Here is a 57,671-nt window from a genome sequence, read left to right as displayed (position 1 = left end):
CCCCCACCCCTGATTGAACAGAAAATCGCAGTATAATGACATCTACAGCAGCTAGGTCTAGAGTGCAGTCAAGGGACGTAGTACCCAGACTTCTCAAACTGCCTTTCGGTACCCAGCGTTCTTTGCGGGTATAGTTTAGTGGTAAAACGAAAGCTTCCCAAGCTTTAGTTGCGGGTTCGATTCCCGCTACCCGCTTAAAGTAATAATGATTGGACTGGAAAGTTTTGGACTCTTTGCAGCTGAACGTTTTATCGCAGGCGATCCAAAACCTTTTAAACCGCATACGGGCGTGGTTAGCTCCTCGCGCTGGTAGTGGCCTAGCTGAACTTTGAATCAATGGCGAATTTAGATGCCTGGTTTGAGGTGAATCAATAAGGGCGATGCGCACTGTAGATAATCATAACGAGTGCGCATCATGGGGGTGATCCACGGTTGTACATGGGTTTTGAGAAAGACTGCCTCAATCGCATCAGCAAGAGCAATCAGTCCATCGCAGCGAGCAATGAAAAGCCCTTCACTTCCATACAGGTCTTGCAATTGAGCTTGAATGTCCCGCGTATTTATCCTGCGCATACAGAAATAAAATTTTGTCATCAAAACCGTCAAATCGAGTCTGTCATTTCCTGGCGATGACTGGTTCAAATTCATTACTCGTTCTGGGCAACTTCCTCTCTCTCTTGATACTCAATCCTTAAAAAGGAATTTTCAGTTTGAACATCGTTACAGGAGGCGCGCCCCGAAATGATCAATCTAGTCAACCTAATTTTGAGCATTCGTCTTCGCCCAGCTCAATATCCCTCTGCTGCGACTTGAAAATTGGTCAATATCGACCCAGCCCAATCGTTACTGGAGTACGTTTGGAGGTGGTGTTTTTCATGCTCCTGTCGCCGCTCAAACCATCACAAAAATGCCACTTATTTTCCAATGAGAATGATATGCGGCTTGAAGTAGGACTCCAATTGATTGGTTTTTTAGCGCTATCAACGCATATACGCATATATATAAGTTGCCCGTTGAACTGATTAGGCGTAGTGGAGTGTAGGGTAAAATTTCTTCCAACACCCTACTTCCTAATACTTGATTCTCGTCTCTAACAACTACAGGAAGTGCGGCTTGCATTTTTAGCAATCACCAATATAGCTCCGCTGTCATTGCTCAACCAGGGGAATTACAGAGACCCGATCAAGATTCAGTGATATTCTTTTAGTTAGAGGATGTCGATGGAATTTTATGCTGATCCCTAACCCAACCCTTGACCTCATGGTCATTTGTAGCAAACTACACATTTCTTTTCATCGGGTTAGGATGATTATGCGTCAAACCTTCAAGTAATTGGGCACGATAGAAGAAGATAACCCAATCGCTTCTGCCACAAAATATCACAGTTCTTTTTTCTACTGAAAACTGCGATCGCGGCAGGCTATCAGTCCTCAGCGGCCAGCTCTACGGTTAGTGAGGTTTCCGGTGTTAGGAGTCATCGAAGCTCAGAGCTATCAACCCCAAGTGGCTAACCACTAACAACCAACCATTCATTGCCAGTGACTGAATCTGCTACGGCTGCAAGCTTTGTCTTGGCACCAGCGATTCACTGAGAGGTATGTAGTATGGCAGGTTCGTTATTATCTGATGCGGGGCTAAGGCTGAAGCAGGCGTTGAAATACACCTCCATTTCAGAAGATGCGATCGAATCTCTGAAATTTCCCCAAACCAGCCTCACGGTTTCCATTCCCGTTCGTATGGATGACGGTTCCCTCAAAGTTTTTCAGGGCTACCGGGTACGTTATGACGACACCAGAGGTCCCGGTAAAGGTGGAGTTCGCTACCATCCAAGTGTAACGCTGGATGAGGTGCAATCTCTGGCATTCTGGATGACCTTTAAATGCGCCGCATTGAGCTTGCCCTTTGGTGGAGCAAAAGGCGGCATTACAGTCAACCCGAAAGAGCTTTCTCGGATGGAACTGGAGCGGTTAAGCCGGGGCTATATTGATGCGATCGCCGATTTCATCGGACCAGACGTAGACATTCTTGCCCCTGACGTTTATACCAATGCCATGGTCATGGGCTGGATGATGGATCAGTACAGCATCATCAAACGTCAAATCAGCCCGGCAGTCGTAACTGGCAAACCCATCAGCATGGGTGGTAGCCTGGGGCGAGAATCGGCCACTGCCATGGGGGCTTTCTTCGTCATTCAGACCATGATGCCCAAATTTGATCAGCCACCCGAAGCGACTACAGTTGCCATTCAAGGCTTTGGCAATGCGGGAGCCATCCTGGCAGAACTGCTGTTTAAGGCAGGTTATAAGGTCGTGGCAGTGAGTGACTCCCAAGGGGGTATCTATTCAAGAGGGGGGCTGGATATTCCCAATATTCGCCGCTTCAAGGAATCTAGTCGCCGCATCCAGGCCATGTACTGCGACGACACGGTCTGCCACACCACGGCTGAAGAGGTGATTACCAACGAAGACCTGCTGACATTAGATGTAGATGTACTGGTGCCTGCTGCCTTAGAACACCAAATTACAGAAGCCAATGCCGCGAATATTCGAGCCAGAATGATCTTTGAAGTGGCAAACGGCCCTACCACTTCGGCGGCTGACAAAATTTTGGAAGACAAAGGAATTTATGTTTTTCCTGATATTCTGGTCAATGCTGGAGGTGTTACAGTCAGCTACTTTGAGTGGGTGCAAAACCGTAGTGGTTTATACTGGAGTCTGGAGGAAATAAATCAACGGTTGAAACAACGGATGGTGCAGGAGGCAGAACATATCTGGGCGATCGCTCGCGATCTCTCAATTCCAATTCGCACAGCCGCTTACGTACATGCCATTAGCCGCCTGGGGGAGGCGATTAGCGCCAAGGGAACCAGGGACTACTACATCAACGGACGGTAGTCGAACTGACCGATGCTCAAACAAGGATTGCTAAAGTATGATAAAATACTTAAGTTTTGTAACTGAAATGAAAGAGCATAGCTACCATTAAAAGGCTTTGCGGCGCATTTTTTCTTTGCGCCTATCTATAGTCAAAACTCTTGACCATGCCTGCTAATGCCTCTGCCTAGCAGGTTTTTTATGTGCCCTGGTTCCGAAATCTGAACTACTGAGGAAATACACTATTCATGACCGTATCAACCGTAGTGCCCGACAACGTGCCATCCACACTGTTGCCCCCCGAAGTACAACTGAAAGATATTCTTAAGACCCTGCCCAAAGAATGCTTTCAGAAAGATTTGCGCAAAGCGTGGACGGCAGCTTTTGTGAACATATTGATGGTTGGTCTGGGGTACTTGAGTCTGGCGATCGCGCCCTGGTTTTTGTTGCCTGTTACCTGGATTTTTACTGGAACCGCGCTGACCGGTTTTTTTGTCATAGGGCATGATTGTGGACATCGCTCATTTGCCAAACGGCGATGGGTAAACGATCTGGTAGGGCACCTCTTCATGGCACCTCTGATCTATCCCTTTCACAGTTGGCGCATCCTGCATAACCATCACCACAACCATACGAACAAGATGGATGTAGATAATGCCTGGCAACCCCTTAGACCAGAGCTATACGCCGGGTTAGGCTGGTTAGGGCAATGGGGTTATCAGGCATTACGCGGTCGGTTCTGGTGGTTGGCATCTATTGCCCATTGGGGAGCGCTGCATCTTAACCCAGAAAATTTTGAAGGGAAGGATCGACAGAAAGTAAAGTTGTCGGTTCTGGTCGTTCTTGGATTCGGGGCGATCGCTTTCCCACTGTTGCTTGCAACCACTGGCATTTGGGGCTTTGTTAAATTCTGGCTGCTGCCCTGGTTAGTCTTCCACTTTTGGATGAGTACCTTTACGCTGGTGCATCACACCGCCCCTGACATTGATTTTCAAGAACCTGGCCAGTGGAATGCCGCCAGAGCACAACTTTCAGGTACGGTCCATTGTGAATATCCCCTCTGGGTAGAATTTCTTTGTCATCACATCAATGTCCATGTCCCCCATCACATTTCTACAGCCATTCCTTCCTACAATCTGCGCATAGCACACCGTAGTTTGAAAGAGAACTGGGATCACTACCTGTACGAGTGCCACTTCTCCTGGTCCTTAATGCAGCAAATTACGGATCAGTGCCACCTATATCACCCTGAACAGTGTTATCAATCCTTTAAGGAGTTTCATGGGGAAGAATGAATAAGTAGCTAGGCGCAATTAAATTCAGGATAATTTTGGGGGCGGAGGGGGTTTCACCCCCTGACTGGGGGCGCAGCCCCCACTTCCTTCCTTACAAATTAATTATGACTACCTAACATTTAATTGTTGTTAATTGTTAGTCAAGTGAGGGGGGCGTTGCCGAAAAGCAGATGAATCGGAACGAAGTTTCAAGCATACAGTATCCATTTCATACCCAGATTCAGCAATACCTGAGGGGAGTTATAAGTTTGAGGTCAAAGCGAAGGGAGGAGAGAGTAGGAGAGTGATGGAGTGGGGAAGGGGGAGCTCTAATACAGTGGGGTGCAGAACACCCTCACTGTACCTCACACCCTTGAAAAGGGCTATACTCATGAGGGCGATTGCAGAAAACTGCTCACATCGGGACCGGCAGGAATAATTCCGCCTGGATTGAGGGGAAACAGATTACCGTAATAGTCCTGTTTGACGGCTTCTAAATTGCAAGTTGCTGCTACCCCTGGAAGCTGGTATAGATGACGCAGGTAGGCTCCCAAATATTTGTAGTCCTGAATGCGGCGACGATTACACTTAAACAAACCGTAATACACTGCATCAAAGCGAAACAGGGTTGGAAACAGGCGCACATCGGCCAGGGTGAGGCGATCGCCACACAGATAACGGTTGGTTTCCAGGGTCCGTTCAATTTCATCCAGAATCATGAATAGTTCTGCACAGGCTTTGTCATACGCTTCCTGGCTCTGAGCAAAGCCACAGCGATAAACACCATTGTTGACCGAGGGATAAATCTTTTCATTCCAGCTATCAATTCCTGGTCGCAGTTCTTCCGGGTAGAGATCGAGGGTAGGGTTTTTAGCAAATTCATTGAACTCAGAGTTCAGCATGACGATAATTTCTGAACTCTCATTGTTAACAATCTTCTTTGTTTCCATGTCCCACAGCACGGGAACCGTACAGCGTCCGGTATATCCCGGTTGAGCCAGCGCGTAAAGCTCTGCCAGAGTGCGACAGCCTTCTTCTGGTTGGTCAAAGACCCAGCCGCCCTCAATGGGTGAGGGCGATACGATTGTGATTGGAATAGCGTCTTCCAAACCCTTGAGTGCCCGCGTTACCAGTGTGCGGTGTGCCCAGGGGCAGCCCCAACCGACGTAGAGCTTGTAGCGCCCTGCGGTGGGTGGGTGGGCTTCAGTTCCCACGAAATTGCGAAACTGACTGCTGGGACGGATGTATTCGCCCGAAGGATTGCGAGGAGCAAGCTTTGACATCATCACGTGCCAGAGTGTTGTCCATACAAACTTGCCTGACTGGATGATGAGTTTAGGAGGCAAGGCTTTTTTCATCCGTAGATTCCTGCTGACTTCCGTAATACACTGAATTGTAATAAGCCTTATAACCCGAAAAAAGGTTATCCAAACCGCGAACCAGAACGTAAACTGCGGCTATCATTAAAAGCCACTGGCTGGAATCCACAATCCCTAAACCAACCGCATGCCATATTGACACGACTGCAAAACAAACCTCGATTAATCCATATAGTAAACGGCGCTCTTGACGGAGCCAGTAGAAACCAACTCCAAGGACTACAAAAAAACAGCCAACCAGAAGTAGCTGGGCGGCTGGTAGATGGGATAACAGCCTCCAAGAAGCCAAGACAATGGCTGGACCAAACTGGTACAGAAAATAGAACAAAACACACAGAATTACCGCAGTCAGCACAAATAGGCCTAAAAATATCAGCCCAATTTGCTGTGAAAACTGGGAAGACTCTTCATCATCTTCGGAACCTAAAAAGTTAGGAAAGCTCCAATCATCGGAAAAACCAAACGGTTCGTCATCCTGGTTGCTAAAATTCATTCTTTAAATCCCTATTTAATAAAAAAGCAGTCTATAGCGTTCACAAATAGTTTGTGAACAAGGAGGGGTTGAACCCCTGTACCCCGTTCCAATTTCAAGAAGGAGCGCTATGTATAGCAGTCTTGAATCAGTCTTGAGATTGAGAGGCTTTGTGAGAAAGGACTCCTGCGGAATCCTTTCTCATAATCCAAATAGAATCGCTATATTTATAGCTGTCGCCAGGTAGCTTAGGACATTGGTTTTAAGGGAGTGTGGGGGTTTCGCCCCCAGCCAGGGGTTCCCCCCCTTGCACCCCGTCCTAAGCCTGGTAGCTATAGCTATACCAATCTTCAGGTTGGAATCACAAAAACTGGTGATGACATTTAGTTTAACAATCAGGTTTTGGGCTGAGCCGCCTTTATCTATTTCGAAAATATTTCTTTTTTATCTTGCTGAACAGATTTTTGATAGTTAACGTTGTGACACGAAGCCTGGTTAAACCCGGAATGTTAGCTGGATAGCTTTTTTGATGATCGAAAAACTCGTTAATTTCATTCAAAATGATGTTTAAACGTTGCGTAATGTTTTCAGCCCGGTATTCTGCCAGAACTGATTCGGAGAGAGTGCGTGGAGTGGGGGATGCGATCGCCCTCAAAATCCGCTGCACATCATACTCTTTTGAATAACCGGCAATTTTATAACAGTTGAATCCGGGATCTAAATAGTCCGATAGGCCGCCGTTGATGCTGGAAAAGACCTGGCAGCCGCAGGCAAGTGCTTCCATCGGTTGCAACCCAAAACCCTCGCTCACTCCTTGTTGCGCCCAGTATTCTGCGGAATCGTAGAGATAAACCTTGGCTCGATTAAACAATTTAGTTAAATCATCAACATAAGAATCAATCACCACAACATGACATTGTTTCTTCAATGCCAGAATCAGTTCCTGCATTAAATACTCTGATGACTTTCGAGCCTGGACTAATACATCAATGTCACGCTCAAGATTAAGATTTTGAAACTCATTTGAAATCTCATTGGGTAGATAATAAATTAATGAATTGGGAGATTGTTGTCCCCAATATCCCATCGTATTCCGACTCACAGCGATAACTGGGATTGTAGAAGGAAGCCGAAATCTATATCCTGCACTGTGAGCATGATAAATCACATGGCAATGCTTCAGTTTACGCACCAGTTTAGCAACATCAAACCCCCAGCTAACGACAAAGATAACGTCATCCAGATTCCTTGCCTTTAATACATCCTCCAGGTACAGCGTATCTTTTTCTCGCTGGCGGTAGGTGACAATGGTTGCATTACAAACTTGCTGCGCCAGCTTGAGTGTTTTGAGCTCAGCCCACAGTCCACCACAGGCAAATTTCTCCCCCGTTCCCGGCACCAGGAAATACAGTGTTCTCATGAAATCGGCCTCTCCAGCACAATTGCTCCGTCCATTAGCCTACCCGATTTGGGCTCATTTACAGGAAATAATATAGACAAGGGTTTTAGACAAGGGTTTGGTGAGTGCAGGATGAACCATGATTTACTGGCTTTTTTCGCAGGAATAGGACTACTGATCCTCTACCTTATCTTTTCAGCCAAAACTGAGATGGGTACTCGATTGCCATGGAAGAAAGAAGGAAACAAAGGAAAAGAAAATTAAGCTTTACAGAACTTTGAGCCGAGTTAATACCAATGTTTTATGAAACTGTACATTATCAACCCCCGGCTGTCGCCGTCCCCCTTACCAATACAGAGAGTTCTGATTCTACGCATCCTCATATTGAATTGGTACAAGGCATCTTATTTAACTGAATCAGTTATGGCGTTCACAAATAGTTTGTGAACGCTATAGGAATTTGGTTAAAGCAGTAAGTAGGTAGTCATCATTAATTGGTAAAGGGAATTGGTAAAGGGGAGAATGGGGGCTACGCTCCAGGCAGGGGGTGAAACCCCCACTTCCCCCAAAATTATCCTGAATTTAATTGCGCCTGGCTACTTGGTTACCCGACGAACACTGATACCATTAGTTTTTGGCTAACCCTAACTATAACAATGCGGCTGCTCGTTCTGCCAGGCTGGAGCGCTCACCCTTTAACAACGTGACGTGACCCGCCAGAGGTTCTCCCTTGAACTTTTCCACGATGTAAGTGAGGCCATTACTGGCCGCATCCACATAGGGGTTATCAATTTGATCGGGGTCGCCTGTGAGGATCACCTTAGTGCCTTCTCCCGCACGGGTGAGAATGGTTTTAACTTCGTGGGGAGTTAAATTTTGGGCCTCATCCACTACAAAAAACTGCTTGGGAATAGTTCGTCCACGAATGTAAGTCAGAGCCTCGATCTGCAATAGGCCCTGCTCAATCAATTCTTCATGCCCCCGCCGCCAGTGAGCTGGTTTACCCGCCGATTCTTGGGTGCCAAAGATGAGGTCGAAGTTATCATAGAGGGGTTGCATCCAGGGAGTCAGCTTTTCACTGATATCTCCCGGTAGGTAGCCAATGTCTCGCCCCATTGGTACTACAGGGCGGGAAATCAGGAGGCGGCTATAGACGTTTTCATCGGCCACTTTCTGGAGTCCGGCAGCGATCGCCAGCAATGTTTTCCCAGTTCCTGCCGTGCCTACCAGTGTCACCAGTTGAATCGAATCTCGCAGCAATAAATCCAGCGCAAATTTTTGTTCCCGATTACGGGGGTAAATCCGAGAAACCCCATGATGGGGAATTTTTACCAATGGAATAATCTTGCCACTTTCACCCTCCACAATAGCAAGCGCCGTATGGGAGGGATTGGCCTCATTGATCAGTGTTAATGCCTGGTTCGGGAAAAATGGCTGATCGAGAGAGGTTCCCCCCTGCTTGAAAAGTTGATCAATTTGCTCAGCAGTAACAACCACCTCTGCCATACCCGTATAAAGACCTTCAACATCCACCTTATCGGTTTCATAGTCTTCCGCATGCAGTCCCAGGGCATCTGCTTTGATCCGCAGGTTAGTATCTTTGCTGACCAGCACCACCGGGTAAGGGCTCTGGCGCTTCAATTCCAGAGCCACCGCCAGAATCATGTTGTCACCGTTGCCATGTTCCAGTTCAGTCGGCAGTTCTTTCAACGTTTCCCGGTGGCAGAGGGCAACCCGCAGACAGCCCGCGCTGTTGATGCGCACACCTTCGGTTAGCCGCCCCTGTGTGCGAAGTTCATCTAACTTGCGAGAAGCCTGGCGGGCATTGCGTCCCGTCATTTCGGGCTGTTTCTTAAAGCGATCCAGTTCCTCGATGATAGTGATGGGTAGAATCACATCGTTGTCCTTAAAGCGCAGCATGGCCGATGGGTCATGGAGCAGGACATTGGTATCGAGGATGAACGCTTTTTTCATGTAGGAGGAGAGGGGTGAGGAACAGTTGTGAGTGGGGTGAGGAGGGTAATGAGTGGATGGGTAGATGGGTAGATGAGTTTTGAGTTCAAGGTGAAAGGGAGAAACCAGGAGCCAGAAGCCAGGAGCCAGAGGATGGGGATGGGGGTTAAAGTCCAGATTCAGCGATGTTTTCAGCGTAGGTTGCGACAAAAGAGAGGGGATAGGGTCCAAAGTCCATAGTCTAAATCTAATTGGGAGCGATCTGGATGATTTTTAGATTAAGGGTTGAAGGGATTTGGGGGCGATCGCTTTGCTCTAAACAAAATAACCGTCTACACATCACTCCCTTTTCATCTTTCGGGACGCTACAAGGAGTATGGACAAATTGGCGTTAGCCGGGTTTAGTCGTACCGGGATAAGGACAGGTTCCCAACATAGAAAATTTTTGATAAAAGCTTTACATGCAAGCCGTTTCAGCGGATTCAGGCAACCCTGAGGAACTCTTTTAGAGAGAGAACATCGATATCACTAACAACCGTTGTGTAGTGAGCAAACGATGATGTCTAAAGCAATGAATCAGAAATCCACAACTGCTTTACTGGTTGCCCTGGGAATGGCGACCAGTTCTCTGGCACCGCTGGCAGTGCCGTCCGCTGCAATGGCACAGGGTATGTTTTCCGATGTTCAGGGTAGCTGGGCCCAATCCTGTATTAGTGAATTAACTCAGCGAGGAATTATCAGCGGCTATCCCGATGGGTCGTTTCGCCCCAATAACCCCGTCACCCGCGCTGAATTTGCATCCATGGTAGGCAAGGCTTTCCCCAATGCCGCTCGTGTTCGGGCAGCCTCGCGTTTTGTAGATGTGCCTTCCAATTTCTGGGCTTACAACGCGATTACCTTCGCTTCACAGACCGGCTTCCTCTCTGGCTATCCCGGTGGTGTGTTTAACCCGGCACAGAATATTCCTCGAGCGCAAGTTCTGGTATCTCTGGCGAGTGGATTGAACTATTCTCCCACTCAACCCGTGAACGCAACGCTGACCAACTATTTTGCAGATGCTTCTGCGATTCCAGGCTATGCAGAGACTGGTATTGCGGCAGCAACTGAGCGGCGTCTGGTGGTCAACTATCCCGATGTGAGATACCTGAACCCCAACCAGCTTGCCAGCCGGGCGGAAGTTTCTGCCTTCCTCTGTCAGGCACTCACTCAAACGGGGCAGATTCCTTCTGTAATTTCTAGCCAGTATGTGGCGGGTGCTGCTACTGTTGCCCAGCAGGGACAAGTTACCGCGGGAACCCGTATTCCCGTTAACTATACGGCGGCTGAGCAAATTGTGATTGCACCCGATGAAGCAGCTGAATTGACCCTGATCGTTGCTTCTGATATTCGCAACTCTCAGGGTGAGGTTGCCATTCCGACTGGCAGCCAGGTGATGGGTCAACTGGTGCCTGTGAATGGAGGCTCTCAGTTTGTTGCCCGCTCGGTTGTAATCAATGGTCGGCAGTATGCGCTGAATGCAACATCTGGCGTTATTACGACCCGCAAAAATGTACGTGACCCCAACCTGACCCGCATTTTAGGTAGTGCAGCTCTGGGTTCGGGTGCTGCTGCCATCATTGGCGGGGTGACTGGCAACCGTCAAATCACGGGTGGAAACGTCCTCCTGGGTGGGGCCGTTGCGGGAGCCGTGACCGCCAACCAGGGGCGGAATGTGGGCAAGGCCATCCGGGATGCGGCGATTGGAGCTGCCCTAGGTGCCGGAGTGGCTGGTATCACGGGCGATCGCACCATCACCCCGAAGGAAGCACTCACCGGAGCCGCTCTGGGTGCCGCCGTAGGTGGAACGCTTGATCGCAGCACCACCGGTGAAGTGATTGTGATTGACCCCGCAACCGATCTGACCCTGACTGTAAATAGCCCCGTAAGTCTGTAAGAGTCCTTCAGGGAAAGGGCCTGGCTGTCGCTATTCCATGATTCTCCGCGCGGTGGGGTGGGTATATTGCCCACCCCACTTCATTTAATGCGGCAGTTCGCAGTTCTTCATAGACCCGTTTTAGATCGGCAAGCTGATAGTGGGCATTTAAACCGCTGGGATTTGGCAAAACCCAGAGTTTGACGCCATGAAGGGATTCAGCCTGTTTCCCAATCATGGCTTTTGGACGATTGAACGCAGTTCGATAGGCACTGACGCCCAACACAGCAAGATAATGGGGACGGTAACGCTGGACTTTAGCAGTTAACTGTTGCTGCGCGGCTACCAGTTCTTCGGGTTTCAATTCGTCTGCTCTGGCGGTTGCGCGATCGACGATGTTGGTCAATCCATAGCCAAATTGCAAAAGCTGGATATCTTCAAATGGCGAGAGCAGGCGATCAGTAAAGCCTGCGGCATAAAGGGTTTTCCAGAAACGGTTACCGGGACGGGCAAAGTGATGGTTGACAGTGGCACTGTAAAGACTGGGATTGATGCCACAAAACAGCACTCGCAGATTGAGTGCGATGATATCGGGAATGGTTTTGCCATAGGCAGCCAGTACTTCTTCCGGAGTGGGTTTGTGGCGATCGGGCGTTTGCATGGGTTACTGCTGCTAGACCTGTAAGTAGCTAGGCGCAATTAAATTAAGGATAATTCTGGGGATGGAGGGGGTGAAACCCCCTGCCTGTGGGCGCAGCCCCCACTCCCCCCTTTACCAATTAATTATGACTACCTACTTAGTTAATTCTCTGTAGAAACGTTCACAGAATGTTCCTGAATCGTTAGGATTTCCGTTGAGTATTGATGTTTAATCAGATCTGGAGACTTGCACCATCATAAATAATCAGGGCTTACGCAAACCTCGGAGGTTTCAGCATCAATGTGAGTCATGAGGTGCAGTTTTAGGTTAAAACCTCCGAGGTCTTGGCAAAATGCGTAAGTCCTGATTATCAAGTTCCCATGTTGGGTTGGTTGAAACAAAGGTCATGGCGTTAATTGTCCAGAAGTACGGTGGCACGTCAGTTGGTTCAGTCGAGCGGATTCAGGCCGTTGCTCAGAGAGTGTTCCGCACGGTGAAGGCAGGAAACTCTCTGGTGGTCGTCGTCTCAGCAATGGGTAAGACGACGGATGGACTGGTCAAACTGGCGAATGAGATTACCTCCAATCCCAGCCGCCGGGAGATGGATATGCTGCTGTCTACGGGTGAGCAGGTTTCTATTGCCCTTCTGAGTATGGCCCTGCATCGCCTGGGACAACCTGCCATTTCCCTAACGGGTGCCCAGGTTGGGATTGTGACTGAGGCAGAGCATACTCGCGCTCGCATCCTGCGGATCGAAACCGATCGCCTCAACCGTCACCTGCAAAAAGGGGAAGTGGTTGTTGTGGCAGGCTTTCAGGGAATCAGCGCCACCGACGACCTGGAGATCACCACCCTGGGGCGGGGCGGTTCTGACACGTCGGCGGTTGCTTTGGCAGCGGCACTTCAAGCCGATTTCTGCGAAATCTACACCGATGTTCCTGGCATTTTGACTACTGACCCCAGGCTGGTGCCGGATGCCCAACTGATGACAGAGATTACCAGTGATGAAATGCTGGAGCTTGCCAGTTTAGGCGCAAAGGTGCTTCATCCCCGTGCTGTCGAGATTGCCCGCAACTATGGCATTCCCCTGGTGGTTCGCTCCAGCTGGACCGATGACCCCGGCACCTGGGTCATTTCCCCTCCTCCCAAACCCCGACCTCTGGAAGGGTTGGAACTGGTGCGTCCAGTTGATGCGGTGGAGTTTGACACCGATCAGGCTAAGGTTTCTCTGCTACGGGTACCTGATCGCCCCGGTGTGGCAGCCCGTCTGTTTGGTGAAATTGCTTCTCAGGATCTGGATGTGGATTTGATCATCCAGTCCATCCATGAAGGAAATTCCAACGACATCGCGTTTACCGTCACTAAGGACTCTCTCAACAAAGCAGAGGCGGTTGCCAATGCCATCATTCCAGCCCTGTGTAAGCCATTGTTAGGGGAAAGTATTCCTGCGCTGGATGCGGCGGAGGTGATGGTAGAGCAGCAGATTGCCAAAGTCACCATTTCTGGAGCGGGTATGATTGGCCGTCCAGGGGTAGCTGCCCAGATGTTCTCTACCCTGGCCGATGCGGGAATCAATATCCAGATGATCTCGACTTCCGAAGTGAAGGTGAGTTGCGTGATTGCTCAGGAAGACTGCGATCGCGCGATCGCCGTTCTCTGCGAAGCCTTTGAAGTCACCAGTTCACCCGTTAGCGAGGGCACTGGTTATCGAGCGACAGAGCTAGACATCGCTCCCTCTGCCTCAGCAGTGTCCTCTGCCCCTGCGGCCCTCCACCCCCCCGTCCGGGGTGTTGCCCTTGATCTGAAGCAGGCTCGCCTCGCCATTCGTCAGGTGCCCGATCGCCCCGGCATGGCTGCCAAAATCTTTAAGCTGCTGGCGGACCAGAACATCAGTGTAGACATGATCATCCAGTCTCAACGCTGCCGGGTAGTAAATGGAATGACCACGCGGGATATTGCCTGCACCGTTGCCCAGATGGATGGAGAACTTGCCCGGCTGGCGCTGGAAAAGGCGGCATCCGAGTTGGGCTACGGCGAGGTACTGGTGGACGCGGCGATCGCAAAGGTCAGCATTGTCGGTTCTGGAATGGTGGGTCAACCGGGAGTGGCTGCCCGCATGTTTACCGCTCTAGCTGAACAGCACATTAATATCCAGATGATCGCCACCTCCGAGATCAAAATTAGTTGTCTGGTGGCGGAAGATGATGGTGTGAGAGCATTACAGGCAATCCATGCCGCTTTTGGACTGTCTGGTAGCCAGAAAATTCAGGTGCCAGCCTAGTAGTCCGTCCAGGCTGTTTTGAGGGTTTTCACCCCCCAAACAACCTGGCAATGGATTTTATAAATTTGAGCTATCCCTCAAATCTATCCTAACGGACTAATAGGCTCAGGGTATCTACAGGATACTGAAAACCTACAGTACACTGAGGATAGTAGCAAAGCATTGGGCAAATCAGGGACACTATGGCCGTTCGCAAAGACACCATCTTCGAGCGCTTTCTGGCCCCATTCGTCAAAACCTTTCTGATCGACCAGGACGGACTGCGGCGCTTTTATGAAAGTATTGATTGGGACGCGGCTAGCCAACGCCTCAGCAACCCCAGGATAGTATATCCGGACTACTACACCAGCCAAAATTTTCACAGCATTGAGGGCGGCTACCTGAGCGCAGAAGCAGCGGTTTCCTACGATCCCATCACTCAATACGCCCTTCCTCCCGGTGAATCGCTCGTTCGTCAGGCTTTGATTGACACAATTCAAACTCAACCTCGCCGGATTTTAGATCTGGGATGCGGTACTGGTTCAGCAACCCTGATGCTAAAGCGGGCCTTTCCCTATGCGGAAGTGATTGGTCTGGATCTATCCCCTTACATGCTGGTGGTCGCAGATTATAAGGTCAGGAAAGAACAGCTCAACATCCAATGGCGGCATGGCAATGCCGAAAAGACAGGATTTCCCGACGCCTCTTTTGACCTGGTGACAGTATCTCTGGTATTCCACGAGACACCACCGCCAGTGACGCGTAAAATATTGCGGGAGTGTTACCGCCTGCTGACCGTGGGCGGAGAGGTGGTGGTCTTAGATGGCAACCAGAAGATGCTGCGCCAGACTGAATGGCTGACACAAATCTTTGAAGAGCCCTACATTCAAGGCTATGCTTCAGGAAGTGTAGATGCCTGGATGGGAGAAGCGGGTTTTGGAGCAGTCCGGACTCAGGATGTGTGGCTGGTGCATCAGGTCACCCGTGGCGTAAAGTCCTTAACCCACCAGTTGACTGAAACCGAATTGTTTGCGGATGTGGAAGCAATTGACAGCAGACAATGGGCAGTCTAGTGGTTTTAGTGGATGAATGTCTTATGACCTTATCCCCCTTCAACTCATTCATGCGGCTGTACAAAACTTTTGCCATGATGCTAGGAAGAGGGAACGGTTTTAGGTTATGAGTTAAGAAGGGGCTCAGACTGACCACTCCCCATCAATAGCGTACAACTCCTCATGGTTCTCAAGGCAGTTTTGTTTGACTTTAATGGTGTCATCATTGATGACGAGCCTATTCATGAGAAGCTGCTCAACCAGCTTTTGATTGAGGAGAATATGCGTCCTAAACAGGGAGAGTTTCGCCAAATCTGCCTGGGAAGAAGCGATCGCGCCTGTCTTATCGATCTGTTCAAAAATCGGGGCCGGATTTTGACGGATACTTACCTGAATGGGTTAATTGCCCGCAAAGCACGGATGTACCTGCAAGAACTGGAAACGTTAGAAAAACTCCCACTCTATCCGGGTTTAGATGATTTTATCTTCAAGCTCCGGGCAACCCAGGTCAAGTTAGCGGTGGTCAGTGGTGCCCTTCGGTCTGAAATTGAACTGGTGCTAAAGCGGGCGCAACTGAGTGAGTATTTTTCAGTGATTGTTTCCGGAGATGAAGTTAGTTCCAGCAAACCTGAACCGGAAATTTACTTAAAAGCCATTGATCGCCTGAACCAGCGGTTTCCTAACCTCAGTTTGAGGCCCCAGGAGTGTCTGGCGATCGAAGACACCTTTTCTGGAATTGAAGCGGCGAAACGAGCTGGTATTCCAGTGGTGGCTGTGGCTAACAGTTATCCCTTTCATATGCTGCAACGAAGAGCCAACTGGACAGTGGATTATCTCTCCGATCTGGAACTGGATCGAGTGCAACAGGTGTTTTTGGGGGCAGTCGGGAAGCTGAACTTAACATAAGTTTTACAACTCCAGGGATTAATGAATGTTGAGTGAAGCTTTTATGAATATGAGAAGCTTCTCATGACTGTTAACGTCCGTATATTCAACTATTACAAAGTAAGTACTCCTTCCAAGCAGGAGATTTCTTTTCATTAGAACTTGTTGAATGGATTATGCTCCCTGATTTGAGAGAGTTACTCAACAGTTCGTGCATTGCCAGTTGAATTTCGTAGGTTTATGAGCTGAATGTTAATTGCGAGACTAGCGATTAAACCTATTTCTAGAAACTAGTCTGCTACCAGTTTCTCACTATTTCGATTGCTTTTTACGTTGTTCCAAAAGTCGAGTTATTTTACGAACACCGAGTAATGAATTCCAGTACTTCAGGCAGTTCTCCGGATGCTTCCTTACCAACTGTTTCCATTGTGATTCCAGTGCACAATGGGGGGTGAAAATTTCCGCCAGTGTTTGTCCAGTCTGGATCAATATGCCCAACTTGCAAAAGAAATCATCATTGTCGTCGATGGTGGAACTGATGATTCGTTGCGCTGGGCACAGGCATCTGGTGCTAAAGTTTTGAACTTGCCTGTAGCTGGTGGACCAGCACGGGCCAGGAATTTGGGAGCCAGGGTTGCTCAAGGTGACCTACTCTTTTTCATGGATGCAGATGTTACTTTGCATCCAGAAACCCTTCGTCAAATCATCGAGATTTTCAATCAACAATCGGATCTGACGGCTCTCATTGGTTCCTATGACGATGCTCCAGGCACCTCCAACTTTCTGTCTCAGTACAAAAATTTGTTTCATCACTACACCCATCAGGTGGGTTGCGAAGAGGCATCCACATTTTGGGGAGCCTGTGGAGTAATTCGACGAGAAATCTTCCTTCAGATAGGTGGCTTCGATGAGTCGTACCGTTACCCTTCTGTAGAGGACATTGAACTCGGCTATCGCTTAAAGCGAGCAGGTCATCGAATTCAACTTTGCAAAACGGTTCAGGTCAAGCATCTGAAACGGTGGGAGTTTGTTTCCCTGTTGAAGGCAGAATTCTTCTACCGTGCCCTGCCGTGGACAGAGTTGCTCTGGCGCGATCGCCAGTTTGTCAATGATTTGAATTTGAAAGTTTCCAGCCGCATCAGCCTGATGCTGGCATTTGGAATCATCGTTGCTCTGATTGCAGCCTGGTGGAGCATCGCAGCGTTGGCGTTGGCAAGCGTCTTTGGTTTGCTGCTCTTGCTCATTAACCTGCCTGTTTATCGGTTTTTCTACCGTAAACGAGGGCTGCTCTTTGCCATCAAAACCATTCCCTGGCACTGGCTGTATTTCCTCTATGGAGGGCTGGCCTTTGCTGTTGGAACCATTCGCTATTATGCATTTCGCAAACCAGGTACTGAAAAGATGCTTCTGCCGGACGTAGCGAAGTCATAACGCGAAACACAGAAATTTAGCACAAGAAAATGTCTTCGGAGGTATCGATGGTTCACCATTCCGTTGTGGTTATTGGTGGGGGTCCGGCTGGATTGACAGCAGGTTACGAACTGGTCAAGCAGGGAATTAAGCCAGTTGTCTTAGAACAGGCGGATAGGGTAGGTGGCATTTCCCGTACTGAAACCTATAAAGGCTATCGGTTTGATATTGGTGGGCATCGGTTTTTCACCAAAATTGGTGAAGTTCAACAAATCTGGCAGGAAATCCTGGGAGACGAATTGATCAAAGTGCCTCGTCTCTCGCGGATCTACTACCAGGGCAAATTTTTCAACTATCCCCTTTCCCTGATCAATACAATATCGAATTTGGGCGTTGTATGCAGTTTTTGTGTATTGATGAGTTATCTGCGAGCCCGGATCAAGGCGCGGCTACGTCCAGGCGTTGAACCAGAAACCTTTGAGGAATGGGTTACTGATCGCTTCGGTGAACATCTCTACCGCATCTTTTTTAAGACCTATACCGAAAAGGTGTGGGGAATTCCATGCAGTAAAATTCGAGCCGATTGGGCCGCGCAACGGATTCAGGGAATGTCGCTCAAACGGGCAGTGATCAACGCCTTGTTTGGTAGCCAGAATGCAAAGAGTTTAATCAAGGAATTCGATTATCCGGTTTTGGGACCGGGCATGATGTGGGAACGGTGTCAGGAAATTCTGGAACGCCATGGTGCTCCGGTTCACTTGAACACAAGCGTGACCCGGATCGAACGGGATGGCAATCGAATTAAAAGCATTACCGCACGACAGGGCGATCGCACCTTTCAAATTAGGGGTGATCAGTTTGTCTCCAGTATGCCAGTCACGGCATTATTACACCGACTCGATCCACTGCCACCGGAGCATATCCTGGAAGCTGCACGGGGACTGAAATACCGCGATTTTCTGATCGTATCGCTGATCATTAATCAACCCGATTTGTTTCCAGATAATTGGATTTATATTCACAGCCCAGAGTTCAAAGTCGGACGCATTCAGAATTTCAAAAACTGGAGTCCGGCGATGGTTCCCGACTTGAGCAAAACTTGTTTGGGAATGGAATATTTCTGTAGTGAAGGAGATGGCTTGTGGGCGTTGTCAGACAAGGAACTGATTGAATTGGCCAGCCAGGAGGCGATCGCGCTGGGTTTAGGTGTTCAGCCTGGAGATGTGGAAGATGGCGTGGTCATCCGGCAGCGAAAGGCGTATCCGGTCTATGACGGTGAATACCGCAAGCATTTGCAGGTAATTCAGGATTATCTGAAGACATTTGAAAACCTGCAAACGGTTGGTCGTAACGGCATGCACCGCTATAACAACCAGGATCATTCCATGTTGACGGGCATGTTAGCTGCCAGAAATATCTTAGGGGAGAAACACGATCTCTGGAACGTCAATACTGAACGTTCCTACTACGAAGAATTTACAAAGGAGGAATGGAAGAAACCACTTCAGAACAGAGATGGAGGCTATCTCACTCCCGCAACATCGGAGGTGTAAAGGCGATGGCACAATCTTTGGTCCCCTTTGTATCGGTTGTGATTCCAGTTTTTAATGATGCCAGACGACTCAGGAAATGTCTGAATGCGCTGGAGCAACAGTCTTATCCGGGCGATCGATATGAAGTGATTGTGATCGATAACGGCTCTGATCCAGCAGAGAAGATTGCCGAAGTCGTAGCAAATTTTCCCCACGCGATCGCGGCCAGTGAACCCCATCCAGGTTCCTACGCTGCCCGCAATCGGGGAATTGCCCTGGCCGGGGGAGAGATTATCGCCTTTACCGATGCAGATTGTATTCCTGCCAGTGATTGGTTAGAGAAGGGCGTTAGGCGGTTACAACAATCCCCTCATCTGGGGCTGGTTGCCGGTCGGATTGAGGTGTTCTTTGAAGACAATCGCATCACACCCGTTGCCCTCTACGAGAAGGTCACTGCATTTCCCCAACAACGGCTTTTGAAGGAGCAAAAAGGGGGAGCAACTGCCAATGTTTTTACCTTCAAAACCGTCATTGATCGAGTGGGTGCATTCAATCCCCACTTAAAAGCCCGTGGAGATCTGGAATGGGGCAGGCGCGTGTATCAGGCGGGCTACCAGCAGATGTATGCAGAGGATGTATGGGTGGCTCACCCGGCGCGATCGTCTTTCCAGGACCTGTATCGACGCACTGTTCGACTCGTTGGCGGAATTTATGACTCACAGCGGATGAAACAATCCTCGCTTCTGAAGCGAAACCTTTTATTTCTGGATGCTTTTTTCAAGAGTCTGGTCCCTCCCTTAATGTTTCTCTGGAACACCCTACAAGACACACGTCTGCAAAGCCTTGAACAAAAAATACAGGTTTGGGGGGTAATGATTTTGGTGCGCTACATCAGTGCCTATGAGATGTTACGACTGAAGCTTGGAGGGGTTTCTGCACGAGGTTGATCTCTAAAGAAGGGTTGTATGCGCGTCTTCTTCTGGTTGTTTTGAGCAATTGATACCATGCGAATTGCGTTTATTGTGTGGGAATTTCCTGTTTTGTCAGAAACTTTTGTTCTGAATCAGATTACTGGCTTGATTGATCGGGGTCATCAAGTCGATATCTATGCCCATATTCAAGGAAATACCACCCAGGTTCATCCGGATGTGAATCAGTATCAATTGCTAGAACGGACGTATTATATTCCAACGATTCCCCGGAATCTGATTGGACGATTGTTCAAGGGCATCCAACTATTCCATGCCAGCAGGCAGAAAAACCCTGAACTGGTCTGGCGATCGCTCAACTTCTTCAAACATGGGAGCCGTGCGGCCTCGCTGTGGCTGCTCTATGCCATCACTCCCCTTTTGGATAAGGAACCCTACGATATTATTCATGCTCAATTTGGCACCGATGGCTTAACGGGATTGTCTCTCCGTGAAGCAGGAGCCATTCAAGGAAAACTGATCACAACCTTCCGTGGCTATGACATCAGTACCTATGTGAAAGAAAAGGGAGCGGGAGTTTATCGCCAGCTTTTCCAAAAGGGTGATTTCTTTCTGGCGAACTGTGAGTTTTTCAGACAAGCGGCGATTCAGATTGGGTGTGATCCTGCTCGTATCAAGGTACACGGCTCCGGGATTGATTGCAGTCGTTTTCGTTTCACCGTTCGCCAACCTTCCCCCGATGGCGTGATTCGAATTGTCACTGTAGGTCGGTTGGTAGAGAAGAAAGGGATTGAGTACAGCATTCGGGCGATCGCAGAATTGCTGAAAACCCATCCTACCCTTGAGTACAACATTGTTGGGGATGGAAAATTGCGGCAGCCTTTACAACGGTTGATTGACACCCTGGGAGTGGGCGATCGCATCAAACTACTGGGGCAAAAATCGCAGCAAGCCTTAATTGAGATTCTGGATCGCTCTCACATTTTTGTGGCTCCCTGTGTCACCGCCAGAGATGGAAATCAGGATGCTCCCGTAAATGTTTTGAAAGAAGCGATGGCAATGGGTTTGCCCGTAGTAAGCACCCATCACGGCGGCATTCCCGAACTGGTTGAAGATGGAATTTCTGGCTTCCTGGTACCTGAACGGGATGTGGCTGCACTGGGCGATCGCATTGGTTATTTAATCGAGCATCCAGAACGATGGAGCGAAATGGGCCAAGCAGGTCGTACCTATATCGAAACTCATTACGACATCAATCAATTAAACGATCGCCTCGTAGAACTGTATCAGCAGGTGCTTGAAGTGCCGCAAGATTTTGAAGGCGACAGGAGCCAGGCGGCAGGCGTTTCTCCTAGCTCCTGGCTCCTGGCTTCTTCTTTCTTCTTTCCTCCCTCTTCTCCCTAACCCCTATTGCCCGTAGCCCGTTGCCTCCTGCTAATTGTCATTTGAATACAAGTGAACTGGAAAGATGACTTTAGCCAATGAACCTCTAGTTACAATTGTGGTTGTTCCGCGGGAGCGATTTAGTTGTGCGCAGCGATCGCTGGAAAGTATTTATGAACATACGACCCTGCCTTTCAAGCTCGTCTATGTCGATGGCAACGCTCCGTTTAAAGTGCAGCAATACCTGAAAGCTCAGGCTGAGGAAAAATCATTCCACCTGATTCGGACTGATTACTACCTCTATCCCAACCAGGCCAGGAATTTGGGGCTTACTCACGCGAACACCCGTTACGTTGTCTTTGTTGACAACGATGTGATTGTGTCACCGGGATGGCTGGAAGCGCTGGTGCAGTGCGCAGAGGAAACCCAGGCGGCGGTTGTCGGTCCCCTAATGTGTCAGCACGAACCACTCCATACCGAGGTTCACTTTGCGGGGGGAGAATCCCACGTCTGGGTGGACAGTACGGGTAGGCGCCGCCTGCGGGAGAAGATGTACCAGCAGGGGCAGAAAGTTGCTGAGCTTCGTCCCCGGCTGCAACGCCAGGAAACCGAACTGGCAGAATTTCACTGTGTTCTGGTGCGCCGGGAAGTTTTTGATCGCCTCGGTTTTCTTGATGAGCAATTGTTCAACACAAAAGAGCATCTGGATTTCTGCATGAGTGTGCGGCAAATGGGAGGCACGGTCTATTTTGAGCCAGATTGTGTTGTCACCTATGTACCGGGTCCGCCTCTGGAGCTATCGGATTTGCACTATTACATGTTGCGCTGGAGCGATGCCTGGACTCTGGGAAGTTTACATCGGCTGCGGGATAAGTGGAACTTAGCCGAAGATGGCTATTTTCAATCCAAGTACAAAAAACTTGGCTGGCGACGATATGGCACCATCATTGAGCCTTTTGTTCGCTGGTTGACGTTTGGAGCTGGCAACCGGTTTCTGACAAGAGCCTTTGCCAAAGTAGAACACTATCTCAATCGATTTTTGACCGATCGCCACATTCGAATTCAACAGCAAGTGCGCCAACAAGGTTTCTCCTAGGCTTTTTCAATTTCAGAAAACGCCCAACTCCAGGATGTCCGATATAGCGATCCTATTTGGATTGTGAGAAAGGATTCCTGCAAAATCTTTTCTCACAAAGCCTCTCAATCTCATGACTGATTTTAGGACTGCTATAGATGAATGACACAGAATTAAAACTAGTGGACAGTATCCATCCGAGGGCAACGACTATCCGCCCGCATCGCCGCCAGTTTATTCTCGGTTCACAGCCAGTCAAGGTTTATCCAGATTGGCACACCTGGCAACTGGAGGATTCAATCTGGCTGTCCCATTGTCCTGACTTGCGGGTGGGTTGGGTAACCGATGCAGAAGGCAATCGTTGGGTTCTGTTGGGGCTGGCAATCGAATCATTGAGCGATCGCCAGATGCCCCTCAACGAAATTGCCCGCACGCCCACTGCGCAGGTTCTTGATTTGTACAGCAGTTGGGCCGGGCGTTGGGTGCTGGTAGGGCAGGGACAGGTACACATGGATGCCAGTGGGCTATTGGGCTGCTTCTACGGCTTCCTTGGCGATCAGCTCTGGGTATCGAGCAGTCCGGCATTGTTAGTGCCGATTTTGCATCCCCATACTTCCCCAATCGCAGACCCGCGCTGTTTACAATACGAAGTCGGAATTTCCTGGTACACTCCGCCGCGATCGCGCTTTGAGGGAATGCAACGGCTCTTAGCCAGCCAGATCCTCGACCTGAATATCCATTCTGTTCAGCCGCGTCCGCTCATGCCACCCATCGATCCGTCCCGTGGGTATGAGGAAACGCTGGATTGGGTTCAACAAAGTTTAGTAACGACATTAAAGCGACTGGCCGATGTTGAAAGCCAGCTCTGGTTGGGATTGACGGCAGGCTATGACTCAAGATTAATGCTGGCACTATGCCACTATGCGGGCATTCAAGTTCAACCATTTACACGGGTTGCTGCCCGCATGTCGGTGGCGGATCGGGTATTGCCACCAAAGCTGGCTCATGCCTGTGGTTATAAACATCACTTCTTTCACGGGGCACCTCGTCAACCAGAGCGCAAACAGCTCGTAGTAGACCATACGGCTGGTCACATTTCAGATGGAGATGCTGAACCCTTTCTAAAAGGGGTGCGGGATGGTATTTCAGGGATTTTTTTTGGTGGGCATGGGTTTGCGATCGCCAGTGGATTTGCTTCTCTGCGTCGCCTCCCGGCCACCATTGAGGAAGCTGCAACCACTGCAAAACAAATCGCTCAACTTTTTCAGGAACCTTCCGGTTCAACTGCGACAGCAGGTTTACAGGCATGGTTGGAGTGGGTGCTGAATTATCCTCAAGCACATTTGGATTGGCGCGATCGCTTTTTTATTGAGCAACGTCAGGCTGGCTGGTTGAGTTCTAAAGAGCAACTGTATGACCTGAATCAACTGGAGCGGTTCCCTATCCTCAATGCCGCCCGCAATTATGCCCTGCTATTGGGATTGCAGGAACGCGATCGCCTCGGTTCTCTGGTGCAAGTTGAGTTGATTCAACGAGTGGCACCTGAGTTGTTGCAATACCCCTTCAATCCCACCGATCTGCAATTTGGGCTTTTACAAGCGATCGCCAGTAAATCTTCAGATTTGCCATCCTATGTGCTGCATAAGGGCGTCGGCAAGTTGCGGTGGATGTGGCGATCGATGGTGTGGCGGGCTTAGGGTATGGGGATGAGCATTAAGCAAAAGGCAGTTAAAGGTGTCGTTTGGACCACCATTCAGAATTGGGGCAGTCAGGCGGGTTCTCTGATTGTTTTCTTTATCCTGGCTCGCCTGCTACAACCTCAAGATTTTGGCCTGGTGGCACTGGCAGATGTGTTTCTGGTATTCATGCAACTCTTACTGGAACAGGGATTTGCCCAGGCGATTATTCAACGGCAAGAACTGGAACCGGAGCATTTAGATACGGCTTTCTGGATTAGTTTAGCGATTGGAATGAGTCTCACCCTGATTGGTTTTGCTTCCGCCGGATGGGTAGCGGAATTTCTCAAACAACCGTTGTTGGCACCCATTTTGCAATGCCTTTCCCCTGTATTTGTCATCTCTGCGTTCAGCCGGGTTCAGCAAGCAATCCTTGAACGTCAATTTGCATTTAAGGCGATCGCGCTGCGCTGGTTAGTAGGAACAATCGCTGGCGGTGCCGTTGGGATTACCCTGGCATTTTTGGGGTTTGGAGTCTGGAGTTTAGTTATTCAACGATTAGTGCATGAAGCGATCGGAACTCTGATGTTGTGGAGTGCCAGCAATTGGCGACCTGGATTCAAGGTTTCAATGCCCCACTTCCGTCAACTGTTTGGATTTGGCATCAACATCATGGGCTTCAATGTCCTCAACTTTTTCAACACTCGCATTAATGATTTTCTAATTGGCTATTTTCTTGGCCTGATCGCGTTGGGTTATTACAGCGTTGCTTACCGGGTGTTGACAGTAATGACTCAGTTGTTAGTTCGTACCAGCCGGGATGTTGCCCTACCAACCTTCTCCCGATTGCAAACGGAACCAGAGCGATTTCGTCGGGCATTTTACACCGCAACTCAGCTAACCAGTACCGTGGCATTTCCTACCTTTTTAGGAATGGCTACCCTTGCTCCAGAACTGGTTCTACTCCTGTTTGGCAAACAGTGGCAACCTTCTATCCCTCTGATGCAAATCCTGGCACTGATGGGAATGTTGCGGGCGGTTACTTTCTTTAAAGGTTCGGTTTTTATTGCCATGGGAAAGCCTGCCTGGTGGTTCTGGTTAAGTGTTCTCAATGTTGTTCTCAATTTAATTGGATTTGCGATCGCCATTCCATTTGGAATTCAGGCTGTTGCCTTTGCCTATGTGCTGCGGGGTTACCTCGCCTTCCCTGTGGGACAGTGGGCCGTAAGCCGATTAATTCAAGATCCGCTTTTACTTTACTTGCGCCAGTTTATCACTCCGCTGGTGAGCGCATTGGTTATGGCAACGGCAATTTTAGGTGCAAAACAGCTGTTGACTGTATGGCTCAACCCATTTGGTTTGCTGGCGACTTGCACATTCTTAGGAGCAATGATTCATGGACTCACAATTCGTCTGCTAGCCCCCCAATTGTTTCAGCAAGTGCTGGATCTGGCCCGTTTAGCGGTTTCCCGAACAAACAACCAAAATGCTTGAGTGCATCGACACGAATAACAATCTTTCACCAATTCCTCACAGCATTCCATCTATGACACAGCAACCCTTTTTTTCAATCATCATCCCCACCTATAACCGTCCTGATCGACTGAAGAGTTGTTTGCAGGCATTAACCCGTCTGGATTATCCCCGCGATCGCTTTGAAGTGGTGATTGTTGACGATGGTAGCAAAACACCTTTGGATCGGGTGATAGCTCCCTACCAGGCATCCCTCAACATCACTCTGATTCGCCAGACCAACGCCGGTCCTGCCAATGCCCGTAATACCGGGGCCAATTATGCAAAAGGGCAGTATCTTGCCTTTACCGATGATGACTGTGCCCCCGCACCCGACTGGCTCACAAACATGGCTGCTTGCTTTGCCAGGGCTCCAGAAGCGCTGATTGGAGGCTACACAATCAATGCTTTATCCAACAATCTTTATTCAACGGCCAGTCAAATTTTGATTGATTACATCTACAGCTATTACAATACAAAGTCACACCAGTCTGGTTTCTTCGCCTCCAACAATTTTGCCATGCCTGCTGAGCGATTTCGTACCCTGGGTGGATTTGATACCCGCTTCCCCTTGGCGGCTGGGGAAGACCGGGAATTTTGCGATCGCTGGCTGCACCACGGCTATCCCATGATTTATGCGCCCAAGGTTCAGATCTACCACTCCCATCATTTGACGCTAAAAACCTTTTGGAGACAGCACTTTAACTATGGCCGGGGAGCATCCTGTTTTCATCAGGTGCGATCGCAGCGCAGCCAGGAAAGTTTCAAAGTAGAACCCATCTCCTTCTATTTCCATCTCATCACCTATCCATTTGGGCAATGCAACCTTCAATCTGCCATGTTTCTGGCTGTATTGCTTTTCATTTCTCAGGTGGCGAATGCATCTGGATTCTTCTGGGAGCGAGCAAATCAGTCGTCAAAACAGTTCAGTTGGGCGTGAGCACATGACGTGATGGATCCGGTCAGGGGGCAGCTACATGCTTTATTTCATTGCCGTTTGGGTACTGCTACTAATTATCTGCGGTGTCATTGGAACAGGTATTTTGAATGGGTTCCAGATTACCTGTTTTGAACGACCGGGCGATCGCTGGATCGTTGCAGAGTGGTTAGGGATAGTTGTTCTGGCAATTGCTTTGCTAGCAACTGCAATTGTTGTTCCACTGTCACCGTTGATAGGCTTACTCATCGCTGCCAGTCTTTGTCTGCTGTCCCTCTGCTCTCCACAAACGCAAATAGAACTGGCCGTTTTCTGGCAGCACTTGACCTTGAAGCGATTACTGGGAGGGTTAGGGTTTGCGATCGCGATCGCGGCCATCACCTCTCAACCCGTCACCTGGATTGATACGGGGTTGTATCACTACAATTTGATTCAATGGTTGGCTAAGTTTGGCACTGTTCCGGGACTCTCCCTTGTGCTTAGCAACCTGGGCTTTACCTCATCCTGGTTTGCCCTGGCGGCCCCTTTGAACCCTGAACTGCTGGGCAGCCGGGCGATCGCGGTGACGAACGGGTTTATTTACTGGGTGGCTACCCTGCATTTTGTTACAAGCGCAATAACGATCCTCCGAGGCAAGGGGCAATTGAGTGAGTGGTTCATAACTTTTTTCTGGTTAATGGTTTTGCCCGTTTGCCTAGGTTACAGGCTGATGGCAGAAATTTTGATCTCTCCTTCGCCTGATTTACCAAATTTTCTTCTGGTTGGGGTTGTGAGTTGGGCAATGCTGGTAATTGCCTGTAAAAGCCCATCATCGAAAGCATCTAGATCTGCACTTGTGAGCGATCGCATCGTTCCCCTCATACTGGCGGTGGGTGCAGTTTCAATCAAGCTAACGGCCATGCCCCTGCTGCTTGTTTCTGGTTTCTTTTTCATTACAGACCGCCGCTTAACCATGCCTGGTATCGCTCTGGGGTTGGGCGTGGTTGTAGGGCTACTGCTTCCACTACTTCTATCGGGCACGCTGACATCAGGATGCCCATTGTATCCATCAACCATTGTGTGTTTTGATCTCCCCTGGTCACGACCGCTTGAGCACATTAGAAGTGTGGCCGAAAAGACTCATAACTGGACAACCTGGTACGGTACCCCTCCCGATGGCGGTAATCGCTGGCTATGGTTGTTCTGGAAGTGGTTTGAAACTGACGCACCCAATAAAGCAATTGCCTTTCTCACCGCTCTTTCGGCATTACTGAGTATTTACCTGGGAGCAATTGTCCACCATAAACAGAGCGGTGGGATTATCTGGGTAATGGCGATCGCTATTTCAGGCATTATTTTCTTTCTATTAACAGCTCCTTTTATCCGGTTTGTATTTCCCTACCTGACGTTACTGCCTGCATTGACAGGAGTGATTTACAGCACAGGTCACCAATCAGTTTTCCAGCGAATTCAGGGCTTTACCTACGACCATACCAGGAAAATTGCCAGGCTCTTTCCGGTTTTTCTCCTGTTTCTAGCCACCCTGGTTACAGCCAGCAATCTTAGATATGATTATTCAAGATTGCTGTTACCGCCTTCCCTACGGGAGGTTGTAGTGATTAAAAAACAGGTGAATGGTATTGATTTTTTGTCTCCCGCCGGAGAGGATGAATTATGCTGGGGAACCAGGATACCCTGCGCCTTTGAGATCAATCAAAATGTCGGGTTGCGCGATCCCAGGCAGGGTATTCAAGGAGGATTTATATGGAAACAGAGGGAAATTATCCCTGACACCTGAAACCTAATCACCTGCTCATAGAGCAATCCCGTCTAGACTGCTACAGTCCTGAATGACACCGCAGGGATTACCCACTGCCACCACATTTGCAGGAATATCTTTAACCACCACACTGCCTGCACCAATGGTGGTATTGTCCCCAATCGTCACACCCGGACAGATGATAGCGCCCCCCCAATCCAGACGTTATTGCCAATGCGGATTGGGGCTGCCAATTCCCGTCCGGTTAGTCGCACTGCTGGATCGACGGGATGGTAGGCATTATAAATTTGCACGTAGGGAGCACAGAGAACATCATTGCCAATATGAACGGTGTTGCAGTCTAAAATGACACCACCATAATTCATATAAAAGCGATCGCCAATATAAATGTTGCTGCCATAGTCACAGTGAAACGGTGGCACAATAGTTGGATTCACTCCCACACTGCCAAAGAGTTTTTGAATGATTTGCAACCGTCGTTCGGACTCATCCACAGTTGTTTGGCTGTAGGAATAGAGAAGGCGTACCGCTCGTTTATTTTCACCTGCAAGTTCTGAGTCATTGGCAAGATAAAGTTCCCCCGCCAGCATTTTTTGTTTCTCAGTTTTTTGATCTATGTTCATTTCCAGATCTCCATGTTGATAAATTGATGCACTGCGTTGACAATAACGTATTCTACGCAGAAGAATGCGCGCTGAAACTCAACATTACGCTGAACAGAACTACCCAAAGGGGTACTGCATAAGTATCTCTAGATTTGGCACGATTAATATGAAAATCTATTTTCACCTGTAGTAAGCATGAATACGGTTGTTCCTATCTCTTCCGAATCTTCAAGGGGTGAATCGCTATCGCTTAAGCATCTGAATCAGCGAACAGATAAGTTAATTTCCGTATTTAGTGTTCTCAAATCACTGCTCGAACTTCGGGCCCAGTCAAACTACTGTACGAACTTAAAACAAAAGCAGAAAGGGCCAGTAGATTCAGTGATGACAGAACTACTGGCATCCGTTGATCCTCATTTGTTAGAGGAAATTAAAGAGGAATTAAACGAACTATTTGGCATTCAGTTAGAGCAAGGGAATAAAGAAGTCATAGGAAGATTGAGAGTAATCGATAGTGACCTGAACTTGATGCAGGAAAAGATGAATGGTTTATTTGGTGACTCAATCATTCCTATCCTGGCTCGTGAGAAGCTTGTTAGTATTTTAGTATCTAAAATTAAGTATTCTGAATATGTTAATGAGGCAAATGTTAATTGTGAAGTGATTGAAGAGATATTTCGTTCGATTAATCGGATAGCAGGTATCGAAAATTCTAATACCGGAGATACTGCCGATAAGTTAGATTTTGAACTGCTCAAGCTAGATATTCTAGACAGCAGAATCAAATCAATTATCGGTGCAATGAGAATGATTGAGTTCCGTCGATTACAGCTTGAAGAACTGGCGGACAAAGACCGGAAGCGTCGCAATCGGACCACCAGAATGGTAACGGCTTACATTATTCTGGTAACACTTGCGATTATTTGTACGCCAATTATGTTTTTTCAGGGAACTAATTTCCAGTCAATCAAATTTTTAGGCATCATCCCCCTCTCAGTCATGATCTGGAGCTTTATAGGTAGTTTTGCAGCGACCATTCATCGATTTAACCGTAGAAAAATTTATAAGTTTAGTGATGTCTGGAAATGGATGATTACTCGTCATGCTCAGGGAATCATTTTGAGTTCAGCTTTTTACCTGGTACTCATTTCGGGATTGTTCTTAATTTCTGGTGGCTCGGATGGTGATCCATCAAGAATCAAGAATGAAGTTATTTTGATTCTCTCTTTCCTGATTGGCTTTAGCGATCGCTTTGTGGACAGCGTGTTTAATACTCTGCTTAAACGGTATACCAATGGAATGGGCTCTTCTGAAACCGATTCCAAGGATAGCCAATCAAAGTAGTGATCCACTGTTGCAGACTTTGAAGAGGTGGCAACCCTTCAAAACCCCGTAAATTAGTTTTTCTGGGTTTAGATAAGGGACTTAGCCATTGATGATGTCGCCTCGGCCAGGTAGTTCCATCAATTGCTCCATCGCAATTTCCCAACCGTGACCAAAAATTGGAAAGGGATAGGTGGAAATGCCATCCAGCTTATGATTGGCACCATTCATGATGAATTTGATATGGGTGGCGATCGCACAACATTTACCAATATAGCGGTAGTCATTATGGTTATATAGCAGTAGTCATTCAGTAGTCATTATGGTTAGGACGGGGTGCAGGGGTGGAACCCCTGGCTGGGGGCGAAGCCCCAACTCCCTCTCTAATTCCAATGTCCTAATGCACCCGCGTAGAGCTATAATCAGGCGATAGCTGTCGTAGTTGTAGAGCACGTTTCGCTCAAATCCTTCTGGATCAACGGGATCGTCGTAGTAGGAATAGTCACCGACAATGATGTTGGGGGATTTGATGAAATTTTTAATGAAACAAACCCGGCGATGATCCGCCATAGGATAGGGACGGTTGGGATCTGGTCCATTTTGCGTGGTCATCAGTCACCTTCTGAACATTGATAGTATGGGCAATAGGCTGCTTCATCTGGGATATAAAATCTCTTTTCCCAGAAAAAACACCTCACCATTCAACCGGGGTTATTGAACACCCATTAAAGCCTTTAAAGGAAAAAACAATGAATCAACCAGAATCTCAACCACCTCCCAAAGAGCCAGAATCCCACCATGCCGGTCATTCCAGTGCACTGAAAAAATTTGCGGCTTCACCCATTGGCTTCATTATGGAGAATCCCAAATTAACGCCTGCAATTTTGCTCACTCTGGCAGTGGCACCAATCCTTTTGCTCGTTCTGGTTTTAGCGATTGTTTTATCAGAGCAATCTCTTTAACGCATCCAAAGGAACTTATTTCAAACGGCTACGTCACAGTCCGTATAGCTCTTGCGGCTTGCTGGTGAAAGAGTAGCGTTAGGTACCCTTTCATTACTATTAGTCCGTCAGGATAGATTTGAAGGGTAAGCTCAAATCTATACAGTCTATTTCCTATACAGTCTATTTCCAAGGTGTTTTGAGGATTTTCAATCCCTTAAAACAGTCTTGCCAGACCAATATGGATAACCCTTATGTATGTATCGCCCTGGCAGATCCTGCTGTTGGCGATCAACGCATTCTAGCGGTCGTCAGGTTGTTCAAAACATTGGTTTTAAGGGGGGATAGGGGCGAAGTCTGACTAGGAATTTACCCCTGCTCCGTCCTGAGCCTAATGGCTAAGCCATATCACTAAATTTTTGTGAAAGCTGCTATTGCAAGTGAGTGTGAGTGAGTGATGGTGAACGATTTCATCGGGTGCACAGTCTAATGATTAGGGGCGACACCATTCAGCCCTTGCAGAAACGGCTTCGTTGCAACGACTTAGCAGATGAATGTCCATCTTCGCAGGTAGAAATGATGAATTCTCCCATTCTCACCCGAAGGGTGATCCTCAACCTTATTGCAATCTTTGCAAGCGTGGGTATGGTTGCCGCAGTGGTTCCAGTTTCTCAACCAGAATCAGCGATCGATGGGGTTAGCGCCAACGCTCCCTTTAGCAAAGCAGTGTTCCGGGCACTGCTGCCAGAATAGCAAATTAATGAATTTAGCAGATTTCGAATTTAGCAGATTTCCCCATCAACCTCCCCACACTTTTTCCAGCACGGTTTGGGGAGAAATGTCCGACATTTGCCCGGTAAGCGACTTGATGCCAACAAAGCGATTGCTGTCAGGTAGCAGTCGTTTTGGATCGGTAGGACCAAACAATGCCAGGGTATAGGTTTTTACAGCGACTGCTAGATGCATGGGAGCACTATCTGTACACAGCATCAGGTTGGCTCCAGCAATCATCGCTGCCAGTTTCCCAATGTCTTCTGGCATTGTGACTTTGAGTTGGGAAGTGGACTGAAGCAGCTCTTCAACGAATTCTGCATCTTCCGGGCCCTGTATCACCACTAGGGGAAGGTCGGGTTGTCGCCGTTGAAAGTCCTGGATGATTCCCTTCCAGCTTTCTACCGGATAAATCTTGTCGATGCCATTGGCTCTTGAACATTCGCTTGCACCTCCGTGAATTAAAACATAACCACTGTTTTGGATTCCCAGGCGTTTGCGTTCTGCGTCTGCCCAGTCTAGGTCTTTGGTGGGAACGCTAATTGACAATTCAGGGCAGGGGGTGTTGATTCCTAACCCCTTCAGCAGGTCGTGGTACATGCACGCTGCATATTGATTTTGTTTCAGCGGTACAGGGTTGGTCAGGAAGATTTGACCTGCACTGCCTGCATAGCCTACCCGCACGGGAATTCCTGTTAACCACAGTAAAAGCCCAACCCCCCAGCGTTGTCCCAGGGAAATAGCGACATCATATTCGCGTTCGCGGATAGTCCCCAGCAGGTTGCCAAAGTCTGCAAGGCTATTACGATCTTTGTAGTCAAACAGGATGGTGTCTTGAACGGATTTGGATACGCGGTAGGCATCCTGGGCTCGGGGTTCAACGACCACATCAATATGGGCTTCGGGATAGACCTGCTTCAGATCATCCAGTGTGGGGAAGAATAGGATTTGATCGCCAATTCCACCAGGGACGAAGGCTACAATTCGCATAACGGGGGGAGAAATATTTCTTTACGCTCAACTCGCTCCCTATTTTAGGGGAAGATACAGTAAAGTTTTGAGTTTTATACGTTACTGTCCAATCAGAATTCGCATACTGGTCCTGAAAATATTGGCTAATGGGTTGTCAGGTTTTAAATTCGATGGGCAATTTCTGGGGATGGGTAGACTTCCGGACAACACAGACTGCCCATATTGTCTTACTTGTAGAGGAATACCGTGTATCTATTAATTCCAGCCGCAGGCTCCGGTCGCCGGATGGGGAGCGATCGTAACAAATTGTTGCTGCCGCTGCTTGAAAAGCCACTGCTTGCCTGGACGCTTTCGGCTGCAAAAGCGGCGCGATCGCTACGTTGGATTGGGCTAATTGGTCAACCGGAGGATTTTCAGGACTTTAAGGAAATTGTGGTCAGCCTCTCAATGACCAAAATGGTTCACTTCATCCAGGGAGGAGCAACCCGACAGGAGTCGGTGTTTCGCGGATTGCAGGCATTGCCAGCCGTAGCCCAGCGGGTATTAATTCACGATGGGGCTCGTTGCCTGGTTACACCAGAATTGTTTGATCGCTGTGCTGGTGAACTACTCCATTGTCCTGGGTTGGTGGCTGCCATCCCGGTGAAAGACACAATTAAGATGGTGGAGCCATCCAGTTATCAGGTAAGGGGCACTCCGGATCGCCGCCAACTCTGGGCTGCCCAGACTCCGCAGGGCTTTGAAGTAGAGCGTTTAACTCGATGCCATCAAGAGGGGCTGCGCCAGGGATGGGAGGTGACAGACGATGCCACCCTATTTGAACAATGCGGTTTGCCTGTCAAGATTGTGGAAGGCGAGGAGACCAACCTAAAGGTAACAACACCCGTCGATCTAGCGATCGCAGAATTTATCCTGCGCCAGCGGGGAGAGGGAGGGTAGAAAGGGGATAGTTTCTGACTTCTGGCTCCTACCCAATTCCTTCCCTAATCGAGATCTTGCAGGATTTTCTCGACTTCCCTGACTTTGTCAGACTTACCCTGCTTTTCGTAGAGTTGTTTGGCTTGCTTGAAGGCATCGATCGCCTCGCGTTTGCGATCGCGCTGCTTGAGGGCGTCGCCGAGTTTGTAATAGCCGTCCGGATCGCTGGATTGCAAGGAAACGTACTGCCGATAGGAAATGATGGCACCGATGTAATCTTTTTTCTCCACATAAATGTCGCCTTGTGCCAATTGTGCTTCAGCCAGGCTGGGTTGTAGGGAAGCAGCTCTCTGGTACGCTTTGAGGGCATCTTCGGTGCGACCCTTTGCTTTCCAGATTTTGCCCATTTGTAAGTAAATTGTGGCATTGCGAGGTTCCAGCCTGGATGCCTGCTGAAAAGCAGCCAGCCCTTCTGCCAGGTTGCCCAGACTTAGCCATGCTGCGCCAAGCGTAATGTAGGCAGTCCCCGATCGCGGGGATAGACGAAGCGCTTGCTTGAGTGGTTCGATCGCTTCCCTGGGTCGGTCCTGTTGAATTAGCATGGCCCCCATGAGTTCAAAGGCTTTGGCATTACGCGGCTCGATCGCAGTGACTCGCTTGTAGGCATTGGCTGCTTCACCGTAGCGATCCAGGCGGGCAAGCACGACTCCCAGCCCTAGATAGGCATTAACGTGGCGTGGATTAAGCCGGGTTGCCCCTTGGTACGCTAGAATCGCTTCTTCATTTCGATTCATGCTGGCCAGGCTGTAGCCAAGGGCATAGTAAAAGTCAGCGTTTTTGGGGTCCAGGGCGATCGCCTGTTGATAGGAGTTGACAGCCTCTAGAAAATTCCCCTGTCGGGCCTGTAGATAACCAATGCCAGAGAAAATCCGCGCATTTCGGTTATCTAGCTCTGCTGCCTGCTGGTAAATGGCGATCGCTCCCGGATAATTTCCTGCATCTACCAGCTTGCGTCCTTCCTTTAACAGTTCGGTCAGACGCTTATCTTCCTGCTTGTTACGGCTAGAAAAGCCGCTTTGGGCGTGAGCAATCTGCGGAACAGGGACACTGATTAAGAGCAGCAGGCTCAAAATTAAGAGGGTCGGTTTGTGCGTAATCGATTTTCCGGACATGGTCAGCAAAAACTACAAAATGAGAGAGAGTACAGCAGACATTTCTAGCAGGAGATTGGTGAATGATTCTATCAACAACAGACGTCCTTCAGGGAGTGACGGTGAGCAGCTACCTGGGAGTGGTGACGGCAGAAGTTGTTTATGGCAGCAATGCTCTAAGAGACTTCTTTGCGGGGATTCGAGACATGATTGGCGGAAGAACTGCCAGCTATGAGCGGGTGTTTGAGCAAGGGCAACGGGAGGCGATGGCAGAATTGGAAAAACGAGCCGCCAAACTGGGGGCTGATGCGGTGATCGGGATCGAGCTCAACACAGGAACCATCAACATCGATGAATCGGGTGTGTTACTCCTGATCACAGCCACCGGAACAGCTGTAAGATTAAATTAATTTTTGTATATTCGGGGATCATGTCGCTACGGTCAAGCCCCAATAAAAAGGTAATTGGTCGGTAGTAGATTTTAGGAATCCCTGTTCTCTACCCACCGACCACAGTAAGGACGTTCATAGAACGTTCCTGCAAACAATCAACCACAGATTTACACGCTGTCCAGCCTCAGCTAAGTAGCTAGGCGCAATTAAATTTTAAGGATGATTTCGGGGGTAGAGGGGGTGAAACCCCCTGACTGGGGCGCAGATCCCATTCTCCCCTTTACTAATTGATTAATCCTTTACCAATTGATTAATCATGACTACCTGCTTACAATTTCGTTCCACACTCCGGGCAGAACTTGTTGGAAGAAACATTCTTGGCTCCACAACTGCTACAAGTAATCAATTCAGCTGCACGTTCCAGGATTTTGCGCTCAGGTAAGCCGACCATCTGGGCATTACTCTTGCCAGGAGGCACCATCGGGTAGCAGTTTTCATCCCGTTTCACCCGTACGTCCATCAAAACAGGACCATCGTGCTTCAGCATTTCGGCGATAGCCCCTTTCAGTTCATCCCGCGATCGAACAATCATCCCCTTAACGCCAAATGCTTCTGCCAGCTTCACAAAATCTGGCATCCCCTTTTGCATATTCGAAGCCGAGTAGCGTTCCTCATAGAAGGCTTCCTGCCACTGGCGCACCATCCCCTGCCAGCCATTGTTAATAATGACAGTTTTAGCAGCAATGTGGTACTCAGCCAGGGTACCCAGCTCTTGCAGATTCATTTGGAAACTGGCATCCCCACTGATGCAAATCACTTCCTCATCAGGCATCGCCACTTTAGCGCCCATCGCCGCAGGCATACCGTACCCCATCGTGCCCAGCCCTGCACTGGAAATCCAGCGGCGGGGACCGTTTTTCAGAAACTGGGCTGCCCACATCTGGTGCTGTCCCACATCAGTGGTGTAGATAGCGTTGGGGGCCTGGATGCTCAACTCTACAATCACTTCCTGGGGTGAAAGGCTATCGGGGTAGCGCGGTACCTCCAGGGGGTAGTCCTCCTGCCAGCGGGCGATCCGGTTTAACCACGCCCGATTTCGTTCCGGGTCACGCCCATCTCCTTCTTCCTGACTGCGATGCAGCAGATCTGTTAATACCTGGCGGACATCGCCCACAATCGGCACATCGGGAGCCCGATTTTTGCCCACCTCTGCCGGGTCGATGTCAATGTGAATCACCTTAGCGCGAGTAGCAAATTCATCTAGCTTACCCGTCACCCGGTCATCAAAGCGAGCACCCACAGCAATCAACAGGTCACACTCAGTAACAGCAAAGTTGGCGTAGGCGGTTCCATGCATTCCCAGCATGCCGACCGACAGGGGATGGTGTTCATCAAAAGCACCTAGCCCCATCAGGGTCGTTGTTACCGGCAAATTAAAACGTTCTGCCAGTTCTTTAACTTCAGCATGGGCATTGGAGGCGATCGCCCCACCTCCCACATACAGCAAGGGTTGCTTCGCCTGACGAATCAACTTCAATGCCTGGGCAATCTGGCGCGGGTTCCCCTTCACAGTAGGACGGTAACCCGGCAGTTTCACATTACCCGGCTCAACTGGCTCATAGTCGAAAATTGCCTGCCCCACATCCTTGGGCACATCAATCAACACAGGGCCAGGACGGCCAGTGCTGGCAATGTAAAATGCCTCTGCCACGATGCGCGCCATCTCTCTGGGGTCACGTACTACGTAGGAGTGCTTCACAATTGGCAGAGAGATGCCAAAAATGTCAGTTTCCTGGAACGCATCACTGCCAATGGCGTGGCTGGGTACCTGCCCAGTGACCACAACCATGGGAATAGAGTCCATGTGAGCAGTGGCGATACCAGTCACCAGGTTGGTTGCACCGGGGCCCGACGTCGCAAAGCAGACGCCAACCTGCCCCGTAGCACGAGCATAGCCATCAGCCGCATGGGCCGCCCCCTGCTCATGTCGTACCAGAATGTGTTGAATGCCGCCCTCTGCTTCTGCCTTATAAAGTTCGTCATAAATTGGCAGAATGGCACCGCCCGGATACCCAAAAATATGCTTGACTCCGTGACGCTTAAGGCTATCAATCAATGCGTAAGCGCCCGTGACGCGCTTTACAGCCACATCTTGTAGTTGCACAGGGACCTCACCTAACCCTAGTAGTCATGAGTTTGTATCGAATGATGCAATCGCTTAAGACTTCAGTCTAGAGCCAAGTTGCGATCCCTGTCGAGCCAATGTTAATGCAGGATCGGCGGCTACAACTCTAACTCCACTGTATCTTCCAGCCAATTAAGCCTTTGCTTAAACATCAGTATTTCATGACATGTTACATCTTTAAAACTCTGCTTAACATTTAGATAAAAAAGCAAAGAAGTCAGGAGCCAGAGCCAGAAAGGGTGGATGAGTGATAGGTGATCTACTCATCTACTCTTTACCCTCAATTAACCAGTGGGCGAAGGCATAAGTCCAGCAACCATTGGGTTGGGGCGTGGGGAGTAGGAGGGAGCCAGAATAGTATCTGTAGTCCCGCCATGCTGTACTAGCAACAACTAACAACAGCGTTGCTGAATTTGGGTATGAAATAGGTGCTGTATGCTCGAAACTTCGTTCCAAATTCATACTGCTTTTCAACAACGCCGCTAACAACAACTCTCTCAGCCCCTGTCTCAAATCGCATCTTGCACAACCCGGCGAGTATTTTGCCACGCCCAAATGCCAACAAGGCTGACAACCAGGCTCATACTAAACAGCACAACTCTTAGCCCCAGGGCATCGGTGAGGGGGCCTGCGATCGCCAGCGGCAGACTCAGGGCAATATTGGCAACATTATTCTGAAACCCAAAGACTTTACCACGCATTGCTTCTGGCGTCTGGTACTGAATCAGGGTTTGCATTGGAACCCCCACCAGGGAAGCTCCGACGCCTAACAGAGTAATTAAGCCCAGGCCCAGCCATAGATCTGCCGTGAAGTTGAATGCAGCCAAACTGGCAGCAATCACTAGGAAGCCGGCCATCGGTAGGGGTTTGTGGTGAACGCGATCGCCCCAATGCCCCAGCAACCCTGCTCCAAACACCATCCCCACCCCTGCCGCTGCCAGCAGAAAGCCAAACTGCGTTGGTTGTAGCCCAATTTCCTCTGCCAGGTCGATCGCCAGCACGGTGAGAGCTGCAAAAACTGAGTAAAGCAATGTTAGTTGTAGCATGGCATTGCTGACCAACCGATCCGTCTTCAAATATTGCAGTCCTGCCTTAAAGTCATACCAGGGATGGGCTGGACCAAAGTGGGGGGCAGCTCCTCGTCGTTCCCGGTTAGGGAGGGTGTAAAGCGTAAACGAAGCTGCCATATACAATCCACCGACCAAAACTTCCTGCCCAAACTTCCCCCAGGAACTGGCCAGCGTTAACAGCGGTTCACCGATCGCGAACCCAACGATCAGCGATCCCATCATCGTGGTGGTGAAAAGGGCATTGGCCGTCAGTAGACCCTGTTTAGGTACCAGCAAGGGAATAGCGGCCTGTTCAGCGGGGGCAAAGAACTGGGTCGCCACTGATTCCAGAAAACCGATCGCCAGCAGTATCACAAACTCCCTGGGCAACAGCGGAATCAGCAACACCAGTAACCCCCGTATCAGATTACACCCTGCCAGGATTTGTCGTTTATCAAAGCGATCAACAAAAATTCCTGCCACCGAACCAAATAAAATCGCTGGTAAAGTAACCGCAATCATCAAAGCCGACCGGGCAGAATTCGCCCAACCCGGTGGAGTTTGATAGGTGACCAGCAACGCAATCAACAGAACAAAAAAGACCTTGTCTGCAATTTGAGAAAGAATTTGCCCAATCCAAAGCGACAGAAAAGGGCGATTCTTTAAGAGGGCAGAAAAACCACTGCCAGATGGACTTGTTGAGAGCATAAACGACTGTTTCCAGGCAAAGAGGTTAAGGACATTTCGTTGATTGCGCCCTGATCGCACCAAACTGGATGCTTCACGTCGACTTGCAAAAAGGCTAGGCAATTCTAACTCTCCTATTCGGAGAAGAAAAAGGAAAAAAGAAGAAAGAAGAAAAGAAAGGTCGACCTAACAAGGTAATGATGCGCGGCGCTAGCTATACTCATTAACCACTCAAAAATCATGAGGACCTGTAAATTTGATTGGGCTAAAGATGGCTGAAACCCCTAATTTACCGTCAAATTGACACAGAATTCTGAACAAGCTCCATTACGATTCGGGCACTATCGAAAGAAAGAATTACAGGAGCAGGTTGATTAGTCGTATCTGTCCTGCCCATCACTCCATCCCCCCACCATCCCATCACATTAGTTCCTGACCCCTTTCTTCTTTTCTCTTTCTTCTCCAAAGTCTTTAAAGGTTCTGCCAAAAAGTTCTGATCTATCATGCTGGGGTGGTTCGCCGAGGGTATGGCGAAGAGTGACTGTCAAATAGTCAGCATTAAGGAAAGACTTATGATTGCAACAGCGCCATCTCCGAATTTGCCTGCGCTAGAAGAAATCAGGGGAGGATTGCCAAACATCTGTGGTTGGGAAGCCGAGATTCGTTCGGTCGTTAACCACCATGAATCTGTCTTTTTGCCCAGAACTAATCTTCGTCTGGAAAATATCTCGGCTGGGTTTGCCTGTGCCCTTCATATGCATCAGCCCACGATTCCGGCAGGGGTCAATGGTGAGCTAATCTGCAACCTTCAGTACATGTTTGAGCATGCGGGTGAGGGTGACAATCACAATGCGGAAGTTTTTGCCTGGTGTTACTCACGCATGGGCGATTTCATTCCCGAACTGGTGGATCATGGCTGTAACCCACGCATCATGCTGGATTATTCCGGTAATTTGCTGTGGGGACTGCGCCAGATGGGGCGGGAGGATATCCTCAACAATCTCAAGCGTCTCGCCTGTGATCCTCATTACCAGCCCTATGTAGAGTGGTTGGGCACCATGTGGAGCCATGCCGTTGTGTCCTCCACTCCGATTCCTGATATCAAGTTGCAGATTCAGGCGTGGCAGCAGCACTTTGCCGCCATTTTTGGTTATGAAGCTTTGAGCCGGGTCAAAGGTTTCTCTCCCCCAGAAATGCACCTGCCCAATCACCCCGATACGCTGTATGAGTACATCAAGGCTTTGAAGGAATGCGGGTACCGCTGGTTGTTGGTGCAGGAGCATTCGGTAGAGCGGCTGGATGGCTCTGGTTTGTGGCATGACCAGAAGTACGTTCCCAATCGTTTGGTGGCTCGTAACTCCAGAGGTGAAACGATTCACATCACGGCCTTGATTAAGACTCAAGGCTCTGATACCAAGCTGGTTGCTCAAATGCAGCCTTACCACGAAGCCAAAGGTCGCGGAAGCCAAGTGGTAGGTGGCAAGACGATTCCCTCCTGCGTTACCCAAATTGCCGATGGAGAGAACGGCGGTGTGATGATGAACGAATTTCCGCGGGACTTTCAACCGGTCTGGCACGAGATTAAGGAAAACGGGCGCAGTAGCACTGGAGTAGTGGGTTTGAATGGTACTGAGTACATTGAATTGATTGAAGCCGCAGGTGTCAGTCCAGATGACTATCCTGAAATCCAGGCGGTGCAGCAGCACAGGATCTGGCAGAAGGTTGATCCCAGCCAGGCTTCACCAGAAGCGGTGGAACGGGCGATCGCCGAGCTTAAGGAAACCGACCACCAATTCCACATGGATGGCGCATCCTGGACGAATGACCTGAGCTGGGTCAAAGGCTACGAAAACGTCCTGGGTCCCATGAACCAGCTTAGTGCCGCCTTTCACCAGAAGTTTGATTCCCTTGTGCAGCAAGATCCCTCCGTCACCCAGCGCGAAGACTATCAGAAGGCGCTGTTGTATAACTTACTACTTCAGACCAGTTGCTTCCGTTATTGGGGACAGGGAGCCTGGACTGATTATGCTCGCGAAATTTACCGCCGGGGCGAAGCCGTGCTGGGAAAAGTTGTTAGTTAGGTGACAGGCGACAGGTGCCAGAGAGAGTGGATGAGTGGATGAGTACCCTCCCCTTTCCACCCATGTCAGCCAGACGCTTTTGGGTATGATGGGTTTAATAAACTTGCTGCTTTGCGATCGCCAATGTTAAGAATGAATTCGGCATGGTCGTCTGTTCCTGGACTGATTGTGTCAAATCTCTTTCCTGAGATTCAGTAAGAATCGGATCTATCTCTCTCGTTTGTAAAAATTCTGCAAACTTTTCTGATCAATCCCTTGCCCACTTGCATTCAGTACAATAAGCAGACTGATGCAGTCGTGCATTTAGCCTGAGCTAAAGCCTATGAGCCCCTTGCCTGATCGGTTTTTCCAGTCCTCCCATCCTCCTTTGCCCAAGCCACTTCCATCGGATGAGCAGCTTTCTGCTGAATCTGATTCAACGAAAGGAGTGCCATTGAATAACTCGTCCGATATGGATTCCAACCATCCTTCCGAGAACGAAACAGCGTCTACTCGACTGGTTCCAAAGCGTCCATTAATGCGTCCGGTGAACCGTCCTCAGCCCCCTACCCCGCCCTCTACTACATCGGAAAAGCCACCGACAACTCCTCCTGCCGTTACTCTAAAAGCTGAATCGACAGTTTCGGCAGGTAAAGTTCCTTCACCAACGCCTTCACCAACGAGTAAGCAACTCCTGGCTGAACAGGCCAGCATGCGGCAACAGCCCATTCCCCCCCCTAGTGAACCCAAGCAATACCGGGCGATCGGTTTGCTGCGCGGTCAGTATTCTCCTTCTGAAGAGCAATTCACCCGTGGCACCTTAAAGACGGTCGATGGCACCGAGATTGAAGCGGTTCTTCTGGGTCGAGTGATGAGTCTGGTGCGAAACCATCTGGACTTATCAGAGGACCACCTCTGGGTGGTGTATCCCCGCACCCGTGAAAGCCAGGAAAACCTGCATGCCCAAATTGTGGGTGTTTGGGAGCCTGAAAAATTGAGTAAGAACAAAGATCAGGATGGGGAAGGTACGGCTGAGGAATCTGGAGAACCAGCTCAAACTGAGGCCGGTGGAGAATCTCTTTCCCCTGGCTATGAGGATGACTATTTTTCAATTCGAGGTGAAGTCGTATTCTATTCAGCAGAAGAAAAGCAAGTTGCCGTAAAAATTCAGCAAGCAGCTCGTAAAAGTTCTAGCAAGGCAAAGGCGTTTAAGCTTCAGCTAGAAGGCGCTCTGGACAGTCCCAAAACGCTGGGCTACTTTTGGGACTTACATGTCAAGCGAGTCGGAACGTCCCTCGTCATTACAGATGGAACAGCCATTGGTCTGGTTCCACCGAAGAAAAAAACAGCGTCAGGCTTCAAGAAAGAGCGACGTCCCTTTAAGAAAAAACGCGATCAACGTCCTGGTGGTGGCCACAAGAGCAGCAGTGGTAACTCCGCCCCGACTCGTCGTGAACCACCTCCCAAACCCGTAAAACGGAATGACCAGACGAATGAGAGCTAGTTCCTGGTGGTTTGTTAGGACTTATTTCGTAAGTTGAAAACTCACAAAACAACCACTCTGACTCAATCAAGGACACAGAATTAATTTGTTGAAGGTGCAGGGGTTCTCCTCGCTTGGGGGCGCAGCCCCCATATACCCTTAAAACCAATGTCCTAAGCAACTTGGCGACAGCTATAGTGTTTGCAACACTAGTCGATCGCAATCTGCGCTCCCCAGGCATCCTGGGATAAAAACGTCTGATCAGCAGGGATGGGGGCAACAGGTTCACTCAGAAGAAACTTGCCAGCCTCTATCCATTGCTTCAGTTCAATCGCAACCTGACGTGAGAGGTAGATGCTGGCAAGGGGCGCAACCCGCACGGTCTTGCCGTCAATCGCCAGTCGTCCAGACTTGAGCTGGGCATAGCTGACCAGACCAAAAATCGGGCGAACGCGGCGCGGAATGGAAAAGTCCACAATCGGTGCCACCAGATCCTGATCTTGAACGGCACACCTGGCAACAACTTCCTCGTTGAGGACTGGCAGGGGAATACCTACCCCCAGCATTAAAGAGGGGCCATAGCTTTTGAAATAACACCCCCGCACCCAGCGGGCATCCATCTGCTTGGCATTTCCAATTAGCGCAAGGGTTGCAGCGGGGCCGATGGGTGTCCGATTTGGTAATCGCTTCTGGAGCGGAAAGTGCTGAGTTCCTTCCCAGGCCACATAGCCAATACCTCCCCCCAGAAAGATGCGGGTGCCAATTCCAATCAGATTCAGGTCAGGATCGTTAAACAGCGGAGCGATCGCGCCTGGGTTGGAATATACCGCATTGCCCAGCCGGGGTTGTAGAGGTCCCAGATAGGTAAAGAGGGGGCGATCGCCTCCATTGACTCCCACAATGAAGTTTTGATAGAGATTTCGCGGGTTAAAGAGATAAAACTGATTGATCGTATCGCGGGTAATCGTCGTTTCAAAAGAAGCACGGGGATAGCAATCCGTTACTTGGCCCACAGCCCTTAAGTGAATCGGCTTACCAGCAATGAGGTCCTGAATTACATAGCCGCCACCCCGTTCACGCATCTCCTCGCCATCACTGCTTTCTGCCATCTGGGTGGCACCTATGTAAAGGTCAACAGCCCCAAAGCCAGAATAAGCCGGAACCCCATCCAGCCAGCATCGGCGAATTTTAATAGGAGGATCGGTGTGTCCCAGGTTGAGAATTGCTCCGGAGGATTCCATCGGCTCAAACGTTCCAGTCGTCACCACATCCACTTCCGTTGCGGCCTGAGTTACGCCAGCTTCCACCACCCGTGCCTTCAATTCCTCAACCGTCCAAACAACTGCACAGCGACGGCTAATTTTGTCATTAATGTCAGCAATAGTTCGCATGAAGGGTTTCTACAACACTACCCAACTAAATGGTTGATAAACTTACGCCAGGCTTTAATGGTCCCATCCCCCACCTTCCTTTCTTCTTTCCAAATTGGCACGTTTGCGTTCCTGAAGTTGTAGCAGAATTTCGGCATGAACCTCACGGGTGATAGGATAAAGGTAGGCCAGAAACAAGCCAAGCAGGAGAATTGCTATGGGAATGGGCCCGATCAGTAACCGGATTGCCCACAAGGCTGACTGAGGCTGAATTGGAGCTGCTTGTCCGCCAGTGGTGGAGATAAAACCGGAGTATTGCAGCGCAACGCCTACCAGAAACAGTCCGATCGCCAGTGCCACTTTTTGCAACAGCACCATAAACCCATAGAAAATGCCCTCCCGCCTCTGGCCAGTGTGCAATTCATCCAGCTCAATCACATCGGGAATCATGGACCAGGGAATCAGGTAAGCGGTGGCCACCCCAAAACCCGCCAGCACCGCCAGAAAGTACATCAGCTTAATCTGCCCGGGTTGCAGGAAAAACAGCCCAATCTCGGCAATAATCCAGAGGGTCATCCCCATAAAGTAAACCGATTTTTTCCCAACCTGGCGGCTGACTGCACTCCAGACAAACAGCATGATCAGTCCAGTCACCTGAACGGCCATCACAACCTGGGTGAAGTCCTGGTCGGTCAAACCCATCCAGTTCTTGACAAAGTAGGGAATAACTGCAACGGTGTTTTGCACCGCTAGCCAGGAACAGAGGTAAATTCCAATGACATAAAGAAACGGGCGATTGCTGAAAGCGATTTTAAGCTGCTGGAAGTAGGGAATGGAATCCGATGAATCTACCGTTTCCTGACGTTGCCGTTCAGTTTCCTGAACCCGTTCACGGGTGCCCCATACGCACCAGTAAATGGGCAGCACAGATATAACTGCGCAGACACCGCCCAATACCAGGTATTGCCTGGTGGGGTCATTCCGAATCAGATTGAAGATTGCCAATGCCAGCAAAAGAGAAAAGATGCTGCCGCCAATGGAAAAGGCGAAGCGGAAACTGTTGAGGCTGGTGCGTTCGTCGTAATCCTGGGTCAGTTCAGCAGTAAGGGTAGTATAGGGCAAATTAACTGCTGTGTAGAAATTGTTAAATAAGAAGGCAACGACTATGTAATACCAGAATAATCCCCAATAGTTGGTATTGGGGCTATCGCTAAAGCGAGGAACGACCCATTGTAGAAAAAAGAAAAGCCCAAAAGGGATGGCGCCGAAAAGCATCCAGGGGTGCCGTCGGCCCCAACGACTGTTTGTGCGATCGCTCAACCATCCAATAATTGGGTCATTAATCGCATCCCAGATTTTGCTGATCAGCAAAATACTACCCGCGATCCCAGGAGGGAGTCCGGCCACATTTGTAAAAAAAATCAGAAGAAAGACTGCCAGAATATTGGCGGTGATGGCAGGCCCCAGGTCTCCTGCTCCATAGGCCAGTTTTGTACTTAAACTGAGCTTTTGTGGTTTTGGCAAAGTTCCATCCGGGGAAGCAGGATTGTTCATAGCAGGGGCGAGAAATGTTAGCCAAAGTTGTATCATTCTGTTCAATCTTCGACCATGAAAAGCGCACCTGCCATAACAGATTGTTACTTGTCAGACGGAATACAGTCTAAAAGTGAACCAACCTACCTGGAAATTAGCGTCAGATTGCTACAGGTCATTTTGTAGCAAATCCCGCAGCCCACATCTGTAGAACAATCTTTTTCCGATTCCCATTCCCTATCTCTCCTTGTGTCCATGACAAACCTTTATGTTTCCTGGTCAGAGTACCACCAAAAAATTGAACAGCTTGCCGTCAAAATCTACCAATCCGGTTGGAACTTTAACCAAATCGTCTGTTTGGCAAAGGGTGGGTTGAGGGTTGGTGATATTCTGGCGCGGATTTACAACCTCCCACTCGCCATTTTGGCAACTTCCTCTTACGGCGGACTTAACAATCAGGTGCGCGGATCGATTACTTTTGCCCGCGACCTTACCATGACCACGGCAAATTTGGGCGATCGCGTGCTGCTAGTGGATGATCTGGTTGACTCAGGTGTCACCTTAAAGAAAACCCTCATCTGGCTCGATCGCAAATACGGCTTTTACATCGAAGAAATCCGTACCGCCGTTCTCTGGTACAAAGACTGCTCCGTCATTACACCCAACTACTACATCGATTATCTTCCTGACAATCCCTGGATTCATCAACCCTTTGAACCCTATGAACAAATGACCCCAGCCGATTTAGCGGAAGCCCTCTCTTCCTCTACAGCAAAGCCCTAGAAGGGGATGGAGGAGTGGATGGGTGGATGGGTGGGATAAACACTCCCTTCCCTCTTCCATGATTCTTAATGAATGTCCCATGGGTGCATAAAGCTCCGTAGAATGATGAGGGGGCAGAAACCTGCTCGCTGGCGATCTGGCAAAAATCGGTTTCGATCACAATCAGTTTTTTTGTTTAGATGGCGTGTCTTACTTAAGGTCTTCGTGTCTTACTTAAGGTCTTTTAGTGTGGTTGAGTGTCACTAGTCATGACTGGGAGGGATAGAGGAATGGTATTGATGGACGAGTTGAAAGCGTCCCAAGGGGGAATCCCACTTTGATTTATCGACTTACTTATCAGAGCGTCAGGCTTTAATAGAAGCTGCTCTAGACCGTTCCCTCCAGGTCATCTATCCTGAAACCATTTATGAGGCGATGCGTTACTCACTGATGGCAGGAGGGAAGCGTCTGCGTCCAATTCTTTGTCTAGCAACCTGTGAGTTGGTCGGCGGCACTATTGAGATGGCAATGCCTACAGCCTGTGCCCTGGAGATGATCCATACAATGTCATTGATCCATGATGACCTGCCAGCGATGGATAACGACGACTATCGACGGGGCAAACTAACCAATCACAAAGTTTTTGGGGAGGACATTGCAATTTTGGCAGGAGATGGGTTGCTAGCCTATGCATTTGAGCATGTTGCCGTAGAAACCCGGAATGTTCCTGCTGATCGCCTGTTGAGAATTGTCGCCATCCTGGGGCGGGCTGTCGGTGCCGCTGGTCTGGTTGGGGGGCAGGTTGTTGATCTGGAGTCAGAAGGCAAATCCGATGTTTCTCTAGAGACGCTGACCTTCATTCACAACCACAAAACAGCTGCGCTTCTAGAAGCCTCGGTCATTTCTGGGGCAATCCTGGCGGGTGCAACTGAGTCCGATGTGCATCGGCTGTCTCGCTATTCCAAAAATATTGGTTTGGCCTTTCAAATTATGGACGACATTCTCGATATCACATCAACCCAGGAAGAACTGGGCAAAACTGCCGGAAAAGATCTGCGAGCCCAGAAGGCAACCTATCCCAGTATCTGGGGTCTGGAGGAGTCAAGACGTCAGGCCCATTCCCTGATTCAAGACGCTAAAGCAGAATTGGCCGACTTTGGTGATCCTGCTCGACCGCTAATGGCGATCGCAGATTTTATTATTGCTAGGACCCATTGAATTTGTTGGTGATTAGTGGTTAATTGCCAGTTAGATGAGTGGATGGATAAGGCTTAAGTTCTAAGTTTTGAGTGACTTCTAACTGTTGGTTGTTAGCGATAGCTGTTGCTCCTGACTTTTCCTTTTCCTCTTTTGCCTTACTGATACCGACTCTCTAGTCACCAGCCCCTGGCCCCCTTAACTCCTGACTTCTGGCTTCTTCCTTCTTCCTTCTCCCTCCTCCCTCCTCCCTCCTCCTACCCCTTCACTGAACCAGTCAACATGCAGGACTTTGGAACCATCCTCAACAACCAGGTGCTGTTGGTTGCACTTGTGGCGTGTGTAACGGCACAGGTCTTAAAGCTTATACTGGATTTCGGTAAAAATGGAAAAGTGAATGTGCGGGTGCTCGTAGAGACAGGTGGTATGCCAAGTGCCCACTCAGCTCTGGTAGCAGCGCTGGCAGCAGGAGTCGGGCAGACTGTGGGTTGGGCAAGCCCTGACTTTGCGATCGCCCTCATCTTTGCCATCATCGTTATGTACGATGCTGCCGGAGTTCGTCAGGCAGCAGGCAAGCAAGCCCGCATCTTGAATCAAATCATCGACGAATTTTTCAACGAAGACCATCACTTCAATGAAGACCGCCTCAAGGAGCTTTTGGGCCACACTCCTTTTCAGGTCATTGTCGGATCAATCCTTGGCGTGGTCATTTCCTGGTTAGCAGAGATGGCCTACTGATTACCGAATTAACTACTGATTACCGAATTAATTTGACGGCAGACGCCCTAGTGCAAGAATTCATAAGCCAGAAGCGAAATTTCTGGCTTATGAATTCTCTAAATTCTTAAATAGCTACACACACCATACTTAAGACAGGGTGCAGGGTTTGATCCCATCTGGGGGCATAACCCCACCCTCGCTTAAAACTAATATCCTCAACAACCTGGCGACGGCTATATGAAATTCAAACCTACACTGGTGCTCCATCAAGAGCATTAGCCGCTTCCTGGAAAATGGTCAACCTGGGCATAGCCGCTAAAAATGAGATTTTTGCCCTGAGTTTCCAGACGATTAATTCGCATCGTGACCCCATCCAGATCAAAGCGATCCAGGTCAACCATGTTATTGAGAATATTGGCAAATGCCATTGTGAAAATCTGAGAAATCCCACGGAGGGATTCGGGCACAACATCTGGGTCAAACTGGGGGTCCTGAAACAAAATGCGGCGACGGCGCTCCGTTGCCAGAGTTGCTACCAGACTGATAGGTACAGACCCATTGGGCAATTCAGTTTTGGCAAAAATTTTGATGCCGTTCTCCGGCAACAATTGAACGTTCACGTCCGAGAAGGCAACGGGTTCTCCACCAGACAGGTTGGTCAGTTCAGGAGTATCAATGTTTTGCAAGCGCTTTTTCACCAGCTCCGCTTTGAATGCCTGATTGATCCCCGCTTCAGACAAAACCACTTGAGCAACGGCCTGAGTGGGCTGTTTGAGGCGAATCTTACCTTGTAGCACAGAACTGAAATCAATCGAGACGGCATCCGTCTCAAAGGACATTTCCTCAACGTGGAAATCCTTTCGAATAAGCAGATTCTTTCCGCTCATCTTGAAGCTGTCGATGCTTCCTTGCAGCAGTTTGCTGGCAGGATGGCAACGAACAACCACATCTACTGATTCACTTTGGGTGAATAAGTGACGGATTGATTGGCTGGTAACTGTGTTGAGCATACGCTCACCCAGATCAGCGCCAGGAGGAGTTGCAGTGAAGCCACCAAACATGCAGTTTCTAGTCTAGATGCGTCTTCCATTAATTTGTAACAAATTGTGAAGATATCGGCAATTGTTTTTCCCCTGTTTCTGTTTGTAAGATCGGCTGCAATCTCTATATTTGAGAATTTTGGCTGGCTTTCCAGAGCAACGATAGAGTTTTCTGAATGTATCGATTTGTAAAGTTCATGGTAAATGTTAAGAGCTCTATCCCTGTCTCTCTGACCCTACTTCTAAGTAATCTATAGCGTTCCTTCTTGAAATTTGAACGGGGTGTAGGGGGTCCACCCCCTTGTTCACAAATAGTCTGTGAATCCTATATAGCGGTCCTAAACCAGTTGTGAGATGGACAGGCTTTGTGAGAGGAAGTTCCGCAGGAACTCTTTCTCGCAATCCAAATAGAGTCGCTATATCAACATCGCCCGCCGACACTCTTCTATCGTTGCCTTTTTCTTCATGGCAGAAACGAGTGCTTCATACTCTTCCTGATGGTGCTGAATCAACGTTTTGGCTTGTAAAATCGCCCAGCGCTCCTTTTGCAGGCACTCAGCCGCTGGAAACCCCAGTTGGGTGAGGATGGCTCTCAGCTTCTGGCGATCGTCGTTGCCGCCTTCAATATTTGGGTATACCAGCGTTTCAGCCGCAATGCCCGCCATCCAGATCGTGCAGTAACGATTCAGTAGCTGGGCAGAGAGGACTGTCTGTTGCAATTCTTGCTCCAGTTCCTGGGTGTCAAACTGGACACCACCGTTACCGGGGTACCCTTGCCGAAAAGCTTCCCAGGCATTCAAAGCATAACCCGTTACCGGAATTCCTAATTGGTGAGCGACGAGAAAATGCCCCGCTTCATGGTGTACGACGCGATCGCGGTGTTCTTTAGAAAAGCTCGCCAGCCAATCTAACAGCAAAGTTGCTCCGCGCCCCTGCCAGCCGAATGTATCCAGTGTTGCCAGGCTCAGAATGCTGAAAGTGGCGATCGCCGGAACCACAGGAGACAAATGCACTAATGGCCCCAGCAGACTGGCAAGGGTAAAGATAAAGACTGTGACTGCAATTAAGTTAAGGGAAACCTCAGACATCAAAAGGGTTCTGGAGTGAAGGGTAAGTAAACCGCTAATTCATTCTCCCATGATCCACCCTTAACCCAAATGCTTTCTTCCATCTCTTCCCCCCTTCTTAAAAAGATTTCTAAGCGAACGCCGTTCGCCCTATCAGAAATCGCGATTACCTGAAAATTTTTATTCTGGAAAGCACTTAAGGCTCACCTTCTCCAGCCTGATCCCCGAGCTGTTTCTGGTCATCCCGCGCCTTATAAAAGGTCTTCAAGCTTTGGATATCCCCTGCATAACGCCAATGCCAGGGTTCATAACTCACTCCCTGCTTGTTTCCTTTCGGAAAAGATAATTCAAAACTATAATAAGCTGCATTGGCCTTTAGCCACTGGAAGGCGGCTGTTTTCTCAAAACTAACGCTCAAATGGGTGGCTGGAGTATTCCCATCTCCGATGTCAACGGCATAGCCTGTGTGGTGTTCACTGTAACCGGGGGGAGCACTGACCTTCGCCCGTTCTTCCGCGACCTGTCCCCGCTCGGCTTTCACATCAAAATAAAGCTTTTGTTGATCATCAATGGAGCGAAATCCAGAGATAGGAACGAGAACAACCCCTTCTTGAAGAGCCGCCGCTGCCATCTCCCGATAAGCCTTAGCCGCCGCTTTGCGTAATTTAATCCTGCCATCATCGGTGATGGGGGCCAGTTCAGAGCGGGGAGCTTCTGGATAGGCAAAATGCCCCAACAGAATCTCAGAGATTGGGGAAGCGGTGGGGGAGGGCTTGGATTCTACTGGCGCAGGGCTGGCGGTTGCAACGGTTGCACTCTCTGTCTGCTGCACACGCAGGGAAAACAAAACACCAGAAACCAGAGCGGCCAACCCGAGGGCAGACAGACTGCCTGCTAAAACCACAACATTGACCTGGGACTTGGGTTTTTCCTGGGGAGTTACCCGCAATGCAACCGGAATATCATCCCCTGGAGGGGATAAGACTCTGGGAGTTTTTTCCGAAGTGCCCGTGTTATCCAATCGTCTAACTCCTGCACTAAACAAATGCTTTACACATGAAAGCTCTCCTGACGGGTGGAGACCAGGTTACTTTTTCCACACACAGGTTTTTGGGGCTTCACCTTAGTAGTAGTGACGCGATCGCCAAACTTCAAGAGAGTTCCTACGAATTGTAGACTGAGACAGTTTAACCGAAAACCTCGTAGTTGGAATAGTTCAGAGATGCGGCAAAGTAGTTATAAATTAGTCACTGTGCGCCAGGTACAGCCGCATTCATCAAATTAAGGAATCAGAGGCCAGGAGTCGGGAAGGACAATGATTCTGGCTCTGGCTCCTGACTTCTGAATTCTATTCCCAGGTCAGCTTTATCTTAGCAATCATGACGATTTCAAACCTCTCGGCTGTTTACATTCCATTAATTAGCTGGACTGGTGTTGGTTGGTTTTTGGGTCGCTTGCTGCCGCCTTCCATTCCAGCCCATGTTGGGAAGTTTCTCTTCTGGATTGGTATCCCTATTGGAATTGTGGCATTTCTACGCCATACCCAATTGTCTCTTGCCCTCTGGATTGCACCAGTTGTTGCCTGGGCAGCCATGCTGGCTGGTGTGGGGTTAGCCTGGTGGATTAGCCGCTGGAAAAAGAAGCACCATTCTTGGAACCACCGGGCTCAGGGCAGTTTTTTGCTGGCGTCAATGGTGGGCAATACGGGATATATCGGGTTTCCTGTTTCCCTGGCTCTGGTTGGACCGCAATATTTTGCCTGGGCATTGTTCTATGACCTGCTAGGTTCAACTCCAGGAGCGTATGGTCTGGGTGTTGCCCTGGCCTCTCGCTTTGGTCAAGGTCAAACCCAAAATCCCTGGGAACCACTTCAGGCCATGATTAAAAACCCCGCTCTCTGGAGTTTTGGGATAGGACTGGCCTGCCGCAACTTACCATTGCCTGAACTGGTTGAGAACAGTCTGCGTGGGCTTGCCTGGTTTGTGGTTTCTCTGTCGCTGGTGCTGGCGGGGATGCGGTTAAGCCAGCTCTCCTCATTTCGCTACATCAAACCAGCCTTAATAGGGGTGGGAATCAAGATGTTGCTGGTTCCGCTTGTGTTAGGCACGATTTTATGGTGGAGCGGAATCACGGGAATGACCCATCGGGTAATTTTGCTGCAAATGGCAATGCCGCCTGCCTTTGCCACGCTTGTGATTGCTGAAGCCTATGAGCTGGAGCAGGAACTTGCGGTGACGGCACTGGCGATCGGCTCTTTAGGATTACTGGTTTTGCTACCTTTTTGGTTCTGGCTGTTTAGAGGGTGAAGAGGAAGTTGTTAAGTAGCCAGGCACAATCATAGCTGCCGCCAGGCTGCTTAGGACATTGGCTTGAAAGGGGGTATGGGGACTTCGCCCCCAGCCAGGGGCCAGCTAAGGGGGGAGCCACTGCGCCCTGTCTTAAGCCTAGTGGCTATAGCTATACATTTAGGATAATTTCGGGGTTTGAGGATGTGAAACTCCCTACTTTAGGGGTACAGTTTCCACTCCCCCCTTACAATCCCATACAATTAAGCATGGCTATAAGTATGGCTCCTTACTTAACCTACTTAGTGATTAGTTGTTAGAAAGTTCAGGCGCAATGATGGAGTAACTGCCCTGTGGAAATGAGGAGGCAGGGTAATGGAATATTGTTATCCAACCCAACTGACATCACCATCAGAAGAGCTAACCGAGGGTAAAGGTTTGGAGATGGGCACTGCGCGTCGGACTGGAGTTTGCCGAGGGTTTTCTGAAGGGGACGAGCTGCTGTTCCCGGAATCCAGATGGGGAGAGGGGTTAATGGTAGAGACTGCGGATGATGGACGAGTGATCGCACCCTCCTGTCGTAAAGCATTAGCCTCTTCTCGCCTGGCTGCTTCTTGCTCAGGTAAAACAATCTTTTTCATTAAATACTCAATAGTTTGCTGCTTGACCCAACCGCGGGCGGCCAGAATTTCTCCAAAGCGCATACCCGTTAACTTCTGATCATTGAGGGCAACATCCACCTGAGCGGGGGTCAATAGACCAGCCTCTACCAAGTAACCACCCAAACGCTTGTGGTTAGGAGAGTTATCGGAAGCAACAGAAGATAGGTTGCGATCGCCAATATCACGCATTTCTTGCCTCAAGGGAAGATTAAAATTGGAAACAGCAAATACAACACCCCTGCTAGTCCCAGAACAAAGCACACCGCGAGAGAGCTTAATTGGTCTTTTCAAGCATGATGCCGAGGTTAAGTTCTTCTTAGTTTGCTTTTGTAGATAGGTTCGCTTTTGTAGATACAGCGATCCTGTTTGGATTGTGAGAAAAGGGTCCGCAGGAATCCTTTCTCACAAAGCCTCTCAATCTCACGACTGATTTAGGACTGCTATAGCAGGTTATGTAAACCGTAGCGCAGGTAGATACGTAACCCGTATGATTGTTCTATACAGTATATCAATAAAATTACGGAAACTTCACCCCCTACTGGCCCTCCACAGCCTCATCCGCATAGGTACGGTAATATATGCAGTCTTAACAGTTGTGAGATGGACAGACTTTGTGAGAAGGGGGTTCCTGCGGAACTCCTTCTTACAATCCAAATAGGATCGCTATAGTCGCCTGGTACTAATGCCTCTTAAGGTCTTACCCCCGTTGCAGATAACTTTGAACTGTATTTTGCAATAGCATGGTGACGGTCATGGGACCAACGCCACCCGGAACAGGGGTGAGAAATGAGGCAACGGACTGGACACTATTAAAATCAACGTCTCCCACCAACCGCCCTTTTCCAGTTTCGTCAAGAATCCGGTTCATGCCAACATCTACGACAACAGCACCGGGTTTTACCTGCTCGGCAGTGATCAGTAGAGGGCGACCTACTGCAACAATCAGAATATCAGCAGTACGGGCGATCGCGCCCAAATCTGGAGTTTTGGAGTGGGCGATCGTCACAGTGGCATTGGCCTCCAACAGCAACAACGCCTGGGGTTTGCCAACCAGGATGCTACGGCCAATAACGACTGCCTGCTTGCCTTTAGGATCAATCTCATATTCCTGCAACAACCGCATCACGCCAGCGGGGGTGCAGCTCCGTAGACCGGCTTCTCCCCGCACTAGCCGCCCCAGGTTAGTAGGATGAAGCCCATCCGCATCCTTTTCGGGCAGGATTTGATTGAGCAGAGCAACTGCATTCAGATGGTCGGGGAGGGGGAGTTGTACCAGAATGCCATCCACACGATCATCCTGGTTGAGGGATTGAATCACGGCTTCCAGTTCTGTCTGGGTGGTGTCTGCCGGAAAGTGTTTACCAAAAGATGCAATTCCAACATTGGTACAGGCCCGTTCTTTATTCCGCACATAAGCTGCACTGGCAGGATTGTCACCTACCATCAACACTGCCAACCCGGGTGGGCGTCCCCGTTGAACCTGGAGAACCCGCACCTGTTCGGCTAGCTCAGCCTGCATCTTCTGGGCAAGGGCTTTTCCATCCAGCAATTGAGCAGTTAAAGTCATGGTCAAAGAAGTTGTGCTATTACAGCTTTAGGCTGTTCATCAGTTTCGCAGATTTGGCGTGAACTATGCATTTTCTTAAAGCATTGCGTGTATTCTTTTTAGCCTTTTGGGTGGTAGGTTTAGCTGCTTGTGGTCAGTCTGCCCAATCCGTCTCAGAAGGGCGCACGTCAGAACTGGTGCAAACGCTAGTGCAAACGGATGCCATCCAGGAAATTCAGCGATCGCCAAAACCAGGGACCATTGTTCACCTGAAGGGTAAAGTTGGAAGCCGGGTGCCGTTATTAGAAGGAATGGTGTATGAACTCAAAGATGCAACAGGTACAATCTGGGTTTTGACGAAGGGGCAGGTGCCTGATCAGGGAGATGAGGTTGTCATCCGAGGAAGACTGCAATATTTGAAATATCAGGGTATCCAATCGAAAGAGCAGGGAACAGCGTATATTGAGCAGCAGGAACAAATACAGCACACTCCTGCACTGAAGAGCTAATGGATACAAATACTTCCCATCGCCCTGAAGTTGCGATCGCCATCCTCCATCAAGACGGTAAATTTCTTATGCAACTGCGGGATGACCTGCCCAATATTCTTTATCCGGGACATTGGGCACTGTTTGGTGGACACCTCGAACCCGACGAATCGAGCGATGCTGCCATCCGGCGAGAGCTTTTAGAAGAGATTGGTTATACTCCACCCACCCTAGTTCCCTTTGGCTGTTATGAAGATGCCAGAGTCATTCGACACGTTTACCAGGGGACGCTGACCGTGGGCTTAGATGCCCTGGTGTTAAATGAGGGGGCAGATATGGATCTGGTTACCCTGGAAGAAATTATGAGGGGCGATCGCTACTCCCGTCGAACCCAGCAAATTCGCCCTCTGGGGCCACCCCATCAGCGCATCTTATTAGATTTTGTCAACCAGCAGATATAGCTGTCATCAGTTTACTTAGGACATTGGCTTTAAGGGGGGTATAAGGGTTTCGCCCCCAAGCCAAGGGTTCTAACCCCCTGCACTCCGCTTTAAATATGGTAGCCACAGCTATAAATGGGAATAGTTTCTAGGCCCCAGTTCCTGGCCCCTATCCCCCCATCCCCGCACCATACTTTCTACTCTGTCGTCAATCAGGATCACTATAGCAGTCCTAAATGCTTTGTGGAATGAAAAGGCTTTGTGAAAAGAAACTCTGCAGGAATCTCTTTTCAAAATCCAGATAGGATCGCAATAACACGATGAAAGTGGGCATTCTAGGGTAAGCAGGGGGGAGCTATCGCTTTCAGGTAAGCAGGTAGACGTAATCAAATTTAAGGATGATTTCGGAGGTAGAGAGGGTGAAATCCCCTGTCTGGGGCGCAGCCCCCACTCCCCCTTCTGACAGTTTCTTACAGTTAATTACGGCTATCTACTTATCTCTTTTCTAGGTATTGTTTTCGGAAAGTCATTTTCCGCAAGTGTATCTTTTTTTACAAAAGGATTTTTGCATAAGCCGTGCTGCACCAGGGTTCTTACCCCCCTTGCTTAATCGTCTATGATGTATGCTTTCCACGTGGAAATCCCAGTAATTTAGTGAAGTCCTGAATTGGATTCTCAGATAAGGCTATTGATCTGCCAATGGAAGCTTCGATTCTGCTAGTAGGAGGTGATGACTTTTTATCAACACTCCTGAATCGAATTCGGAATTTAGTCACCTGTATTGTGGAGGTTGCGTCCAGCCCTAGCGAAGCGGTTCCGCTGATTCAGGCACAACAACCTGACCTCATTATTCTTCAAGGAAACCAACCCGGCAGCCTTGAACTTTGTCATCAGATTAAAGAACAAACTAGACTCGCCTGGATTTACTGCATTGTGCTGGAAAGCCCGGCGCAAATGTTAGGAGATCCCTGGCTTGAGCGCAATTGGGAAATGGAGTCCAGGGCTGAAGCTCTAGAAAGTGGAGCTGATGCTTACCTGTGGCTTCCCTGCAATAACTCGAAAGGAGAAGCGTTAGAAAAAGAGGCTCTGAAACGGCAGGATCAGCTTTTGCGCTCTCAGATTGTATCGGGGTTGCGGATGGTTAAAACCTACCGTGAATTAATGCGCACCAATGACATCCTATCGGCGATCGCCCTTTCTGATCCCCTGACCGAGCTCAATAACCGGCGTGCGTTGGACTGGGAATTGCCCCGTCAGGTGCAAAATGCTCGTAGTCGGATGGAACCCCTCAGCCTGGTCATGCTGGATGTAGATTACTTCAAAAATATCAACGATACCTACGGTCATCCTGTGGGTGATCGCGCTCTACAGCTCATCTCCAGCCGCCTGCGTCATAATTTGCGGTTCCGCGATACCCTGTTTCGCTACGGTGGCGAAGAATTTGTAATTATTCTCAGCAACACTGACCAGCAAGAAGCCTCATTAGTTGCCAGCCGTCTCTGCCGCCTGATTAGCGAGCAGCCATTCACAATTGATGAGAATTTAGACCTCCATTTGACCATTAGCGCGGGGACAGCATCTCTTAAACCCACGGATGACTCTAGGGGTGCAAGCCTGCTTCAGCGGGCAGATCAAAATCTACTACAAGCAAAATCCTCTGGACGCAATCGCGTCGTCAGTGGTTTGGATAGGCAAGAGTGATGGGGGGATGG

General features: G+C 49.2%; 48 protein-coding genes, 1 tRNA gene and 2 pseudogenes. 30 read left to right on the top strand and 21 right to left on the bottom strand.

Going from position 1 to position 57,671, the window contains the following annotated elements:
- Nucleotides 1-124: 124 nt before the first annotated feature.
- A tRNA-Gly gene (locus P4D80_RS19105) sits at nt 125-195 on the top strand.
- A 150-nt stretch (nt 196-345) separates the two neighbouring features.
- Here the strand turns inward: P4D80_RS19105 and P4D80_RS19100 are convergent.
- On the bottom strand, nt 346-648 hold the full coding sequence (locus P4D80_RS19100; protein WP_421655592.1) for a hypothetical protein: 303 nt from the start codon (nt 646-648) through the stop codon (nt 346-348).
- 956 nt (nt 649-1,604) lie between these two features.
- On the opposite strand from P4D80_RS19100, the gene P4D80_RS19095 reads away from it, so the two are divergent.
- The gene (locus P4D80_RS19095) at nt 1,605-2,894 is read left to right on the top strand and encodes a Glu/Leu/Phe/Val family dehydrogenase (RefSeq protein WP_421655591.1); all 1,290 of its coding nucleotides are present in this window, start codon (nt 1,605-1,607) and stop codon (nt 2,892-2,894) included.
- Nucleotides 2,895-3,121: 227 nt separating this feature from the next.
- Nucleotides 3,122-4,168, top strand: a complete 1,047-nt coding sequence (locus tag P4D80_RS19090; RefSeq protein ID WP_421655590.1) for a fatty acid desaturase — start codon at nt 3,122-3,124, stop codon at nt 4,166-4,168.
- A gap of 368 nt (nt 4,169-4,536) precedes the next feature.
- On the opposite strand, the gene P4D80_RS19085 is transcribed toward P4D80_RS19090, so the two are convergent.
- The 4 genes from P4D80_RS19085 to P4D80_RS19070 form a co-directional block, all read right to left on the bottom strand.
- Nucleotides 4,537-5,505: a glutathione S-transferase family protein gene (locus tag P4D80_RS19085; RefSeq protein ID WP_421655589.1), complete on the bottom strand. Its 969-nt coding sequence runs from the start codon at nt 5,503-5,505 to the stop codon at nt 4,537-4,539.
- Nucleotides 5,483-6,019 carry a hypothetical protein gene (locus tag P4D80_RS19080; RefSeq protein WP_421655588.1) on the bottom strand — a complete coding sequence of 179 codons (537 nt, stop codon included), beginning with the start codon at nt 6,017-6,019 and terminating at the stop codon, nt 5,483-5,485. The genes P4D80_RS19085 and P4D80_RS19080 overlap by 23 nt, the downstream gene beginning before the upstream one ends.
- 397 nt (nt 6,020-6,416) lie before the next feature.
- Complete coding sequence (locus P4D80_RS19075) at nt 6,417-7,418, bottom strand: glycosyltransferase (RefSeq protein ID WP_421655587.1); 1,002 nt, start codon at nt 7,416-7,418, stop codon at nt 6,417-6,419.
- A gap of 627 nt (nt 7,419-8,045) precedes the next feature.
- The gene (locus tag P4D80_RS19070; RefSeq protein WP_421655586.1) at nt 8,046-9,560 is read right to left on the bottom strand and encodes a PhoH family protein; all 1,515 of its coding nucleotides are present in this window, start codon (nt 9,558-9,560) and stop codon (nt 8,046-8,048) included.
- Nucleotides 9,561-9,921: 361 nt separating this feature from the next.
- Here P4D80_RS19070 and P4D80_RS19065 point away from each other — a divergent pair, with 361 nt between their 5' ends.
- Entirely contained in the window at nt 9,922-11,283 is a 1,362-nt protein-coding gene (locus P4D80_RS19065) for an S-layer homology domain-containing protein (RefSeq protein WP_421655585.1), read from the top strand.
- A 7-nt stretch (nt 11,284-11,290) separates the two neighbouring features.
- On the opposite strand, the gene mug is transcribed toward P4D80_RS19065, so the two are convergent.
- Nucleotides 11,291-11,923: a G/U mismatch-specific DNA glycosylase gene (mug, locus tag P4D80_RS19060; RefSeq protein WP_421655584.1), complete on the bottom strand. Its 633-nt coding sequence runs from the start codon at nt 11,921-11,923 to the stop codon at nt 11,291-11,293.
- A 385-nt stretch (nt 11,924-12,308) separates the two neighbouring features.
- Between mug and P4D80_RS19055 the strand changes: the two genes are divergently transcribed.
- From P4D80_RS19055 to P4D80_RS19000, 12 genes are all read left to right on the top strand, one after another.
- A complete protein-coding gene (locus P4D80_RS19055) occupies nt 12,309-14,183 on the top strand; it encodes an aspartate kinase (protein ID WP_421655583.1) in 1,875 nt (624 codons plus the stop codon).
- A gap of 182 nt (nt 14,184-14,365) precedes the next feature.
- Complete coding sequence (locus P4D80_RS19050; RefSeq protein WP_421655582.1) at nt 14,366-15,235, top strand: class I SAM-dependent methyltransferase; 870 nt, start codon at nt 14,366-14,368, stop codon at nt 15,233-15,235.
- 162 nt (nt 15,236-15,397) lie between these two features.
- Nucleotides 15,398-16,120 carry an HAD family hydrolase gene (locus P4D80_RS19045; protein ID WP_421655581.1) on the top strand — a complete coding sequence of 241 codons (723 nt, stop codon included), beginning with the start codon at nt 15,398-15,400 and terminating at the stop codon, nt 16,118-16,120.
- Between the two features lie 423 nt (nt 16,121-16,543).
- A complete protein-coding gene (locus P4D80_RS19040) occupies nt 16,544-17,530 on the top strand; it encodes a glycosyltransferase (protein ID WP_421655580.1) in 987 nt (328 codons plus the stop codon).
- 29 nt (nt 17,531-17,559) lie between these two features.
- Nucleotides 17,560-19,062 carry an NAD(P)/FAD-dependent oxidoreductase gene (locus P4D80_RS19035; protein WP_421655579.1) on the top strand — a complete coding sequence of 501 codons (1,503 nt, stop codon included), beginning with the start codon at nt 17,560-17,562 and terminating at the stop codon, nt 19,060-19,062.
- A 5-nt stretch (nt 19,063-19,067) separates the two neighbouring features.
- A complete protein-coding gene (locus P4D80_RS19030; RefSeq protein WP_421655578.1) occupies nt 19,068-19,988 on the top strand; it encodes a glycosyltransferase in 921 nt (306 codons plus the stop codon).
- A gap of 57 nt (nt 19,989-20,045) precedes the next feature.
- On the top strand, nt 20,046-21,374 hold the full coding sequence (locus P4D80_RS19025) for a glycosyltransferase (protein ID WP_421655577.1): 1,329 nt from the start codon (nt 20,046-20,048) through the stop codon (nt 21,372-21,374).
- A 64-nt stretch (nt 21,375-21,438) separates the two neighbouring features.
- Nucleotides 21,439-22,449: a glycosyltransferase family 2 protein gene (locus tag P4D80_RS19020; RefSeq protein WP_421655576.1), complete on the top strand. Its 1,011-nt coding sequence runs from the start codon at nt 21,439-21,441 to the stop codon at nt 22,447-22,449.
- Nucleotides 22,450-22,586: 137 nt separating this feature from the next.
- Complete coding sequence (locus tag P4D80_RS19015; RefSeq protein WP_421655575.1) at nt 22,587-24,125, top strand: hypothetical protein; 1,539 nt, start codon at nt 22,587-22,589, stop codon at nt 24,123-24,125.
- Nucleotides 24,126-24,134: 9 nt separating this feature from the next.
- Nucleotides 24,135-25,598, top strand: a complete 1,464-nt coding sequence (locus P4D80_RS19010) for a lipopolysaccharide biosynthesis protein (protein WP_421655574.1) — start codon at nt 24,135-24,137, stop codon at nt 25,596-25,598.
- 52 nt (nt 25,599-25,650) lie between these two features.
- A complete protein-coding gene (locus P4D80_RS19005; RefSeq protein ID WP_421655573.1) occupies nt 25,651-26,556 on the top strand; it encodes a glycosyltransferase family 2 protein in 906 nt (301 codons plus the stop codon).
- Nucleotides 26,557-26,593: 37 nt separating this feature from the next.
- Nucleotides 26,594-28,330, top strand: a complete 1,737-nt coding sequence (locus P4D80_RS19000; RefSeq protein WP_421655572.1) for an LIC_10190 family membrane protein — start codon at nt 26,594-26,596, stop codon at nt 28,328-28,330.
- A gap of 15 nt (nt 28,331-28,345) precedes the next feature.
- Here the strand turns inward: P4D80_RS19000 and P4D80_RS18995 are convergent, their stop codons facing one another.
- The gene (locus tag P4D80_RS18995) at nt 28,346-28,480 is read right to left on the bottom strand and encodes a hypothetical protein (protein ID WP_421655571.1); all 135 of its coding nucleotides are present in this window, start codon (nt 28,478-28,480) and stop codon (nt 28,346-28,348) included.
- Entirely contained in the window at nt 28,477-28,935 is a 459-nt protein-coding gene (locus P4D80_RS18990; protein ID WP_421655570.1) for a sugar O-acetyltransferase, read from the bottom strand. Before P4D80_RS18990 ends, P4D80_RS18995 begins: the two co-directional genes overlap by 4 nt.
- Nucleotides 28,936-29,112: 177 nt before the next feature.
- On the opposite strand from P4D80_RS18990, the gene P4D80_RS18985 reads away from it, so the two are divergent.
- The gene (locus tag P4D80_RS18985) at nt 29,113-30,261 is read left to right on the top strand and encodes a hypothetical protein (protein WP_421655569.1); all 1,149 of its coding nucleotides are present in this window, start codon (nt 29,113-29,115) and stop codon (nt 30,259-30,261) included.
- Between the two features lie 147 nt (nt 30,262-30,408).
- Here P4D80_RS18985 and P4D80_RS18980 read toward each other — a convergent pair.
- Nucleotides 30,409-30,525, bottom strand: a pseudogene (locus P4D80_RS18980) (chloramphenicol acetyltransferase); the annotation flags it as partial.
- 153 nt (nt 30,526-30,678) lie between these two features.
- Nucleotides 30,679-30,852, bottom strand: a pseudogene (locus P4D80_RS18975) (chloramphenicol acetyltransferase); the annotation flags it as partial.
- Nucleotides 30,853-30,989: 137 nt separating this feature from the next.
- Here P4D80_RS18975 and P4D80_RS18970 point away from each other — a divergent pair.
- Nucleotides 30,990-31,202: a hypothetical protein gene (locus P4D80_RS18970; RefSeq protein ID WP_421655568.1), complete on the top strand. Its 213-nt coding sequence runs from the start codon at nt 30,990-30,992 to the stop codon at nt 31,200-31,202.
- Between the two features lie 555 nt (nt 31,203-31,757).
- Nucleotides 31,758-31,934 (top strand): hypothetical protein, encoded by a 177-nt coding sequence (locus tag P4D80_RS18965; protein WP_421655567.1) that lies wholly within the window; start codon nt 31,758-31,760, stop codon nt 31,932-31,934.
- 45 nt (nt 31,935-31,979) lie between these two features.
- Here the strand turns inward: P4D80_RS18965 and P4D80_RS18960 are convergent, their stop codons facing one another.
- Entirely contained in the window at nt 31,980-32,942 is a 963-nt protein-coding gene (locus tag P4D80_RS18960; RefSeq protein ID WP_421655566.1) for a glycosyltransferase family 9 protein, read from the bottom strand.
- 228 nt (nt 32,943-33,170) lie between these two features.
- On the opposite strand from P4D80_RS18960, the gene ispD reads away from it, so the two are divergent.
- The gene (gene ispD / locus P4D80_RS18955) at nt 33,171-33,863 is read left to right on the top strand and encodes a 2-C-methyl-D-erythritol 4-phosphate cytidylyltransferase (RefSeq protein ID WP_421655565.1); all 693 of its coding nucleotides are present in this window, start codon (nt 33,171-33,173) and stop codon (nt 33,861-33,863) included.
- Nucleotides 33,864-33,907: 44 nt separating this feature from the next.
- On the opposite strand, the gene P4D80_RS18950 is transcribed toward ispD, so the two are convergent.
- Nucleotides 33,908-35,014 (bottom strand): tetratricopeptide repeat protein, encoded by a 1,107-nt coding sequence (locus tag P4D80_RS18950; protein WP_421655564.1) that lies wholly within the window; start codon nt 35,012-35,014, stop codon nt 33,908-33,910.
- Nucleotides 35,015-35,076: 62 nt separating this feature from the next.
- Between P4D80_RS18950 and P4D80_RS18945 the strand changes: the two genes are divergently transcribed.
- Nucleotides 35,077-35,403: a YbjQ family protein gene (locus P4D80_RS18945; RefSeq protein ID WP_421655563.1), complete on the top strand. Its 327-nt coding sequence runs from the start codon at nt 35,077-35,079 to the stop codon at nt 35,401-35,403.
- A 310-nt stretch (nt 35,404-35,713) separates the two neighbouring features.
- On the opposite strand, the gene ilvB is transcribed toward P4D80_RS18945, so the two are convergent.
- Complete coding sequence (gene ilvB, locus P4D80_RS18940) at nt 35,714-37,549, bottom strand: biosynthetic-type acetolactate synthase large subunit (protein ID WP_421655562.1); 1,836 nt, start codon at nt 37,547-37,549, stop codon at nt 35,714-35,716.
- A gap of 530 nt (nt 37,550-38,079) precedes the next feature.
- The gene (locus P4D80_RS18935; protein ID WP_421655561.1) at nt 38,080-39,429 is read right to left on the bottom strand and encodes an MFS transporter; all 1,350 of its coding nucleotides are present in this window, start codon (nt 39,427-39,429) and stop codon (nt 38,080-38,082) included.
- 449 nt (nt 39,430-39,878) lie between these two features.
- Here P4D80_RS18935 and P4D80_RS18930 point away from each other — a divergent pair, with 449 nt between their 5' ends.
- Together P4D80_RS18930 and P4D80_RS18925 are read left to right on the top strand one after the other, a co-directional pair.
- Complete coding sequence (locus P4D80_RS18930; protein WP_421655560.1) at nt 39,879-41,387, top strand: glycosyl hydrolase family 57; 1,509 nt, start codon at nt 39,879-39,881, stop codon at nt 41,385-41,387.
- A gap of 322 nt (nt 41,388-41,709) precedes the next feature.
- Nucleotides 41,710-42,870: a hypothetical protein gene (locus P4D80_RS18925; protein WP_421655559.1), complete on the top strand. Its 1,161-nt coding sequence runs from the start codon at nt 41,710-41,712 to the stop codon at nt 42,868-42,870.
- Between the two features lie 188 nt (nt 42,871-43,058).
- On the opposite strand, the gene P4D80_RS18920 is transcribed toward P4D80_RS18925, so the two are convergent.
- Together P4D80_RS18920 and P4D80_RS18915 are read right to left on the bottom strand one after the other, a co-directional pair.
- Complete coding sequence (locus tag P4D80_RS18920; RefSeq protein ID WP_421655558.1) at nt 43,059-44,240, bottom strand: homocysteine biosynthesis protein; 1,182 nt, start codon at nt 44,238-44,240, stop codon at nt 43,059-43,061.
- 54 nt (nt 44,241-44,294) lie between these two features.
- A complete protein-coding gene (locus P4D80_RS18915) occupies nt 44,295-45,773 on the bottom strand; it encodes an MFS transporter (RefSeq protein WP_421655557.1) in 1,479 nt (492 codons plus the stop codon).
- 234 nt (nt 45,774-46,007) lie between these two features.
- On the opposite strand from P4D80_RS18915, the gene P4D80_RS18910 reads away from it, so the two are divergent.
- From P4D80_RS18910 to P4D80_RS18900, 3 genes are all read left to right on the top strand, one after another.
- On the top strand, nt 46,008-46,535 hold the full coding sequence (locus tag P4D80_RS18910) for a phosphoribosyltransferase (RefSeq protein WP_421655556.1): 528 nt from the start codon (nt 46,008-46,010) through the stop codon (nt 46,533-46,535).
- Nucleotides 46,536-46,889: 354 nt separating this feature from the next.
- Entirely contained in the window at nt 46,890-47,732 is an 843-nt protein-coding gene (gene crtE, locus P4D80_RS18905; protein WP_421659568.1) for a geranylgeranyl diphosphate synthase CrtE, read from the top strand.
- A gap of 261 nt (nt 47,733-47,993) precedes the next feature.
- The gene (locus P4D80_RS18900) at nt 47,994-48,449 is read left to right on the top strand and encodes a divergent PAP2 family protein (protein ID WP_421655555.1); all 456 of its coding nucleotides are present in this window, start codon (nt 47,994-47,996) and stop codon (nt 48,447-48,449) included.
- 257 nt (nt 48,450-48,706) lie between these two features.
- Here the strand turns inward: P4D80_RS18900 and P4D80_RS18895 are convergent, their stop codons facing one another.
- The 3 genes from P4D80_RS18895 to P4D80_RS18885 all read right to left on the bottom strand — a co-directional run bounded on the left by P4D80_RS18895 (nt 48,707) and on the right by P4D80_RS18885 (nt 51,559).
- The gene (locus tag P4D80_RS18895) at nt 48,707-49,492 is read right to left on the bottom strand and encodes a DUF2993 domain-containing protein (protein WP_421655554.1); all 786 of its coding nucleotides are present in this window, start codon (nt 49,490-49,492) and stop codon (nt 48,707-48,709) included.
- Nucleotides 49,493-49,887: 395 nt separating this feature from the next.
- On the bottom strand, nt 49,888-50,559 hold the full coding sequence (locus P4D80_RS18890; RefSeq protein ID WP_421655553.1) for an ATP-dependent Zn protease: 672 nt from the start codon (nt 50,557-50,559) through the stop codon (nt 49,888-49,890).
- 175 nt (nt 50,560-50,734) lie between these two features.
- A complete protein-coding gene (locus P4D80_RS18885) occupies nt 50,735-51,559 on the bottom strand; it encodes a M15 family metallopeptidase (protein WP_421655552.1) in 825 nt (274 codons plus the stop codon).
- A gap of 358 nt (nt 51,560-51,917) precedes the next feature.
- Between P4D80_RS18885 and P4D80_RS18880 the strand changes: the two genes are divergently transcribed.
- On the top strand, nt 51,918-52,844 hold the full coding sequence (locus P4D80_RS18880) for an AEC family transporter (RefSeq protein WP_421655551.1): 927 nt from the start codon (nt 51,918-51,920) through the stop codon (nt 52,842-52,844).
- A 365-nt stretch (nt 52,845-53,209) separates the two neighbouring features.
- Here P4D80_RS18880 and P4D80_RS18875 read toward each other — a convergent pair whose 3' ends face one another.
- Both P4D80_RS18875 and folD read right to left on the bottom strand, forming a co-directional pair.
- On the bottom strand, nt 53,210-53,674 hold the full coding sequence (locus P4D80_RS18875) for a hypothetical protein (protein WP_421655550.1): 465 nt from the start codon (nt 53,672-53,674) through the stop codon (nt 53,210-53,212).
- Between the two features lie 508 nt (nt 53,675-54,182).
- Nucleotides 54,183-55,052 (bottom strand): bifunctional methylenetetrahydrofolate dehydrogenase/methenyltetrahydrofolate cyclohydrolase FolD, encoded by an 870-nt coding sequence (folD, locus tag P4D80_RS18870; protein WP_421655549.1) that lies wholly within the window; start codon nt 55,050-55,052, stop codon nt 54,183-54,185.
- A 65-nt stretch (nt 55,053-55,117) separates the two neighbouring features.
- Between folD and P4D80_RS18865 the strand changes: the two genes are divergently transcribed.
- From P4D80_RS18865 to P4D80_RS18855, 3 genes are all read left to right on the top strand, one after another.
- Complete coding sequence (locus P4D80_RS18865) at nt 55,118-55,540, top strand: hypothetical protein (RefSeq protein ID WP_421655548.1); 423 nt, start codon at nt 55,118-55,120, stop codon at nt 55,538-55,540.
- Nucleotides 55,540-55,980, top strand: coding sequence for an NUDIX hydrolase (locus P4D80_RS18860; protein WP_421655547.1), 441 nt, complete (start codon nt 55,540-55,542; stop codon nt 55,978-55,980). Before P4D80_RS18865 ends, P4D80_RS18860 begins: the two co-directional genes overlap by 1 nt.
- A gap of 678 nt (nt 55,981-56,658) precedes the next feature.
- Complete coding sequence (locus tag P4D80_RS18855) at nt 56,659-57,660, top strand: diguanylate cyclase (RefSeq protein WP_421655546.1); 1,002 nt, start codon at nt 56,659-56,661, stop codon at nt 57,658-57,660.
- The last annotated feature ends 11 nt before the right edge of the window (nt 57,661-57,671 follow it).

The organism is Leptothermofonsia sp. ETS-13 (assembly GCF_049200465.1).
Lineage (GTDB): Bacteria > Cyanobacteriota > Cyanobacteriia > Leptolyngbyales > Leptolyngbyaceae > Leptothermofonsia.
Note: the sequence above shows the minus strand (reverse complement) of the source record. Positions and strands in the feature narration are given on the sequence as shown.

Excerpts from the sequence above, each read along its gene's own strand:
- P4D80_RS19100 (WP_421655592.1), bottom strand. The coding sequence starts at position 648 with ATGAATTTGAACCAGTCATCGCCAGGAAATGACAGACTCGATTTGACG.
- P4D80_RS19095 (WP_421655591.1), top strand. The coding sequence starts at position 1,605 with ATGGCAGGTTCGTTATTATCTGATGCGGGGCTAAGGCTGAAGCAGGCG.
- P4D80_RS19090 (WP_421655590.1), top strand. The coding sequence starts at position 3,122 with ATGACCGTATCAACCGTAGTGCCCGACAACGTGCCATCCACACTGTTG.
- P4D80_RS19085 (WP_421655589.1), bottom strand. The coding sequence starts at position 5,505 with ATGAAAAAAGCCTTGCCTCCTAAACTCATCATCCAGTCAGGCAAGTTT.
- P4D80_RS19080 (WP_421655588.1), bottom strand. The coding sequence starts at position 6,019 with ATGAATTTTAGCAACCAGGATGACGAACCGTTTGGTTTTTCCGATGAT.
- P4D80_RS19075 (WP_421655587.1), bottom strand. The coding sequence starts at position 7,418 with ATGAGAACACTGTATTTCCTGGTGCCGGGAACGGGGGAGAAATTTGCC.
- P4D80_RS19065 (WP_421655585.1), top strand. The coding sequence starts at position 9,922 with ATGAATCAGAAATCCACAACTGCTTTACTGGTTGCCCTGGGAATGGCG.
- mug (WP_421655584.1), bottom strand. The coding sequence starts at position 11,923 with ATGCAAACGCCCGATCGCCACAAACCCACTCCGGAAGAAGTACTGGCT.
- P4D80_RS19055 (WP_421655583.1), top strand. The coding sequence starts at position 12,309 with ATGGCGTTAATTGTCCAGAAGTACGGTGGCACGTCAGTTGGTTCAGTC.
- P4D80_RS19050 (WP_421655582.1), top strand. The coding sequence starts at position 14,366 with ATGGCCGTTCGCAAAGACACCATCTTCGAGCGCTTTCTGGCCCCATTC.
- P4D80_RS19045 (WP_421655581.1), top strand. The coding sequence starts at position 15,398 with ATGGTTCTCAAGGCAGTTTTGTTTGACTTTAATGGTGTCATCATTGAT.
- P4D80_RS19040 (WP_421655580.1), top strand. The coding sequence starts at position 16,544 with ATGGGGGGTGAAAATTTCCGCCAGTGTTTGTCCAGTCTGGATCAATAT.
- P4D80_RS19035 (WP_421655579.1), top strand. The coding sequence starts at position 17,560 with ATGTCTTCGGAGGTATCGATGGTTCACCATTCCGTTGTGGTTATTGGT.
- P4D80_RS19030 (WP_421655578.1), top strand. The coding sequence starts at position 19,068 with ATGGCACAATCTTTGGTCCCCTTTGTATCGGTTGTGATTCCAGTTTTT.
- P4D80_RS19025 (WP_421655577.1), top strand. The coding sequence starts at position 20,046 with ATGCGAATTGCGTTTATTGTGTGGGAATTTCCTGTTTTGTCAGAAACT.
- P4D80_RS19020 (WP_421655576.1), top strand. The coding sequence starts at position 21,439 with ATGACTTTAGCCAATGAACCTCTAGTTACAATTGTGGTTGTTCCGCGG.
- P4D80_RS19015 (WP_421655575.1), top strand. The coding sequence starts at position 22,587 with ATGAATGACACAGAATTAAAACTAGTGGACAGTATCCATCCGAGGGCA.
- P4D80_RS19010 (WP_421655574.1), top strand. The coding sequence starts at position 24,135 with ATGAGCATTAAGCAAAAGGCAGTTAAAGGTGTCGTTTGGACCACCATT.
- P4D80_RS19005 (WP_421655573.1), top strand. The coding sequence starts at position 25,651 with ATGACACAGCAACCCTTTTTTTCAATCATCATCCCCACCTATAACCGT.
- P4D80_RS19000 (WP_421655572.1), top strand. The coding sequence starts at position 26,594 with ATGCTTTATTTCATTGCCGTTTGGGTACTGCTACTAATTATCTGCGGT.
- P4D80_RS18990 (WP_421655570.1), bottom strand. The coding sequence starts at position 28,935 with ATGAACATAGATCAAAAAACTGAGAAACAAAAAATGCTGGCGGGGGAA.
- P4D80_RS18985 (WP_421655569.1), top strand. The coding sequence starts at position 29,113 with ATGAATACGGTTGTTCCTATCTCTTCCGAATCTTCAAGGGGTGAATCG.
- P4D80_RS18970 (WP_421655568.1), top strand. The coding sequence starts at position 30,990 with ATGAATCAACCAGAATCTCAACCACCTCCCAAAGAGCCAGAATCCCAC.
- P4D80_RS18965 (WP_421655567.1), top strand. The coding sequence starts at position 31,758 with ATGATGAATTCTCCCATTCTCACCCGAAGGGTGATCCTCAACCTTATT.
- P4D80_RS18960 (WP_421655566.1), bottom strand. The coding sequence starts at position 32,942 with ATGCGAATTGTAGCCTTCGTCCCTGGTGGAATTGGCGATCAAATCCTA.
- P4D80_RS18950 (WP_421655564.1), bottom strand. The coding sequence starts at position 35,014 with ATGTCCGGAAAATCGATTACGCACAAACCGACCCTCTTAATTTTGAGC.
- P4D80_RS18945 (WP_421655563.1), top strand. The coding sequence starts at position 35,077 with ATGATTCTATCAACAACAGACGTCCTTCAGGGAGTGACGGTGAGCAGC.
- P4D80_RS18930 (WP_421655560.1), top strand. The coding sequence starts at position 39,879 with ATGATTGCAACAGCGCCATCTCCGAATTTGCCTGCGCTAGAAGAAATC.
- P4D80_RS18925 (WP_421655559.1), top strand. The coding sequence starts at position 41,710 with ATGAGCCCCTTGCCTGATCGGTTTTTCCAGTCCTCCCATCCTCCTTTG.
- P4D80_RS18920 (WP_421655558.1), bottom strand. The coding sequence starts at position 44,240 with ATGCGAACTATTGCTGACATTAATGACAAAATTAGCCGTCGCTGTGCA.
- P4D80_RS18915 (WP_421655557.1), bottom strand. The coding sequence starts at position 45,773 with ATGAACAATCCTGCTTCCCCGGATGGAACTTTGCCAAAACCACAAAAG.
- P4D80_RS18910 (WP_421655556.1), top strand. The coding sequence starts at position 46,008 with ATGACAAACCTTTATGTTTCCTGGTCAGAGTACCACCAAAAAATTGAA.
- P4D80_RS18900 (WP_421655555.1), top strand. The coding sequence starts at position 47,994 with ATGCAGGACTTTGGAACCATCCTCAACAACCAGGTGCTGTTGGTTGCA.
- P4D80_RS18895 (WP_421655554.1), bottom strand. The coding sequence starts at position 49,492 with ATGTTTGGTGGCTTCACTGCAACTCCTCCTGGCGCTGATCTGGGTGAG.
- P4D80_RS18890 (WP_421655553.1), bottom strand. The coding sequence starts at position 50,559 with ATGTCTGAGGTTTCCCTTAACTTAATTGCAGTCACAGTCTTTATCTTT.
- P4D80_RS18880 (WP_421655551.1), top strand. The coding sequence starts at position 51,918 with ATGACGATTTCAAACCTCTCGGCTGTTTACATTCCATTAATTAGCTGG.
- P4D80_RS18875 (WP_421655550.1), bottom strand. The coding sequence starts at position 53,674 with ATGCGTGATATTGGCGATCGCAACCTATCTTCTGTTGCTTCCGATAAC.
- folD (WP_421655549.1), bottom strand. The coding sequence starts at position 55,052 with ATGACTTTAACTGCTCAATTGCTGGATGGAAAAGCCCTTGCCCAGAAG.
- P4D80_RS18865 (WP_421655548.1), top strand. The coding sequence starts at position 55,118 with ATGCATTTTCTTAAAGCATTGCGTGTATTCTTTTTAGCCTTTTGGGTG.
- P4D80_RS18860 (WP_421655547.1), top strand. The coding sequence starts at position 55,540 with ATGGATACAAATACTTCCCATCGCCCTGAAGTTGCGATCGCCATCCTC.
- P4D80_RS18855 (WP_421655546.1), top strand. The coding sequence starts at position 56,659 with ATGGAAGCTTCGATTCTGCTAGTAGGAGGTGATGACTTTTTATCAACA.